Raw genomic sequence first — 57,050 nt, 5'->3', positions numbered from 1 at the left:
CGGCGTGCTGAGCGAGATAACTATCGAGGCGCTGCCCGGCGTCCTGCGCCGCGACCGTCAAACGGTAGCCGCCGGCACCCCACCGCTCGCCGGCTCGCGGCCCTACCGCCAGGTCTTCGCCTTCGTTCACCAGAGCTTGGATTTCACCTGCCAGATCGTGGAGCTTCGCTCACCAGATCTTGGATTTTACGTGTCCCTTGCTCTTGATCAGCACGTCCACCACGGCCCGATCGTAGATATTGAGCTTATGCAGCGGCTCGGCGACGCGCTTCTGGAACAGGTCGCGGCCCTCGGTTATCTCAGCCGCCATCACCTCGAAGAGCGTGTCATTCTCGATCCCCTCGACGATCTTCGCCTCGTGATAGAGGCTGAGATCCGAGGCAATCGCCCGCGCCAGTTGCCGCGCGCGCTCGGGCTTGTCGATTTGCTGTCGGACCGGCTTCGCCATGCAGTCACTCTCATGCGCAAAAGGGCTGAAATCAAGCTATCAGAGGGTCTCATCGCTGTCAAAAGACCGAGGCTGCCGTCGCTCCAGCCCGCGCGGCTCCCAAGCACGCCGGCCACCGGCCCGCGATCGGCGCCCGCGATGGGCGCCTTCACGCGCGCCCAAGGGGCGTGCTATGCAGCCACGGCGGGCGGCCGCGGCCAACGACTAGGTGTGGCGCCAATGAGTGCATCCGAGCCAAAGAGCGTATCCGACCGAGACGGCAACGGCGCCCCCATGTCGTCGGCGCCACCCACCGATCGGGCAGGCGGCAGCGCCGAGGGGGAGCGGGCAGGCGGCAGCGCTGAGGCGAGCGGTTTGACCGCGGGCGAGTGCGAGGACGATCCGTCGCAGGACTGCGACGGCCCCGGCGGGGACGCGACGACTGCCCAGGTCCCGGGGCTGGCGCGCCCACGCATCATCGCCATCGCCGGCGGCAAAGGCGGTGTCGGCTGCAGCGTGATCGCCTCCAGCATCGCGATCTACCTGGCACAGCTCAGCAAACGGGTCGTGCTAGTCGATGCCAACCTCGGCGCCCCGAACCTGCACACGCTCGTCGGAGTTCACGAGCCCCAGCGCTCGCTTCACCGCTTCCTGCGCCATGACGCCCGGCGACTGGAGGAGATGGTCTGCGACACTCCCTTCAAGGGCCTCGGGCTCGTTCCGGGCCAGGCCAATGCCCTCGATGCCGCAAACCCGCGTCCGGTGCAAAAGAAGCGTTTCCTCTCGCAGCTCCCAACCCTGACGGCGGATTACGTGGTGGTCGACGTGGGGCCCGGCACCGGCTTCAACACCATCGACACCTTGCTCGCTGCCGATCTCCACGTCCTGGTCACGCACCCGGAGCCAACCGCGACGGAGTGCCTGGCCCGCCTGATCAAGGCAACCTACCTGCGCCAGATCCGCGCCCTGCCGGGGGTCGATGTGCTGCTGCGCGCCGTCGAGGATGACGCGCACTGCGGGCTTCCCTCGCCCAACCAACTACGCGAGGCGGCCGCAGCTCGTGGCGACACGCTGGCCGACGCCCTGGCCACGGCGATGAGCGAGCTGCGCCCGCTGATCGTCGTCAACGATACGCGCACCCGCGACGATCTCGAGCTGGGACCCGCCCTGGCGACCGTCGCGCGGCGCCACCTCGGCCTGCCCGTCGAATACCTGGGCCACGTCGAGAGCGATGACCTCGTCTGGCTCTGTATTCGCAAGCGCCGCCCGCTGCTCGTCGAGAACCCCGAGGCCAAGGTCAGCCGCGACATCGAGCGCGTCGCGCGCCGATTGATCGCGCGCGAACCGCGCGAGCGTGGCGCCCTCAGCGATCCGCTGCCGGTCCCGCTGGACCGACAGAACCACTACGAGCTGCTCGGCGTCCACCCGGTGGCCAGCGAGGAGGAGCTGCGCCGCGCCCACCGCCAGGTCCGGCGCATCTACGAGCCGGCCTCCAGCGCCGTCTACGGGCTCGCCCCGCCCGAGGAGACGCGCCGCTTTCTGCAGCGCGCTGAGGAGGCCTACGCGACCCTGATCGATCCGGAGAAGCAGCAGCGCTACAATCAGCAGCTCTTTCCCGAGGGCGAGGCTCACGACTCGACGCTACCGCCCGCGCTCGATCGCGGCGAAGACGCCCGCTTCGACACCATGCCAGCCAATGAAACGCCGGGCCGAGCGCGCCCAGAAATGCCGCTGCTCGCCCGCGACACCGTGTTCACCGGCGAGCTGCTGCGCCAGGTGCGCGAGGCGCGCGGCGCGGACCTCCAGGATCTCGCCGACCGCACGAAGATCTCGCGCAGCTACCTGCAAGGCATCGAGGCGGAGCACTTCGCCGGCGGGCTTGCGCCAGTCTATGTGCGCGGCTTCGTCAAGGCCGTCGCGCGCCAACTCGGCCTCGACCCGGCGCTGGTCGCCGATAGCTACATGACGCATTACACCGCCGCGAGCGACACGGCCGCGAGCGACCGCAAGCGCTAGCAGCGGCCGCCCGCGCCTGCGCCGAGCACGAGCCTCGGCGAGGCTGGACGGGGCTACGCGCCGGCGCGGAAGCGCCGCCAGTCGACCCCGAACTTGCGCACGCGCAGACCCATCACCCGCTCAGTGATATCCAGCTCGCGAGCGGCCTGCGCCATGTTTCCGCGACAGCGCTTGAGCGCCTCGACCAACAGCTCGCGCTCCAGCGCCTCCAGCGCCTCCAGCAAGGTACCCTTGGGCGCCGTGTTGGTGGCGTCCTGGGTCTGCAGCGTCGGCGGCAGATGATGACCGTGGATCACGCTGTCATCGCTGAGCAGCACGGCGCGCTCAATGCAATTTTCCAGCTCGCGCACGTTCCCGGGCCAGTGGTAGCTGGTCAGCATGTCGATCGCCGGCGTCGAAATCCGGCGAATCGGCTTCTTCATCGACTTGCTGTAGCGCTCGACGAAGAAGTCGGCGAGCAGCGGGATGTCCGTCTTGCGCTCGCGCAGCGGCGGCACGTGGATCGGCACGACGTTGAGCCGATAGTAGAGATCCTCGCGAAACTTCCCCGCAGCGAGCAGCGCCTCGAGGTTGCGATTCGTCGCCGTGACGATGCGCACGTCGACGCGAATCGTGCTCGCGCCCCCGACCCGCTCGAACTCGCGCTCCTGCAGCACACGCAGCAGCAGCACCTGTGTCGTCGGCGGCAGGTCGCCGATCTCATCGAGGAAGATCGTGCCGCTATGCGCCAGCTCGAAGCGTCCGCGCCGCTGCCGCAGCGCGCCGGTGAACGCGCCCGCCTCGTGCCCGAAGAGCTCGCTCTCGAGCACCGACTCGGGCAGCGCGGCGCAGTTGACCTTGACCAGCGGGCGTGACGAGCGCTCACTGTTGTAGTGGATCGCGTTGGCGATCAGCTCCTTGCCAACGCCGCTCTCGCCGCGAATCATCACCGTCGTGTCGCTCGGCGAAACCCAGGCGATCATGTCGTACACCGGCTGCATCGCGCGCGCGTTGCCAATGATGTTGGCCGGACGAAAGCGCGTCTTCAGCTCCTCTTGGAGCCGGCGATTCTCCTCGAGCAGGCGTTGTCGCTCCTGCTGCGCTGCCTGCCGCACCCGCGCGGCTTGGGCGATCATCGCCGCGACCGTCGAGAGCAGGCGCTCGTTATGCTGGTCCAGCGCGCCCTCCGAGGCGGCACAGTCGGCGCTGAGCGCACCGATCACCTCTTTGCCGATCTTGATCGGGACACAGACGAAGGAGACATCCTCCTTGCGCAAGCGCCGACGCGCGCCAGTGCGATCGAGGAAGCCCGACGCCTCGGAGAGCGAGGGGACGACGACGGCGCGACCGGTCTGCACGACCTGGCCGGTGATACCCTCGCCGAGCTTGTAGCGCCCGCGCTCCCGCTGCCCCGCCGAGAGGCCGTAGGCGGCCTCGATGGCGATCTCTCCGGTGGCGGGGTCGATCAAGGTGATCGTGCCGCGCATCAGGCCGCGGTGCAGGGCCAGCGCCTCGAGCACCGGCTCGATCACATCGCGCAGGTCCGGGCTGCGGTCGAGGATTTCGCCGACCTCGAAGAGCAAGCGCAGCTCGCGCAGCTCGCGCGGCTCGCGATCGATCGGGCGCTCGCGCTCGCTCTCGGGCAAATCGTTCCGCGGGGTCATGGCCAAGTCCGAAACAAAACCTTGGCCGACATAGATGTAGGATTGGCGCATTTTGTCAAGCGCCTCCGTCCCAGTGCGCGGCGACCCACGCGACGCGCTGCCGCCGTGGGCCGCCTCCAGGCTGCGCAGTGCTCAACTCGACTTGACGATCACACCGAGCGTCGTCGTGAACTGCGTATCCTTGCCGGCGCTCGTCCCGCTGGCAAAGATGCCCTGGTCGGCCCAGTCCAGGCGGTTGTCGAGGCGCAAGACCAGGTAGGGCGAGGGCAGATAGTCGAGGGTCAGGGTGCCGGTGACGATGTTCTGGTCCGCCACGCCGAGGCGAATGCCGTCGGGGTCGCCAAAGTACTCGCCGCGCAAGGCGCCGGCCACGGTCGCCGTCGGGCGATACTGCACGCCGAGACTCGCCCCGTACCAGAGCGAGGTGTCGTCGCCGCCGCTGCTCGCGAAGGTCTCGGCGCCGAGATCGCCGTTGAGGAGGAAAGTGAGCTTTTCACTCGGTCGCGCCGTGACGATGGCATCGACAAAGTGCCGTAGGCGGCCGTTCGCCTCGCTGTCCTCGCGCACCGACACGGCGCCGGTCTCGGCGTCCGTTTCCCTGACGGCGTCGTCCTGCTCCGGGCCGACCATGTAGCCCAGCACCACGCTGACCGGCTGCGTCGTGTAGGCGAGCTGCAGGCCGAAGGTCTTCATCGTGTTGTTGTCGAGGGTGCGGTCCCAACCATTCACCGCGATCAGCGTGGCGGTCAGCTGCTCGCTCAGCGTCAGCGTCGCGCGCAGGCCGGTATGAAAGAAGGGCTGGCCGGCCCAGTTGAGCACCCCGCGGGTGTAGTTGAAGTTGTCCTGTGCCTCGGAGACCTCGGCTCCGAAGGGGGTGCCGAACTTGCCGAAGTCGAGCGTCAGGCGCGCCAGCGGCTTCCAGCTGACGAAGGCCTGCTTGAGGAACTCGAGCCCGAAGTCGAGGCCCGCATCTGCCAGCGCGAAGCGGTTTGCCGTCGGTCCGAAGCGCAGGCTGACCGTGCCGCCCACCGGCTCCGTCGGCGTGCTCAGATCGAGACCTGCCCAAGACAGCGCGAAGCCATTGTCTTGGTCGAAGGCGCGGACCATCCCCACCGAGTTGTCATCGGGCTTGGGGAAACGATAGTTCACTGAGTAGTAGGCATCGACGAAGGCGCGGTAGCTGATGCTGTCGTACCAGGACTTGGCCGCGGTCTCCTCGGCGCTGGCAGCGCGCGGCAGCAGCGCCACCGCACAGGCCGCAATCAGCAGCGGCGCCCTCGTGTGCCGCGCCACCGCTCGTCGCCAGCGCCCACTCGGCACTCGTTGCTTGCTCGTCGAAGACCGTACCGTAATCATGTTGCCTCCCCTCGGACCGGCCCGACTCATCGCCCGGTCCCGCTGCTGGTTGCGGCGGCGTTGCGCCGACAGAACGACGCGGCTGCGCGCTGAAGCGCGTCACTGTGGGCGCGCGACCTACGGCCCGCGACCGCTAGCATGTGGCGTGCCATCATGGCGACCGTCGCCAACGCTGCGCAACCCAAGGCCGGCACCGCCACGCGATGCGTGCGGGGCAGCGGAGCCGGGGGGCTGATCCGACATTGGCGTAGGGGCAACAGGGGGCAGCCGACGCCGAGGTAGCTCCCGCGGTCGGGGCAATGACGGTGCGGCGGCGCGAACTCGCCGACGGATCGGCAGGGGCATCGCGCCAGGCCACAGACCCGACGAGTGTTCCATCGCGACGCTTGCGACAGCCGTCGCGCGCCGCGTTTGACAGCGCGACGCGCGCGCGCCTACCATCGGCGACGATGCTCAACGATCAACAAACCGCGCAGCTGAAAGAAGTGCTCGTCACTGCTGAGCGCCGGGTGCTGCAGAGCGCGCAGAGCGCGCTCGAGTTGACGCGAGAGGGTCCGACCGACGGGGGCCGCGACTCGATTGACCAATCCAACACCGAGGAGTTGGTCTCGACCGCTTTGCGGCTGCGCGATCGGGAGCAGAAGCTGCTGAACAAAATACGCGAAGCGCTCGGCCGACTGGCCGAGGGCATCGTCGACGAGTGTGAGATGTGCGGTGGAGCGATCGCCTTCCGCCGCCTGCTCGTGCGCCCCGTCACCACGCTCTGCATCGACTGCAAGGAGCGCAGTGAGGAGGACGAGCGTCGGTCCGCCTCCACCGAGGACGCCTCGTCCGCCGCTGGTCCCGGCGGCGGCGGCGACGACTGGCCGGAGTCCTGAGCGCCCACCTGGCCCCCTCCAGCGTATCGCCCTGCCCTGCGGCCGGCGCGCTCGCCGTGTCGGCAAGCTGAGGACCGGCCGTGCCGCGCGGCACGTTCCTTGGTGCCCCGTCTGAAGTGGTCTATGATCAGGCCTTGCCCCCCTGGGGAGTCCTGCGACCGAACCAGCTGGGAGCCCTGTCTTGAGGCCGTGGCGAGCGATTCGGCGACGGTGCACCGTGAACTGCCGAGTGGCACCCGCGGGTTGGGGACGGAGCGTGGGCGCGGGAGCCTGAACGCGATGCAGCGGTCGGGCTGCACAGCGGGTTTCGCCACCACTTCTGAGCATGGCTGCCCTGGAACAGAAATACCGCATCATCGACAAGCTCGACAGCGGCGGCATGGCCGAGATCTATCGTGCCGAAGCCGAGCTGATTCAGGGCATGAAGAAGAAGGTTGCGATCAAGCGCATCCTTCCGCACCTCACCAAGAACGAGAAATTCGTCGCGATGTTCCTCGACGAGGCGCGGCTCAGCCTGCACCTCGATCACGCCAACATCGTCCACGTCTTCGACATCGGCCGCGCCGGCAGCACCTACTTCCTCGTGATGGAGTACGTCGAGGGCGTCAATCTGCGCGTCTTCGGGCGCACCCTGCGCGAGCGCAATCGCCCGATTCGCATGGCCGAGGCGATCTTCATCACGATGGAGATCTGCAAGGGCCTGGCCTATGCCCACGAGATGCTGAGCCCGGAGGACGGCCGTCCGCTGAACATCGTCCACCGCGACGTCAGCCCGCCCAACATCCTCCTCTCGCGTAACGGCGAGGTGAAGCTCGTCGACTTCGGCCTCGCCAAGGCGGCGAGCCAGGTCGAGCAAACGGACCCCGGCGTGGTAAAGGGCAAGTTCTCCTACCTCTCGCCGGAGGCGGCCAGCGGCATCGAGGTCGATCACCGCGCCGACATCTTCGCCGCGGGCATCATCCTCTTCGAGCTGCTGACGGGCCGCCGGTTGTTCTTCGGTGAGTCCGACTACCAGACGGTCGAGCTGGTCCGACGAGCCTATGTGCCGTCGCTGCTGCAGCTCGACCCGCGCATCCCCGAGGAGCTCGACGTCGTGGCCCAGCGCGCCCTCGCGCGCGACCGCGAGGCCCGCTACCAAAGCGCCAACGAGATGCATGATGCGCTGGCCCAGCTGCTCTTCCAGCACGGTCTGAAGGTCACCAGCCAGGACATCGCCAAGCTGGTGCGGCGCTGCCGCGGCGACCAGCCACGTCAGACGACGAGCCAGGACACGCGCACGCGCGGCGTGATCAACAATCTCATCCGCGACGAGATCGCGAAGTTCACGTCGCTGGAGAGCGTGGGCGCAGATGCGATGGGCGCGCGACCCCTGTCGCCCGACGATCTCGCCAACGAGAGCGCCGCGCTGATGCCCCGCGATTTCGTCGACCCGCGCGGTTGGACGAACGAGTTCGGCGCGCTCGGCAGCGTTCCCCCGAGCTCCACGCCGCTCGCCTCAGGCGACGACGCGCTGCCCGAGGTCTTCTCGCTCGAGCAGGCGCTCGAGGGGACAGCGGACGCCGCGTCGCAACCACCCCAGCCACTGCCCGGGCCCTGGCGCCGCGTCGCCGTCGCGGTGCTGGTTTTTGCCGCGCTCGGCGCCCTGACGACCTACCTGCTGCGCTGGCTCGGGGTCCTGGGGCACGGGGCCGGGTAGCTGCCTTGGTCAAAGGAGTCGCGAACGATGCCTGATACGCATTTTGGCTACGACATGGGCCCTCAGCCCAACGTGCTGGCGGTGGTGCTGGCCGGCGGCGAGGGCACGCGGCTACTGCCGCTGACCGCGCACCGCGCCAAGCCCGCGGTGCCCTTTGGCGGCAGCTTTCGCATCATCGACTTCGTCCTGAGCAACTTCGTCAACTCCGGCATCCACCGCATCAAGGTGCTGACGCAGTACAAGAGCGACTCGCTGCTGAGCCATATCTCTCGCGGCTGGCGGCTGTCGGCGATGGTCGATCACTACGTCGAGCCGGTGCCGGCGCAGCAGCGGTTGGGCAAGGATTGGTTCAAGGGCTCGGCCGACGCCCTCTACCAGAGCTTCAACGTCGTCGCCGAGGAGGCGCCAGATTTCGTCTGCGTCTTTGGCGGCGACCACATCTACCGCATGGACGTGCGCCAGATGCTCGGCTTTCACCTGGCCAAGCAGGCCGACCTGACCATCGCGGCGGTGCCGATGCGAGTCAGCGAGGCCCACGCCTTTGGCGTGATCGAGATCGACGAGGACTGGCGAATGTGTGGCTTCGCCGAGAAGCCCGCCCATCCCAAGCCGATTCCCGGCCGTCCCGACTGGGCCCTCGTGTCGATGGGCAACTACATCTTCAGCCCGGGGGTGCTACGCACGGCGCTCGAGGAGGATGCGGCGCGCGAGGACTCGGCCCACGACTTCGGCCGCGATATCGTGCCGATGCTCTTTCCGCGCGCCCGCACCTACGTCTACAACTTCCTCGACAACGCGATCCCCGGCGTCGAGGAGGATGAGCGCGGCTACTGGAAGGACGTCGGCACGCTCGAGTCGTATTGCCAGGCCAACGCCGATCTGGTCGCCATCAAGCCCGTGCTCAACCTCTACAACCGGCGCTGGCCGATCCACTCGACCGCGCGCCCGGGACCGCCCGCCAAGTTCGTCTTCGCCGACGAGAGCAGCGAGCGCATGGGCATCGCCACGGATTCGCTGGTCTCGCCCGGCTGTATCATCAGCGGCGGTCGGATCGACCGAACGATTCTCTTTCCCGGCGTGCGTATCAACAGCTTCGCGCACGTTGAGCAGTCGGTGCTGATGGACGACGTCCATGTCGGTCGGCACTGCCGCGTGCGGCGCACGATCGTCGACAAGCACGTCGAGATCCCGGCACGCACGATGATCGGTTACGACCTCGAGAGCGACCGGCGCCGCGGACTCCACGTCAGCGACGAAGGGATCGTCGTCGTCCCCAAGGGCTTCCGCTTCAGCTGAGCAGGCGCGGCCGGCACTGCGCCGCGGCGGCCAGCGCGCGCGGCACCTCAGCGTTGCAGCTCGGCCAGCGCGCGCCGCACATCGTCGGCCAGCTCCTCCGGTGGCCCGAGCTCCAGGTATTGCCGGTACATGCGCAGGGCCTCCGCGCGGCGACCGAGGCCTTGGTAGAGCTTGCCCAGCGCGTAATACACCTGCGGCATTCGCGGGCTGAGCCGCACCGCCCGCACCAACGCCCCAACGGCCTCGCGCTGCCGGCGCAGCTCCTGCAGGGCGAGGCCGCGGCGAAAGGGCGGCTCGGGACAAAGAGGGCACGCGGTCTCGGCGCGACTGAGCGCCTCGAGCGCCTGCCGCGCGTCACCTGCATCCTGCAGCGCCACCGCGAGCAGCACCTCGCTGCCTGCCTCCTCGGCCGGGAATCGCACCTGATTCGCCGCCAGCGCGATGGCCTGTCGCAGCGCCTGCACCGCCGCGTGCGGGCGCGCTGCGCTCAGCTCGAGACGGCCCTGCGTCTCATAGGTGCGCCACGCGCGCGGAAAGCGTCGCAACATGCTTTGCCAGGCCTTGCGGGCGCGGTCGGGACGATCCACCGCGAGGTAGGCCTGCACGAGCAACGACCAGGCCGTGCTCTCGTGCGGCAAGACGCGCAGCGCCGCCAGCAGATGGGCCACCGCTCGGCGCCCGTCATCGGCCGCCAACGCCAAGCGCCCGACAGCCAGGTCCCGCTGCCCCGCTGCGCCACGGTCCACCTTGAGCAGCTGCTGCTCTGCCGCCTCGAACTCGTACCCGGCGACGCGCACGCGCACCAGCAGGAGCTGCGCCTCGTCGTCTTTCGGCACCCGCTGCAGCAGCGCCTCGGCGGCCTTTCGCGCTGGGAGCAGATCATTTCGCCCGAGATCCAGCTCTGCCAGCCGCTTGGTCGCGATCGTCGACCATGGGTAGGCGCGCACCAGGCGCACGAGCTCATCGCGCGCGGCGACGATCGCGTGCTCACCGAGCATCACCTCGACCAGGGCGAGGCGCGGCTCCAGCGCGTCGGCGTCGTGGCGCAGGGCCTGCTCGAGCGCGTGGCGCGCCTCAGCCAAACGCCCCTCCCCGAGCAGCAGCCGGCCGACCACGGTCAACGCCTGGACCTGGTTGGGACGGTCCGCGGCCAGCTCGCGCGCGACGGCCAGGGCATCCTCGACCTCGCCGCGCGCCGCGCCCACGCGCGCCGCCAGCAGCTGCCCCGCGGCCGAGCTAGCGACCACGGGTCGCGACTGCAGCTGGCGCGCCGCTTGTTCGACGCGGCCGAGGCCCAGCTCGATCTCTGCGTTCACCAGCGCTGCTTCGTCGAGCGCACTGGCGCGCTGGGCCTGTTCCCCTGCCTCGTGAAGGCGGCCCTCGCGCAGGAAGACCGTGGCGCTCAAGAGCGCGACGCTTGGCCGCCCCGGCATGAGCGTGGCGGCGGCGGCCGCGGCCGTCTCAGCCTCACCGACGCGATCGACGCCAAGCAGCGCCCACGCCAACGCCTCCAGGAACACCGGGTCGCTGGCCGGCGCCAGGGCGCGCGCCTGCTGGAGGTCGCGGCGCGCTTCGTCGGGGTCACGCGCCTTCCGGTGCAGGGTGCCCAGCAGCAAGTAGGCCCAAGCGTGCTGGCCGCGCGCGGCCGCGCGTCGCAGCTCACCGTGCAGCACGACGCGCAGCTGACGTGCGGCGTCTGCCAGGCGGTCGAGTTCGAGCAGACAACGCGCACGACCCAGGGCGCTGGCCACGTGCTCAGGATTGAGCTGAAGGGTCCTCTGGTAGTGCTGGAGCGCGAGGCTCGCCTCGCCGCGCTGACGAAGCGCGTCGCCCAGGGCAGCCGCGATCAGCAGGTCCCGCGGCGCGCGCTGTGCCGCCTGCTGCAGCCACTGCTGTGCACGATCCGGCTCGCCCCGCACAAGCGCAAGCCGCCCATGCAGGTAGAGCAGCAGGCTGCTCTCGGGAAATAACCGCAGCGCGCGGGCGACGAGTTGCTCTGCTTGGTCGAGCTGTCCGCGACCCAGCGTGCCATACACTGCCGCCGCCGCCTGCTCGTCGTCGACCCATGCGCCGCCGGCGCTCGGCGTCCGCGCCGACCCGAGCGGATCGCCGAACTCGACGGGGATGGCGGCGACGACACGCGCCTGCAGGTGCCGGGCGAGAGCAGTGCCTCCAGCGCCGGCCGCCCCCGCCCCCAACAGCTGCGCGGCCGCCGCGAAGTCACCCAGGTTGCCGCGCTCGAGGCGCAAGCGCGCGGCCTGCCAGCGCAAGGTGCTCAGCTGCCGCAGTCGGTAGCCGCGCACCAGAAAGCCGACGAGCAGGGCCACGGTGACCACGGCAATGCAGCCGATCAGCACGAGCGCCCAGCGCTGTGCTGATCGATCGCCGGCGATCAAGGTCCAGAGCGTTGGCAGCGATCGGCGCCCCATTGCCGCCGAGGGCGCCCGGAAGCGGCGCCCGGGCGCGCTGCGACCGAGCGACGATGCCCGAAGCGGTCCAGCGGAGGCCTCCTCGGAACGACTGCCCCACGAGCGCGCGCTGCCCTGCGAGCCCTCCGGCGAGCGAGGCCCTGCCGAGCGCGCGCCCACGCGCGCAGCGGCAGCCGCCGAGCCGGCATCCCGCCGCACCGGCTGGGACGCCGAGAGGTCATCCGAGTAGGGTACCAGCGCGCTCCGCGCGAGGGCCTCCGTCCGCTCAGGCGCCGCAGCGGCGAGTCCCTCGCCGGTCTGTGCCTCGGGCACTGCAGCTCGATCGGCGCCGCCTCGCAGTGAAGGGCTCGAGCGATGCTCCAGCGAGGGACGGTCAAACCCATCCGTCGCCACCACGTCCACCACCTGCGCTGGAAGCACCACGGAGATCTCGGCGTCGTGGAGCATGACGGGCACCCCGTCGGCGGCGTCGACCGCGGCCAACGGCGACGACCATTGCTCAGCAGACTCGACCGATGACCCCTCAGCGAGCTCGAGTTCGATCGCCGAATCCGTCAGATCGATCGGTCCCGCCTCCGCATGCCGCGCCGCGGCCGCAGCCGCGCGTGGCGACGCAGCGACCCGCTGCGGCTCAAGCAGGCGCGAGACGGTTTCGATTTCCTGCGCGCTCAGCTCCGCGGCCGTGCTGGCCACGGGCGCCAGCGCGCGCGGCGCCTCCGCGAGCACGCGTGGCGCACCAGCGCCCGCGGCGGGGGGCGGCTTCAGCGGGCCGCGCATCGTCTGCTGAAAGGCCAGGTCATGCGCTGCCGCGTGCCTCGCTGCATCCGGAACGACAGCGGTAGGCAGCACGGCGAGCGGGGCGCGCTGCCGTATCGTATCCCCGGCGTCGAACTGCGATGAGTCGGCGCCAGACGCCGCCGCCGCAGGCGACGATCCGGTGCAGCCATCTTCGGCAGCGGGGGCGGCCGGCCGGAGGCCGTGCAGGCCCGTCGGCTGCTCTACACTCGTGACCTCCTGGGTCTCGATCTCCCCAGTGGGCACTGGCTGCGGCGCCTCCCGCCAACCGTCAAGCGCGTCGAGGAGCGCATCGAGGTCCTCGAGCGGCAGCGCGACCAGGGCGCGCGCGCCGATTTCGGCGGTAGGCGCCCCGTCGGCCGAGGGCTTGGCCGGGGCGCCGGCGGGCCTCGGGGCCGCTCCCTCCGGCGGGCTACTGGTGCCCCCCGCGGGCCGCCGCTGCTCCCCGACCGGGCGTTCGCGCTGCGCCGCGAGCGCCTGCGAGAGTACCTCGACCGAGCGCTCGGGCGCACCGAGCGAGCGCGCGCGCAGCAGCGCCTGCTCAGCGCGGGCCAGCGACCCCAGGTGGAGCAGCGTTTCACCCCGCAACAACTCGCAGAGCGGGTGCTTGGCATCGAAGGCCGCCACCGCCTCGAGCTGGGCCAGCACCTCGTCGTATTGCGCGGCGGCGAAGAGCGCGCTCGCCAGCAGCAGGCGGCCTGAGACGCATTCGGGCGCGCCTAGCAGCCCCTGGCGACAACGGCCAATTGCCTGCGGCACGCGCCGCAGGGTGAGCAACCGTCCGGCCTCGACGACGAAGTCCGGCGCGGCCCGGGTCATGGAAGCGTCAGGACCGGCAACGGGACACCCCCGATCACGCGCTGCTCGGTGAGCTGCCATCCGCCGGCGCCGTCTGCCCAGCGCTGGGAGAGGAGCGTCACACCAAGCGAGCCACTGCGCAGTGGATACCACTCGAGCTGGACCACGGCGCGTGCCGCGCTTGAACCCAGCCAATCGACGCGCATCACGGTGGCCTCGACGACTCGCAGCTCCCGCCAGGCCGCCCCACGCGCGAGCAAGCGCTGACGCGCCTGCTGGCCGAGATACGAGGTCAGTCCGCCGACGTCGCCCCAGCGCAGCGCGTGCTGGTAGGCCTCGAGGGACTCCGCGAAGAGCGCGCGCCGATTTCCCCCGCAGGCCAGGATCACGGGGAGGGCGAGCGGCAGGAGCAGCGGCCAGCAGCGGCCCCAAAGCCCCCGCCAGCCCACGCCACCACGCTCTGGCGCCGCTTCCCGCGGGCTGCCGCGCTTCGTCGCCGCCCGGCCGCGAACCCGCGCGGCCGGCGCCTCAGCGTCCATCGTCATGCTCGGCGCTCCCTGCCGGCGCTGGCGCCGGCGCGTCGCCTCGGCGGCGCCGCAGCAGCGTCAGATCCTCCCGGCCTAGCTCTCCGACGACCACCAGCGCACCGACGTAAAGCAGCAGCGTCAGCGAGCACTCGGCTAGCGTGATCAAGCGCGACCGCTCGGGCAACCACGCACCGACCGACGCGGCCAGGCCCCAGGCCAGGCCTACGCGCACGAGCGTGCCCAGCGGCAGCGCGGCCCCGAGCGCGCGCTTGAGCAAGGCCGTGCTCATCGCGAGGCCGGCAACCATCGCCAGCGCCGTGGCCGCCGCCGCCACGCCAAGGGCGTGCTCGGGTGAGGCCGCTCGTGGCACAGCGACGACATTGGCGACGACGACGAGCAGCAAGGTGAGCGCCGTCGTGGCGATCACTGCGCGCGTGTGCCCCGCACCGTTGAGGATCGTGTTGCTGACCGTGATCAACGAGAAGCAGACCATGCCCCCGGCCAACCAACGCAGCGCCGGCCCGCCAACTCGGTAGATCGCCGGATAGGGCACGGTGATCACGGCCTCGGGGTTACCCATCAGGACAGCCGCCAATCCCGCGACGAAGATCAGCGACAAGCGCAGCGTGCGGTGGATATAGCCGCGCGTCGCCGCATGATCGGCGGCGAAGGTCGAGCGCGAGACCAAGGGAAAGACGACGAAGGTGACGGCGAGGATCAGCTGATAGGGAATGAACGCCAGCGACTGCGCGCTGCCGTAGTAGCCGGCAGCCGCCGAGGCCGCCGCCGTAGCCTCCGCGCTTCCGAGTGCTCGCGCCGCCAGGCCGGTCACCGAGCGCTTGAGCAGCAAGAGATCGGCTCGCATGATCAGATTCAGCGCCAAGGTCGAGAGGAAGAGCTCGATAATCAGGCGCCACAGCCGCGCGCTCGGGAAGACCTCCGGACCGCGCGAAGGCAAACCAAGGCGCCACAGCGCCGCGACAAGGATCAGCGCCGCCGCCGCCACGAAGCCGCCCACCGCCCCTGTCACGCCGAAGCCGGCGCCCGCCCCGATAAGGATCAGCGCAGCTCGCAAGGTGGCGAAGCTCGCGTCGAACGCCGCCTGCTCGCCGAAGCGACGGAGCCCGTTGAGCGAGCCGACGAAGACCGCGTAGAACGCGTAGCAAAGAATGATCCCGGCCGCGAGCGCGTACCAGCGCGCCAGCTGAGGATCCCGCTCCCAGGCCGCTATCCACGGTGACGCCGCGGCAAAGACCACCGCCGCCCCACCCCCGAGCACAACCTGCACCCGCAGGGCGGCGCGCTTCACCGCATCGGCCGCGACATCACCCTGCGCCGTGAACTTGCTCACGCCCTGGATCGTCGCGGTGACGATCACATTGTTGATCACCGAGACCAGCCCGATCACCAGAAGGTACTCGCCCCAGGCGACCGGCGATCCCAGCAGCCGCGGCAGCGCGAAGTAGATCGCGTAGCCAGCGATGATGAAGTAGATTTTGGCGAGGCCAATGTAGACCACACCGCGACCCGCACTGACGGTTGAAGCATCGCTCATCGCTGCATTCCTATGGGCGAGTGCATCTAAGCCGCCGAGGCCGGCCGCGTCAATCGTGCTGCGCGGGCGCCTGAAGGCACCCAGCCAGCCATGGGGCCCGTCCATGGACCTCCACATCGAGCACACCTTCGCGGCGAGCGCCGAACGCTTCTGGTCCATGGTTCTGCTGGATCCAGACTATCAGGACGCGCTCTACCGCGCGCTCCGCTTGAAGATCGAGCACTGCGCGATCGAGCGAGAGGACGGCGAGGGCGGGCTGCGGCTGCGCCGCGAGCTGCACCTGACGCCCGATCGCGAGCTGCCCAGCGCCCTGCGCAAGCTGGTGCGGGGCGCCGCGCTGGTCAAAGAGCGCGCGAGCTTCGACGCGCAGGCTGGCAGGATGACGATCGAGATCGAGCTGCCCGTGATCGGCGCCTGGGTCGACTTCCGCGGCACCTACACCTGGCGCATGGTCGGCCCGGCGCGGCTCCAGCGCGACTGGGACGCACGCTGTCGCGCCCGTCTCCCGCTGGTCGGCCGCCAAATCGAAACCTATCTACTGGGCGAGATGCGGACCAGCTTCGAGCAAGGCTACCGCTTCACCTGCGACTGGCTGGCGCGGCATTCCGAAGCCCCGACGGGGGAAGGCGCTTGAGGCTGCCAGCGGCCCTGCGGCCGATCTTCCCCCCCGCGGCCCTGGTGGCGATCTTCTTCGGGCTCTACTGGCTCACGCTCTGTCCGACCGTCTTTTGGTACGACAGCGCAGAGTACGCCGCCGCGGCGCGCGTGCTCGGCATTCCGCACCCACCGGGATACCCGCTCTACACGCTGATCGCCTGGCTCTTTACCCTGCTGCCGCTGACGCCGGCCCTCGCGGTCAACCTGATGAGCGCGGTCTTCGGCGCGTTGGCGGTAGGCATGGTCTATGCGGTGGTCCGCGCCCTCGGTGGCGGCCGGCTCGCCGCCGTCGTCGGTGGCGCGACGCTCGGCGCAGGCTCGCTCTTCTGGTTTCAGGCGGTGATCGCCGAGGTCTACACCCCGGCGATCACCGCGCTCTTGCTGGTGCTCTGGCTGCTGCTGCGGGGCCTCGAGCGCGACCGGAGCGGCTGGCTGGTCGCAGCGGCGCTGCTCGCCGGGCTAGCCCTGGGCCTCCACCTCTTTATCGCGACCTGCGGGCTCGGCTTCGCGCTGCTCGTCTGGGGCTGCGGCCTTCCGATCAACGGGCCGCGCGAGCTGCGGCTGCTCTGGCGCCGTCGGGGCAGCGGTCGTCGACTTGGCCGCGCGCTCGGCTGCCTGCTCGCCACCGGGATCGGCAGCACGATCTTCCTCTACCTGCGCTGGCGCGCCGCGATGCAGCCGCTGATCAACTTCGAGGATCCCTCGTCCTCGTGGGAGCGCTTCTGGTGGTTCGTCAGCGGCGGCAACTACAAGCACTGGTTTCTCCAGCACTACGCCTTCGGGCGCCGCGCGGGCCGCGTGCTGGTCGTATTCTACGACCAGCTCCTCGTCGTCGGCGCGCTCCTCGCGCTCGTCGGCGGGATCACGCTCTGGCGCGGGCGCGCGCTCGTCGGCCTGGCTCTGTCGCTGATGATCGCCGGCAACGTCTACTTCTTCTTCGACTACCGCGTGCACGACGTCGAGGTCTTCTTTCTCCCGACGCTCGCCGTGCTCTGCTGCCTCGTCGGCCTCGGGGTCGACGGCGCGCTCGCAGCGGTAGACCGCCTGACGTCCGCTTCGCCCCGGGCGCCACGGGTGCGTCTCGGCCTTGCGCTGGTGCTCGCGCTCTTTCCGGCGTCCTTGGCGGCGGCCAGTTACGGCAAGGTCGACCTGCATGGCTATCGCGCGGCCTACGACTATGGCGAGCGCATGTCGCGTGAGCTGCCGACCGGCACCGTGATCATCAACTTCACGACGCCCCCCGAGTGGAAGAACGACGCCGTCTTCGCGCTCTACTTCCAGCGCATCCTCGGCCGGCGCCCCGACGTCGCGGTGCGTACGCGCATGAATCGCGACGACGTGCTCGCGCTGCTGGCGCAAGGCACGCCCGTCTACCTCTACTACCCGGTGCCGCGTCTGGTTCGCGAGTTCGAGGTCGAGCGCGACGGCCCGGCCTTTCGTGTGCTACGGGCACGCGCCCGGCCCCTGATGCCACCACCGCGCTCGTCCCGGCGCCGCGATCGGCGCCCGAGCGAGGATTGACGGCGCTATTGCGCTCGAGCCTCGTCGACCACAGGGTCATCCAACACCGTCGCCGGCAGCGATCCGAGCAGCCCACGCAGCCGCTCGGCCGCCGTCGCGCCTTCACCTGAACTGAGCACCGTGCGCCAGCGACGGGCGCCGGGACGCCCTGCCACCAACCCGAGCAGGTGCCGCGTCACGCGCGTACCGGGCTGACCCGATGCCTCCAACGCGCTCACATAGGGGAGCAGCGCCTCGATGATCACGCGGCGCGTCGGCACGGGATCGCTTGCACCGAAGAAGAGCCGATCGGCCCGCGCCAGCAGGTAAGGGTCGTCGTAGGCCGCGCGGCCAATCATCGCGCCATCCACCTGCGCCAGCGCGGCCGCCACCTGGTCGAGCGTGCGCAGACCGCCGTTGAGGACGATGCAGAGCTGTGGGAAGTCTCGCTTGAGCGCGTGCACCACCTCGTGGCGCAGCGGCGGCACGCTGCGGTTGGCCTTCGGACTGAGCCCGCCGAGCAAGGCCAGCCGAGCGTGAACGATGAAGCGCGCGCAGCCAGCGTCGGCGACGGCGGCCACGAAGCGCGTCAGCTCGGCATAGGTCTCGTGGCCGCTGATCCCAATCCGGTGCTTGACGGTGATCGGCAAGCTCACCGCCGCCCCCAGCGCAGCGACGCAGTCGGCGACGAGGGCGGGCTCGGCCATCAGACAGGCCCCGAAGCGGCCAAGCTGCACCCGCTCGCTCGGGCAACCGATGTTGAGGTTGATCTCGTCGTAGCCCAGCGCTGCGCCCACGCGCGCCGCAGCGGCCAGCTCCTCCGGCCGGTCACCGGCGAGCTGCAGCGCCAGCGGTCGCTCGACCGCGCTGAAGCCGAGCAGGCGCTCGGCGTCGCCGTGCAGCACCGCGCGCGCCGTCACCATCTCGCTGTAGAGCAACGCGCGCCGCGTAATCTGCCGCAGGATGTAGCGGAAATGCCGGTCCGTGCGGTCCATCATCGGCGCCACGCTGAGCCGATACGGCTCCGACGCGGGCGCCGACGATGCCGCGTTCAACGCTGCGCCTCGAGCTCGAAGGGCTGCCGGCCGCCGAGCACGTGCGCGAGCGCGACGCGCGCCATGTCGCGCGCATAGCGGCTGCGGGTTAGCTCGATGCGCGCCTCGAGCCGGCGCTGGGTCGCGTCCAGCAGGTCGAGCTGCGTCGCCGTGCCGGCCTCGTAACGGGCTGTCATCTCCTCGACAATCACGGTCGCCAACGATGCGGCCTTGTCGGCACTGACCAGGCCCGCCTCGGCCGAAAGCAGGTCGGCGCGCAGCTGGACCACGGTCTCTGCAATGCCGCGCGTCAGCTCCGCGCGGGCCGCCCGTCCCTCGGCCATCCGCGCCTCCGCGGCGCGTTGATTCGCGTAACGCAGGCCGCCCTCGTAGAGCGGGAGCCCGAGCGTGGCGACGACGGCCAGCGAATCGCGGCGGTTGGCGAAACCACCGACGTTCTGCCAGCGGTAGAGCAGGTTCAGATCGAGCGTCGGGAGGAAGGACCAGCGCACCGCCTTGCTCGCCTGGTCAGCCGCGGCGATGTCCAAGCGCAGCGCCTCGACATCGGCGCGCCGGCGCACCGCCGAGCGCAGCATCGCCGCTTCGTCGACCGCCACCGGCGCCGGCTCGGCCGGCCGGCGCAGCGTGACCAACCCGTCGAGGCCGATCAAGATCGCCACGCGGCGTTGCGCGGCCGCGAGCGCATTGCGCTGCCGGCGGAGCGCCTGCTCGTCCTGGACCAGCACCAACTCGGCTCGCACGACGTCCGATCGCAAGACGCGGCCGACCTCGAGCCGGGCGCGCACCACCGCGAGGTTGCGCTGGTCGACCGCCACCTTCTCCTCGAGCGCCGTCGCGACCTCGTGCGTTCCGAGCCCAGCATAGTAGGCGTCGGCCACGCGCAGCAGGTAGTCCTGGCGCCGCCGCACGCCGCGCAGCTGCGCCGCCGCGACCCCCTTGCGCGCGACACCGAGCTGCTGGTAGGCGGGTCCGCGAAAAAGCGGCACGCCCGCCTGCAAGGCGAAGGCGAACTGGTGCCGGCGTTGGATCACGATCGGCTCGCTCGGCGGCGCCCCCGGCGGTGCGAACGCCGCGGCGTCGATCGACACCACCGGATCGTTCACCGTGTAGGTGCCGTTGAGGCTGGCGCTCGGCTTGAGCTGCGACCAGGCGCGGCCCACCTCAGCCGCGGCGCTGCGCACGCGTGCTGCCATGACCGCGAGCGTCGGATTGTCGCGCTGGGCGAGCCGGTAGGCTTCCTCGAGCGTGACCAGCCGCGGCGCGCCCGGCGCCTGCCGCGCACCCTCGACCTCCGCGCCTGCGCGCGCTGGCGTCAAAAACGCTAGACCGACCAGCACACAAAGACCCAGGACCAGGCGCAACGCACCGGCCGCTCTCAATTGGCTGCTCATCATCACCTCCGCGTTCGGCGTGCAAATAAGCACGGCAGCTGCCGCTGGACAAGCGCGTCGCTCGTGGTATTTACGCGCACCGGGTCGCCCTGCGGAGGTCACGATGCGCGGGTTGCAGCGCGGGAACCCGAGCGCCGAGCACCGCTCTTCCTTCTTCCTTTCTGTTTCGACGAGAGTGGACTCCATGCCGATGCGAAAGCGCAGTGTCGTCGCCCTCAGCGTCCTCGCCATCGTCGTCGTGGTGGGCGTGCTCGGCGGGATCAAGGCCCTGCAGATCCGCAAGATGATCGCGGGCGCCAGCCAGTTCATGCCGCCCCCTGAGCCTGTAACGACGGTGCGCCTGGAGCGCCAGTCCTGGGAGTCGCTGCTGACCACCGTCGGCTCGCTCGCCGCCGTACAGGGGGTCAACGTCTCGGCCGAGCTTTCGGGCAGAGTCACGCGCATCGCCTTCGAAGCTGGGACGAAGGTGCGCGCCGGGGCGCTCGTCCAACAGGACGTCGCCGCGGAGACGGCCCAGCTGCGCGCGATCGAGGCCCGGCTCGCGCTGGCAAACAGCACCCTCGACCGCGTGAGGCGTTTGCTCGCCAAGCACGCCGTCCCGGCCTCCGAGCATGACCTCGCCGCCGCGCAGGCCAGCGAGGCGGCCGCGGAAGCCGACGCGCTGCGCGCCACGATCACCAAGAAGACGATCCGCGCGCCATTTTCCGGCCGCCTCGGCCTGCGCCAGGTCAATCTCGGCCAGGTGCTCAACGCCGGGGAGCCGATCGTGCTGCTGCAGTCGATCGGCCCGGTCTACGTCAACTTCCTCCTGCCGCAGCAACACCTGCAACAGGTCGCCCTCGGCCTTCCCGTACGGATCACGACCAGCGCGCTCCCGGGCGCGCCGATCGTCGGCACGATCACCGCGGTCACCCCTCAGGTGGACCCCGACACCCGCAGCGTCGAGCTCCAAGCGACCGTGCCGAATTCCGACGAGCGACTCAGGCCCGGGATGTTCGTCAAGCTAGCCGTCGTGCTGCCACGCGCGCGCGAGGTGGTCGCGCTGCCGGCCACCGCCGTGCTCTACGCGCCCTACAGCGACTCGGTCTTCGTCCTCGAGGCGCAACCGCCCGCGGCGGCGGCAGGCCCAGCGACCGCGCAGGGCCCGGCAGCGACGGAGGAGGTCGCTCCTGGGGCCCAGACGGCTGGCGTCGGGGTGCGGCAGCAGTTTCTTCGGCAGCAGTTCGTGCGGCTGGGAGAGCGCCGCGGCGACTATGTCGCCGTCCTCGATGGCCTGAAGGCCGGCCAAGCGGTCGTCAGCACCGGCGTCTTCAAGCTGCGCAACGGACAAGCGGTGGTCGTCGACAACACGCTGAATCCAAGCTTCAAGCTAGCGCCCACGCCCAGCGACAGCTGATGGACGCGGTAGTGATGGACGCGGCAGCACTCGCCTCCCCCGTGCGCCTCCCGACACTCAGGCAGCCTCGATGAAATTCACCGACATCTTCATCCGTCGCCCGGTCCTCGCGCTCGTCGTTAACCTCGTGATCGTCATTGCCGGCGTGCAGGCGTTGCGTTCGCTCAATGTGCGCCAATACCCCCGCAGCGAGAACTCGGTCGTCACCGTCACCACCGTCTACGTCGGCGCCAGCGCCGAGCTGGTGCGGGGCTTCATCACCACCCAGCTCGAGCGCGCGATCGCGGCAGCGGACGGCATCGACTATCTCGAGTCACAGAGCGCGCAAGGGTTGTCGACGATCAATGCGCGCCTCAAGCTGAACTACGATCCGATCAAGGCGCTGGCGGAGATCGGCTCCAAGGTCGATCAGGTGCGCGGCAACCTGCCTCCCGAGGCCGAGGTGCCGACGATAAATATCCAGTCCGCTGACAGCCAGTTCGCCTCCGCCTACCTCAGCTTCAGCTCGACGATCCTCAAACAGAATCAGATCACCGATTACCTCGTCCGCATCGTGCAACCGCGCCTCTCCGCGATCGAGGGCGTTCAGCGGGCCGAGATCCTCGGCGCGCGCACCTTCGCGATGCGCATCTGGCTCAAGCCCGACCGGATGGCCGCGCTCAACGTCAGTCCGGCGCAGGTGCGCCAGGCCCTCGCCGCCAACAACTTTCTGGCGCCGATCGGCCGCACCAAGGGCGCCTTGGTTCAGGTCAATCTGACGGCCAACACCGATCTGCGCTCGGTCGAGGAGTTCAAGAACCTCGTGCTGCGCGAGCAGGGGGGCGCGGTCGTCCGCCTGCAGGACGTGGCCGAGGTCGCGCTCGGCGCCGAGGACTACGACGCTGAGGTGCGTTTCTCGGGGGAGACGGCGGTGTTCATGGGGATCTACGCGCTCCCCAACGCGAACGCGCTCGACGTCGTGCGCCGCGTTCGGGCTGAGATCGCGACGATTCAGCGCGACCTGCCGAGCGGACTGCGGGCCCGCGTAGCGTACGACGCGACGGCCTACATCAACGACGCGCTGCATGAGGTCACCCGCACGCTGATCGACACGCTGTTGATCGTGGCGGTGATCATCTTCCTCTTCCTCGGCTCCCTGCGCTCGGTGCTCGTGCCGATCGTCGCGATCCCGCTGTCGTTGATCGGCGGGGTTTTCCTGATGCAGGCCTTCGGCTTCACGGTCAACCTGCTCACCCTCCTGGCGATCGTGCTCTCGGTCGGCCTCGTCGTCGACGACGCGATCGTCGTCGTCGAGAACGTCGAGCGCCACCTGCGCGAGGGAAAGACGCCGCAGGAGGCAGCGCTGCTCGGCGCGCGCGAGCTGATCGGTCCGATCATCGCGATGACGATCACCCTCGCCGCCGTCTACGCGCCAATCGGACTACAGGGCGGTCTCACGGGTTCCCTCTTCCGCGAGTTCGCCTTCACGCTCGCGGGCGCGGTGACGATCTCGGGCGTCGTCGCGCTCACCTTGTCTCCGGTGATGTCGGCGCGGCTGCTCAAGCCCGGGCTCGGCGAACGCGGCCTCGCCGGCAAGATCGCGCGCGACTTCGTCCGCCTCCGCGCCCTCTACGGCCGCCTGCTCGACGCCACGCTCAACCACCGGTGGGCGGTCTACGTGCTCTGGGCTGGAATCAGCCTGCTGACGATCCCGATGTTCAAGATGTCGGCTGCCGAGCTGGCCCCAACCGAGGACCAGGGGGTGGTCTTCGGCCTGCTCGAGGCCTCGGCCAACGCGACGCTCGACCAGACCAGCCGCTTCGCCGCAGCGGCCAATCGCGCCTTCCTCAGCACGCCCGAGAGCAAGTTCACCTTCCAGGTGACCTTCCCGACCTCGGGCTTCAGCGGGATGGCGCTCAAGCCCTGGGGTGAACGCCAGCGCAGCGTGCCGCAGATTCTTCCCGAAGTGCAGCGTAAGCTGCAGGCGATTCCCGGTATTCGGATCTTTCCCGTCGCGCCGCCGGCGCTGCCCGGCGGAGGGCAGTTCCCGGTCGAGGTGGTGATCGCCTCGACCGCCGAGCCGGAGGAGATCCTGCGACTCGTCGAGCAGCTGCAGGCCAAGGCCGTCGCCAGCCGCATGTTCGCCTTCCCGCCGATCATCGATGTGAAGGTCGACCAACCGCAGTCTGAGCTGGTGATCGACCGGGACAAGGTTGCCGACCTCGGCCTCAGCCTGCAGCAGGTCGGCAGCGATGTCGCCGCGATGCTCGGCGGCAACTTCGTCAACCGCTTCAACATCGCCGGTCGCAGCTACAAGGTGATCCCGCAGATCGCGCGCGTCGAGCGCCTCAACCCCGAGCAGCTGGCGGCGATCCGCGTCACGGGTCCCAATGGGCAGCTCGTCCCCTTGAGCGCGGTCGCGACGCTACGCGATACGACGGTCGCACGGTCCCTCAATCGCTTTCAGCAGCTCAACGCGGTCAAGCTCAGCGGCGTGGCGATGCGCCCGCTCGACGAGGCTCTGCGCTTCCTCGAGGACGAGGCGGGAAAGATCCTGCCCCAGGGCTACGTCATCGACTACACCGGCGAGTCGCGCCAGCTCCGCAGCGAGAGCAACAAGTTCCTGCCGGCGTTCGCCCTGGCGCTGGTGCTGATCTTCCTCGTCCTCGCCGCCCAGTTCAACAGCTTCCGCGACCCCTTCGTGATCCTCGCCGGGTCGGTTCCGCTGGCGATCTTCGGCGCGCTGATCTTCACCTTCCTCAAGATGCCGAATCCCAACGTTCCGTTCTTCACCGGCGGCTGGACCACCACGCTCAATATCTACTCGCAGGTAGGGCTCGTCACCTTGGTCGGGCTCGTGGCCAAGAACGGTATCCTCATCGTCGAGTTCGCCAACAAGCTCCAGGACCAGGGGCGCTCGAAGCGCGAGGCCGTGCACGAGGCCGCACTCACGCGCTTGCGCCCGATCCTGATGACAGCGGGCGCGACGATCGCCGGGCATTTTCCTTTGACGCTCGTCACCGGCGCCGGCGCCGCCGCGCGCAACTCGATCGGGCTCGTGCTCGTCGGCGGAATGGCCGTCGGCACGGCCTTCACACTCTTCGCCATTCCCGCGATCTACCTGCTCGTCGGGCGTAGCCGTCCACCGGCCGAGTCTCCACCCGCAGAGGGCGCCTCGGGGATCTCGGAGCATTGGGATCCTGAGGCACTTTAGGGACAGGGATCGAGCGAGACCACGCGCACCCTACCGTCGTAGCCCGACGCCGCGACGCCGCAGGGCATCGCGGCCAGCTCGTAGATCGCTGCCCCCGTCGCCAGCTCATCCAGCAGCCGCGGCGCCGCGGGTTGGCTGAGATCGTAGACCTGAATGCTGCCGGCAAACCCGGTGCCGGTGCCGACGTAGAGCCGCGCGCCCAAGCCGTCCAGACCACGGTAGTCGAGCTGGCCCGGCGGACCCGTCCAGACCACGACCGGCGCCCGAGGGTTGCGGACGTCGACGACCAACAGGCGCCGCCCGGACTTGGAGACGAGGTAGGCGTAGCTGCCTTCGCTCCAAACCTCGTAAATCGTCCCAGTGCTGTCGTAGGCGGTCATGTCCAGCTCGGCGAGCAGCGTCGGCGCCGCGGCGGCGGCGAGATCCAATACCTGGAAGTGCGTTCGGGCTGCCGTGTAGAGCGTCGTCCCGACGATGTGCACGTCCTGCATCACCCCGCGCAGCGCAAGCTGGTAGAGCAGCGAGGGACTGGCGGGATTGCTGACGTCCACGACCGCGAGGCCCAGCGCATGGTTGGCGACGTAGGCCTGACCTCCTGCCACCTGCACGGCCCAGGCCTCGCCGCCCAGGTCCAGCTGACCGAGGTAGTCCGGCACGCCGCTGGATAGGTCGACGACCACCAACCCGCCAGCGTAGGTCGCCAAATAGGCGCGATCGCCGGCCACCTGCAGACCGAGCACGTCGTTATCCGTCGCAGCGATCCGGGCTGGGGGGAGATCCGTGCGCAGGGTCCCGAGCGACCGTGGCGCCAGAGGCTGCATGAGGTCGAAGAGCTCGAGGCCATCCCTCGCCCTCGGAGATCCCCAGGCCCAGCACGCTGCCGTTGCGCGCCAGCGCCTGGCCGATTCCGGCAAGTTGCGAGGCAGGACTGGCCACGAGCGTCAAGGCGCCTCGCGCGTCAGCAGCGTCGACGCCTCGATCGACCGTACTCGCGTCTGCGGCGGCGCTCCGGTCGGCCCGGATCCCCACATCGCGCCGAGGGCCCTCGGCCGCCGCGTCCGCGGGCAGCGAGCCCCCGCCATCGCAGTGGCTCCGCGTCGCGTCGCAAGGCGTGGAGGTCCCAGCCGGCGCAAAGCCCGCCCGCACGCAGCCCGCAAGCAGTAGCGGGGCCAACGCCCCCGCGCGCTGCAACCACGCTCGGCGGCCTACCGGAGCCATCATGGGTTCCACGGTACCACGGCGGCGCGGCGGCGCTCTGCTGACGCCTGCTGGGCCGCGGGCCCCCGCTCTCGGTCGGCCTCCCTGCCCGCTGGGCGTTCCAGCTTGGTCTTCGAGTGGGGGGGTCTTCCGGCTGGCTGCGCCAGTGGGCTGTGCCTCTTGGCTGTGCTTGCCCGCGCCGGCGGGTGCCGCTATCGTCCGAGCCGATGAGCGAACGACCAGCGCCCACCTGTGCCGACTGCGTGGCCTTTGCGGCCGAAACGCGTGACGCAGAGGGGCGACGACGCGGGCGATGTCGCTTTCGACCCGAGCTGGGTTCGATCCCTGAAACCCTTCCCTACTGCCACACCTTCCAGGTGCGGGCCGACCGCGTCGACGCGGTAGCCTTGCCACCTCGAGCGGTGTCGCGCGGTCGCGCGGCCGCGGCTGCGGCGCGCGGAGGCAGCAGCGGGGGCGACGCAGCACGGCGCCCCGCCCGCGCAACGCTGCGCCAGCCGACCCGCGGTGACACCACAGGAGAGATCACGATGGACCGCGATGGTCTCAAGCAGGTGCTGCGTGAGCTGCTGACCGAGGAGACGCTCTTTGGCTATCCCGAGCTGGCGCGCCGCTGGGAGGGCGGGACGCTCGTGCTGCAACCGGCCGACACGACGCTGCAGAGCAAGGAAGTGCCCCTCGAACAGCTCTTCCACAAGATCGTGATGATTCGCGATCGACTGCGCGTCCTCGAGGCGAAGCTCAACGGCCACGAGAAGCTCACCGAGACTGATAAGGTCGAGCTCCAGGGCTACCTCTCGCGCTGCTACGGCACGCTGACGACCTTCAACGTGCTCTTCGCCGACAAGGACGACCACTTCAGCTCCAAATGAGCAGCCATGGCGTCGGTCCGACCTAGCTCCGCGAAGAGAGCCCTCCGGCGGGCCGCGAGCGCCCTGCCAGTGCTGGGCCTGCTGGCGATCACCGGCCTGCTCTACGCCCCCGTGGCCCGCTACCCCTTCCTCCACTGGGACGACGGCATCTACGTCAGCGAGCGAGCAGCACTGCAGCGCATCGCGGCCGGCAACCGAGGGGCCTGGAGAGCGCTGCTCTCGCCGCGGGAGGCCCTCGCCGGCCGAAGCTGGGAGTACCTCCCGCTGCGCGATCTCAGCTACGGCCTCGACGCCTGGCGCGCGGGACTCGAGCCGCACGCCTTCCACCTCACCAACCTCGGCCTCCACCTGAGCGCGGTGCTCTTGCTCTTCGGTCTCGCGCGCGCGCTCGGAACCGGCGCTGGTCCCGCGTTGGCTGCGGCGGCGCTCTTCGCCTTGCACCCCCTGGCGGTCGAGCCGACGGCCTGGATCAGCGCGCGCAAGGACCTGCTCTACGGCAGCTGCACGCTGCTCGCGCTGCTCGCGCTGCTCCACCTGCGCAAGCGCGAGGGCTTGGCGGCCGCCGGCGCGCGCGCCACGTTTCTGCTGGCCACCCTCGCCGCGCTGGGGAGCAAGGCCCCGGCGATCGTCGTGCCCTTGCTCGCCGCGGTATTGGTCTGGCGTTGCTTCCCGGCGCCCCAACAGCGGCGGGAGCGCTGGCCGCTGCTGGGCCTCGGCGCCCTCGCCGCAGGATGGGCGCTGCTGAGCCTGGAGATCGGCCGGCGCAGCGGGATCATCAGCAGCGGCGGCGCAGCGGGCCTCGGCGAGCGGATCGGCAGCGTCTTGGCGGCACCGGCAGAGGCGCTGGCGCGCCTCGCCGCCCCGGTGGCGCTGTCGCCGAGCTACCGCGACGCGCCCGGGACAGTCTGGGCCCAGCCGGCAACCTGGATCGGCCTCACGCTGACGACAGCGCTGATCGCGCGCATCGCCCTGACGCTCCGGCGCCGCACGCTCGCTGCGCCCGTGGCCGCCTTTCCGCTGAGCCTCTGCGCCTGGCTCGCCCTGCTCCCGACCGCCGGCATCGTCAGGGTGGCGCAGCCGCGCGCCGACCGGTTTCTCTACCTGCCGCTGGCCTTGGCCGCGCTGACGCTCGGCGCGCTGATGCACGCCGCCGCGCCACGGGTGCGCCGTGCCCTGCTCGTCGCGGCGGCGTTGGCTGCGGCGCTCTGCGCCGCGCAGACGCAGCGCTACCTCGAGGTCTGGCGGAACGACCTCACGCTCTGGCGGCACGTGGTCGAGGCCGACCCCGATCATCCGCTTGCCAATGGTCAGCTCGCCGCGCTGGCAATCGAACAGGGCCAGCTCCAGCTGGCCAAGCGACTGCTCGATCGCGCGCTCACCCACGGCCCGCGCCTGGCGCCAAGCTGGTCAAATCTCGGCCGGTGGTGGCAGATTCAGGCGGGCGCCTCCACGCCGCGCTCGGGCGAGGCCGCTCGTCAGTATCAACTCGCGCAGGCCGAGCGGGCGTTTGCCCGCGCGATTGCCCTCGACCCGCGCTACGCACCGCCCTACCTCGAGTTGGCGAACCTCGCCGAGCAACGCGGCGATCGGCGCCTTGCTGAAGGATGGCTGCGTCGCGCGCTGACCCTACCGCGCTGCCCCGCGCTGGCGCGTCAACGGCTCGATCGGCTCGAGGCCCTGCGCGCCGCGGCGCCCCCGCTCAGCCGGCAGCCAGGGCGCTGAAGGCCGCACGCAACATCGCCGGCTTGGTGACCACCCCGATCAGGCGGTCGTCCGCAACTACGGGGAGGATACTGATGTGACGCTCGACCATCAGCGTCGCCACCTGGTCGAGCGGCGTGTCCTTGGCGACGGCGACGGGATCTGCCGTCATGATATCCGCGACCTCCGCACCGCTGATCTTGTCGAGCTCACGCTCGGCGCGCCACGGAGCGTCGAGCGGCAGCACGCCGTCGAGCAGCATGAAGAAGGTCGGCAGGTGCAGCTGCTTCTCCTGGAAGATCAGATCCATCGACGTAACCACCCCGACCAGCGCGCCGTCCTCCGCGACGACGCAAACGCCGTCCAACTGCTCCTCCAGCAGCAGTCGGGCGAGGTCCTGCACCGAGAGCGTTGGACTGACGCTGCGCGCCTCCTGCATCACCTCGCCGGCCGTTTGCATGCTCCGCCCTCCCTCTGGACCCGAGCATACGCTGGGGGCTCACGGCAACCAAGCTCGCCCTCGGCAAAGGCAAGGCGCGACCGACCGCGCCTCGCCCCGCGACGCCCGCGGCCGTCGCGGCAGGAAGTGGGCATAGCGTGAACCTTTGCGCTAGGCTGCGAGCATGACGGATCAATGGCGGAGCATCGACGACGGCTGGGACGACGGTGATGGACCGCGAGAGGCGCCCGCGCTGAGAGCGGAGCCGACGCCACCGCCCGACGAGGCCCCCGCGCAGACAGCGCCGGTGGGCGGCGTGGCGGCCGAGCCGGAGCCCTCAGCGGCGGTGCCGGCGCAGGACTTGGCGCCTCGGGGGCGACGACGGACGCGCGCCCGCGGCAAGAGCCGTCGCGCTGCGACCGGCAACACGCCAAGCACCGTGAACCCCGCGACCGCTGGCGCAGGACGCTCGCGGCGCCCGCGACCAACGGCCGCCAGCGCATCGACGGGCAGCTCAGGCAAGCGCAAGGGCGCGACAACGAATCGCCCCTGGCTCTGGCCGCTGGTCGGCTTCGTCCTGGCGTTGGCGGTGGTGGCGTTGGCCTTGGTCGCGTCGGCCCATTAGGCCCTTAGGCGATTAGGCCACTAGGCCACTAGGCCACTAGGCCAGCGCCCTGAGCGCGCCAGGAGCGCAGAGCGGCGCGACGCCGCTCACTCGATCCCGAGCAGCCGCAGCACACCACCTAGATCCCCGTGCACCTCGGCATCGGCGATCGCGCTGACCGACGGATGCTTGGGCTCAAAGGCGATGGCCAGGCCCGCCGCACGCATCACCTCGAGGTCATTGAGGTGGTCGCCGACGAAGACCGTCCGTTCGAGCGGCACCGCCATCTGCCGCGCGATTTGACGCAAGGCCTGCGCCTTGCCCGCGTTGTCGAAGTGCGTCGCACGCCAGTCATCGACACGCCCCGCCGCGTCAAAGTAGAGCTGGTTCGTGTACACGACCTCAAAGGGATGACCCGGAAAGAGCAGCTCCAGCGTAAGGTCGAGCGTGCCGCTGATCACCGCCAACCGAAGGCCATGCGCGCGCAAGCGGCGCACGGTCTCCGCCGCACCGGGGGTCAGCACCAGGCGCTCGAGGATCAGCCGCTCCATCTGCGCTCGCGTCGCGCCGGCGAGCATCCAGTCGCTGACGTCGAGGCCGACCCATTCGGCGTAGGTAATGTGCCTCTCCTCGAAGGCTAGCCCGCGCATCGCGTTGCTCGCGCGATCGCCGCAGAAGTGCTCGTTGAAGATCTCCCAGACGACCTGGCCCTTTCCGCTCGCCACGAGCGTCCCATCGACATCGAAGGCGACCAGTTGATAGCGTTTCCCTTGCACCATGCTCGCCACCCATTGTGAGCTGCTCGTCGGCGCCCCTCGACACATCCGCGACGAAATGCTAACCATCTGCCGCAATGCTCTACCTTGAGAGCTTCGTCCACCGGGTCCAACTAGCCGAGGTCGTCTCGCGCTGGATGGTCAACAAGCCACGTCCGGAGGATGCTCACAAGCTCAAAGAGATCGTCAACTTCAACAGCTACGTCACGCGCCTGTGGGCGGACCAGCTGACGACGAGCTTGCTGCAGCAGCTCTACGGCAGCGTGCCGCAGAGCCTGGTATGTAAGAACAAGGGCCAGCTCAAGGACTTCATCGTCCGCACCCCGCGCTACTCCAACCCGCGGATCGAAGAGCTCTTCCGGGCCTATCGCGAGTTCCCCGAGGACTACTACCGTGAGAGCCCCTTCGACGGGCGGGCCTATTACGTTCCCCGGCCCGACGGCACGCCGCTCTATGCGGGCTCGACGCGGATCAAGCGCTTCCGGCGCATTGCGGAGAAGGGCAGCCGGCAGATCGTCGACTACATGCTGGAGCGTATCCGCGCCAGCGCCGACGCGCTCGCCGAGGAACGGGCCCGCAAGCTGGGCATTCCCAAGCACCAGCTGATTACGCCCCAGGAAGAGCAGGTCGCCGAGTTCCTCCGGGCCGAGCGCCGGCTGCTCAACATGATCCGCCAAGGGACCATCCAGGAGGAGTTCCCGATCCTCTCGATCCCTGACGTCGTCGGCATCAAGCTGGTGACCGAGGGAGACCAACAGGATCGCCTGATTCGCATCCTCAACAGCAGCGACCAATGTCGACTGCTCGAGGTCGAGCGCCACAGCGGACGCTATAACGCCACCAACCTGCGCGTCGCCTACACGATACCGCGCACGCTGCTCCAGCAGCGTGCCCCCGCGGGCCCCGCGCTCGAGGTGCTTCGCACCCGAGGCTTCGACCCCGCGCAGGTGCCGGGGGCCTATGCACGCTTCCTCGACACCGCAGAGGATCACGTGCTGCTGGAGATCATCGTCTCGAGCTACCAGGAGTTCCTCGAGTCCGAGATCTGCATCAGCATGCACGAGGAGCGTATTTTCAAGCAGCGCGCCGTCCGCGACTACCATTCGCATTTGGCGACCAACGTGCTCTACCTGATGGACCTGATCCTCGCGCTCTGCATCTCTCCCTCGGATGGCGAGATCACTGACGTACCGATCAAGCTCTGGGTCAAATACCTTCCGGACACGCTCGACCGGCTGCTGCGCGGCATGTTCCGCATGCCGATGGACGCCTCCTTCGACGACGATCTCGCGCTCTTCGAGAACGGCTGGCAGCCGGCGCTGGCGCGCAGCGAGACGCCCTGAAGGCCGCGTCGGCCCCACCCGCGCGTGGGGCTCCTGCAGGCCCTCCGATCGCAGGGCCCAGCCCCCCCACGCCCCCTCGGGTCAACCACCCGCGCGCTGAAGACCCTTTCACAAGCCGCCGCGATCGTGCTGCTATTGGCATGAGGCGGCGTCGCGTTGCCCTTCCCGTCGGACGGGAGCCATCGAGCGGCAGGCCGCTGCCCTGACGCACGACGAAGGCTGGGGGCTCGAGGCGCGAGTGGGGCATTCGTTTCGGCGCTGAGCGACGGCGCAGGGTCGCCCGCGCGCACCGGGAGGCGAAGATGATCCAGGCGCAGACCCGCGTTCCTCCGCCCAGCAACGAGGCGGTCCAGACCCATGCACCGGGCAGCGCCGAGCGACGCGCACTGCGCAGCGAGCTAGCAACACAGCGGTCGACCGTCGTCGAGATCCCGCTCGTCATCGGCGGCCGCGCGATCGCTGGGGCACGCCGGCGCCCGCTCGTCTGCCCGCATCAGCATGCGCATGTCCTGGCCCAGGTCCATACCGCCGAGCCCGACCATGTGGCGCAGGCGATCGCCGCGGCAGCGACCGCCTGGCCCGCCTGGTCCCGCACGCCCTGGGCCGAGCGCGCGGCGATCTTCCTCCGGGCGGCCGAGCTGCTGGCCACGCACTGGCGCGCTAAGGTCAACGCGGCGACGATGCTGGCGCAGAGCAAGACCCCCCACCAGGCCGAGATCGACGCCGCGTGCGAGCTGATCGACTTCTGGCGCTTCAATCCCCACTTCGCCGAAGAGCTCTTTCAGCAGCAGCCGCATTCGCCTCCCGGTTGCTGGAACTACGCTGACTGGCGCCCGCTCGAGGGCTTCGTGCTGGCGATCACGCCCTTCAACTTCACCTCGATCACGGGCAACCTGGCGACAGCACCCGCGCTGCTGGGCAATGTGGTGCTGTGGAAACCGGCCCACGAGGCCACGCTCGCCGCGCATTACCTGCTCGAGTTGCTGACCGCTGCGGGCCTACCGCCTGGGGTGATCAATCTGCTCCCGGGCGAGGGTCGGACCATTGGGCCTGCGGCGCTCGCCGACGTCAACCTCGCCGGCGTGCACTTCACGGGCAGCACACCGAGCTTCAACGCGATCTGGCGCGAGGTCGGCGCGCAGATCGCGCGTTATCGCAACTATCCTCGTCTCGTCGGCGAAACCGGTGGCAAGGACTTCATCGTCGCTCATCCGTCCGCCGACGAGGACGCGTTGATAACTGCGCTGATCCGGGGCGCCTTCGAGTATCAGGGGCAGAAGTGCTCGGCCGTCTCACGCGCCTATCTCCCGCGCTCGCTCTGGACGCGCCTCGAGGCTCGGCTCGGCGAGGCGATTACGGCCCTTCCCGTGGGCGACCCCTGCGACTTCAAGAGCTTCGTCGGCGCCGTGATCAACCGGCACGCCTGGGCCAACATCCATGACTACCTCGCGTTGGCCCGCGTCACGCCCGGCTGCAGGATCGTCGCCGGCGGCACGCTCTCCGACGCCGAGGGCTTCTTCGTCCAACCGACCCTGATCGAGAGCACGAACCCGGGCTCGCGGCTGATGACAGAGGAGATCTTCGGCCCAGTCTTGACCTGCCACGTCTACGAGGACGGCGCCTACGAGGACACCTTGTCGCTCTGCGACCAGACCTCACCTTTCGGGCTGACGGGTGCGATCTTCGCACGCGACCAGGCGGCCATCGGCCTCGCGCTGGCGCGCCTGCGCCACGCCGCGGGGAACTTCTACATCAACGACAAGCCCACCGGCGCGGTCGTCGGCCAGCAGCCCTTCGGTGGCGCGCGGGCCTCGGGAACCAACGACAAAGCGGGCAGCCCAACCAACCTGCTGCGCTGGCTGACGCCGCGCGTCATCAAAGAGAACCTCGCGCCGCCGCGCGACTATCGCTACCCCTACATGGAGCCCGAGACCGCTAGCGAGTAGCAGCGGCTCGGCGAGAGCCTGCCTGGCCGGCGCCTGGCCGGCGCGCGGGGCGCGTGCACAGAGCGTGGCGTGCCTCGGCCCTTGCCAAGCTTGACGAGCAGGCTAAAGTGCCTCCGCCCGGGGCGCGGTCGGCTGACGCTGGCCGATCCCGCGCGTGGCAAGCGGCGCGCATGCCGCGCGCGATCCACGCCGGGCGGGGAGCTCGGTTGCATGGAAATGGCGGTCGCGCAGCGCGAACCCGGCGATCGGTCGTTGCGCTGGCTGCTGGCAACAATCGGCCTGCTGTCGATCCTGCTCGGTGGCTTCAGCTACTGGCGCTATCGCCAGGCAGAGGTGGAGCTGCGCGCTGCGCTGGTCACCCTCGGCCAACGCGGAACGCAAGTGAGTGCCGAGGGCTGCATCGATGCGGCGCTGCAGTGGACGCAGCACTGCTCGGCCCTGCTCGATCTCTGCGATGCCAGCGTTTCGCGGGTCGTCAACGCCTGCCTGCGTGCGACCGACCGGAGCGCTGACTGCCGCGCACTGGGGCAAACGATCGAGGACCCACGCGTCGTGTTTCGGCGTTGCGCCAAACACGGAGCCCATGGCCGGCGCGGCAACAAGAACTGCGTCGAGGCCTATCGCATGCTCGCAGCGAGCTGTCGCTCAGGAGCTGGCACGCCATGAGGCCACATAGCCTCCCCCCTACCCCGCCCACCAATCGGCCGGCCTTCTTCTGGGGGTTGTTCACCACCGCAGCGACCTTCCTGCTCTTGGTCGTCGGCGGCACTGTCAATCCCAGCGGATCTTCGCTCGCCTGCCCCGACTGGCCCCTCTGCCACGGCCTGGTCTTCCCAGCGATGGAGGGCGGCGTGCTCTTCGAGCACTCGCATCGGCTGCTGGCCACCGCGGTCGGGATCTTCACCTGCGTCCTCGCGCTCCTCCTCTGGCGGCGCCGCCAGGACGACCGCGGTGGTAGCTGGCTCGGGCTGGTCGCCGTGGCCGCGGTGATCGGCCAGGGCGTGCTTGGTGGCCTGACCGTCGTGCTGCGGCTACCCCCTGTCGTCTCGGTCGCGCACCTCGCGCTCTCGATGGTCTTCTTTTCGCTGCTGATCTATTTGTCGTTTCGCGCCTACTGCGGGGGCACGCTCTGCCGCGCGCTGCGCGCCAGCGCTGCGGAGGCGCCGAACGGCGGCCCGACGCTCGGTCCCTCGGTGGCGGTGGCAGCGCTCTGGGTCGCGATCTACGGCCAGCTCTTGCTCGGTGCGCTCGTCCGCCACCTCCACGCCGGCCGCCTCTGCGGCACCGACCCGCTGCTTTGCGACGGCTTCACCCTTTGGCCCGAGGCGTCACTCCAGCAGCTGCACATGTTGCACCGCATCTTCGCCGTGCTGCTCGCCTTCGCGACGGTCGCCGTGGCCGTGATCGCCCAGCGCCACGCCGCGCTGCTGCGGCGCCGCCTGGCCCGGATCACCGCCCTGGCGATTCCCTGGCTGGCCTTGACTCAGGTCCTGCTCGGAGCCGCAACGGTGATGACCGGCATCGGCGTCCTCCCCGCTGCCCTGCACCTCGCGGGTGGTGCGCTGCTGCTCGGAGCCACGACCGTCGTGCACCTCGACCTGATCCGCCCGGCCTGGCCGCCTCGCAGCAGCGGCGCGAGCCAAAACACGGTGACCGGGTGCTGAGCGCGCGCGCAAACCAGGGGCTCGGCGGGCTGGCGAGCGCCGAGGAGGTGCTTCCGCGAGGCCGCGCCGCGCCGGGTCTGCTGCTGCGCACGACCCACGATCTGATCGCGCTGACCAAGCCCGGTATCGTCGCCTTCTGCGCGGGCGAAACAGCCTCCGGACTCTGGCTGGCGGGCGGCGCGACTCGCTGGGGCGAATGCGGCGCGGTGGTCGTCGGCACCGGCCTGGCCGTCGCGGCAGCCAACACGCTGAACATGGTCGTCGAGCGCGACACCGATCGCCTGATGCAACGCACCCGGCACCGCCCGCTGCCCGCGGGTCGCCTGCGCGTGCGCTCCGCGCTGCTCTTGGCGCTCGTTTGCCTGACGGTCGGCCTGTCCCTCCTCGCGCTCGTCGTGAACCCACTGACAGCGCTGCTGGCCGCCCTGGCCCTCGCGATCTACGTCCTGGCCTACACCCCGCTCAAGCGGATCAGCCACCACGCGCTGCTCGTCGGCGCCGTGGCTGGCGCCATGCCCGCACTGATCGGCTGGACCGCGAGCAAGGGCAGCCTCGGTGCGGCGGGCTTCGCGCTCTTTGCGCTGATGGCCTGCTGGCAGCTCCCGCACTTCGCCTCGATTGCGCTCTACCGCAGCGCCGAGTACGCGCGCGCCGGCATCCGGGCCCTGCCGCTGGTGATCGGCGCCGACGGCGCGCGCCGCTATGCCCTGCTGACCACTGCGCTCTTGCTCCCGCTCGCCCTCGCCGTGGGTGACTTCGGTGGCCTGCGCCTGCCAAGCCGTGCACTGCTCCTCGCCGGAGGCGCCCTCTTGCTCTGGCGGGGCTTGGCCTGTCTTGGCCCGCGCAGCGGCCCGCGCGGGGCTCGCTCCTTTTTCGCGGCCACTTTGCTTTACCTGCCCGTGCTCTGGGCGGGCCTTGCACTCCAGGTGATACTGCCATGATCGCTTCCCCGCTCGAGAGCCCGAGCGCCGCGGCGCCCGTGGCCGAAGCGCTGCTCGAACTGCATGCGCTGTCGCACCACTTCGGGACGCGGCAGGTGCTCGATCGCCTGTCGCTACGTGTCGCGCCCGGCGAGTGCTTCGGGCTCCTTGGCCCGAACGGGAGCGGCAAGTCGACGGCGCTGGCGTTGATCGCCGGGCTGCTGCGGCCGACGGAGGGCACAATTAGCTTCGCTGGAGAGCGGCTTCCCGGCGCTCGGCGCTTGCTCCGCCGCAGCAGCGGCGTCGTCTTCCAGCGACCAGCGCTCGATCTCAAGCTCAGCGTGGCGCAGAACCTTGAGCTGGCGGCGCGACTGCAGGGACTCCGTGGGGCCCCTGCGCGCCAGGCTGTCAGCGAGGCCCTGGCGCTCGCGGGGCTGAGTGAGCGCGCCGAAGACCTGGCGGGAGTCCTGTCGGGGGGACTCAAGCGCCGGCTCGACATCGCACGAGCGCTGCTGCACGGGCCCCGTCTGCTGCTGCTCGATGAACCAACCGCCGGCCTCGATGAGGTCTCGTTCCGCCAGACCTGGCGCCAGCTCGAGCTGCTGCGCGAGCAACGGGGTCTGACGATCCTGCTCGCGACGCACCGACCCGAGGAGGCCGAGCGCTGTGACCGGCTGGCGATCATGGCCAACGGTCGCGTGGCGCTGGTCGACAACCCGGAGGCGCTCAAGCGCCGGACCCAGCGCGACGCCGTGGTCATCGCGCCGACCGACCTCGCGGCGCTTCCCGCGCTCTGCGAGGACGCCGCCGCGCGCTTCGGCTTGAGCTGTTGGATCGAAGGCGAGCAGCTCGTGATCGAGCACGCTCGCGGTCATGAGCTGATTCCGCGGCTGGTGGAGGCCTATCCTGAGGGCCACCTGGCGACTGTGAGCCTTCGCCACCCGACGCTCGCCGATGTCTTCTTCCGGGTCACCGGCACTACCCTGCTGCCGCTGGATGAGCCCGCGCCTGCGCGCCTGCGCCAGGAACAGCCATGACCGACGATTCCCGCGCGGATCCGCCGCGACCGACCGCCACCGCAGGCGCCGACCACCAGCCGCCACCTGCAGCGCCCGCGCCGAACTGCTGCTGTGCCGAGCCGCGACCGCTGCCGGCCCACGACGCGCCCGGCGTCGACCGGTTCAGCGCGGAGGCCTGGACCACGCAGATCCTCGGTCGGGCGCGCGAGTTCGCCGAGCGCGTCGTCCTGCCGACCGTGCTCAACGAGGCCAAGCGGCCGCGGCATCCGCTCGATATCGCCACCCGCCTGGCGGGCCTGCCCTTTGAGCTCGCGCACCAGCTGCGCGCAGCGCGTCAAGGCCATGCGCGACGGCGCCAGGCCAGCGAGCGACAGCCCCAGGCGGCCGGTGGCGGATTCGTCTTCGCGTTGCACGACACCGACCTCGCGGAGGGCGAGCGGCGCGTGCTCCAGCTCGCCGGCCAGACCGTAGCCATCTTCCGCGTCGCCGATCGCTTTTATGCGACGAGCAACGCCTGTCCGCACGCGGCCGGTCCCGTCGCCGAAGGCGACCTCTCCGGTACGGAGCTCACCTGCCCCTGGCATGGTTGGCGCTTCGACCTGGCCACCGGCGAATGCCTGACCGTGGCCGGCGAGCGCCTCAAGACCTTCGCCGTCAAGACGGTCGCCGATCAGGTGCTCGTGCGGCTGGTCTAAGATCGCCGCAGGCGAGCGCTCACCACGCCGTTTGCCGGCGCGACGCTCACCAGGGCAGGCGCTCCCCCTCCGCGTGCCAGAACCCGCCCGAGCTCTCGAGCGTCAGCTCGTCGCAGCGACGGAGCAGTCCCTCCGCGGCCGCAGGCGCATCGACCCAGCCCTTGCCGCCCGTCATCGCCGTGCGCACATAGCCCGGATGCAGGATGGCCACCGCGATCCCCCGCGGGCGCAGATCATGCGCGAGCGAGACGCCGGCCATGTTCAGCGCCGCCTTCGACATCCGGTAGCCGTAGGATCCCCCCGAGGCGTTGTCGCCAATCGACCCCATGCGGCTGCTGATCAGCGCGATCTTGGCGCCAGGACCCAGCCGGTCGAGCAACGCTGAGGTCACGCGCAGCGCCCCGAGCGCGTTGACCTCGAGCTGCCGACGCACGCTCCGCAGATCGAGCACCTCGATCGTCTCGTGCTCGAGCACGCCGGCATTGCTGATCAGAAGGTCCAGCGACAGGTCACCAAGCCGCCCCGCGAGCGCCGCGACCGAGGCGTCGTCGGCGACGTCCACGCCTTCCTCGACCCTCACGCCGAGCGCCGAGAGCGCCGCGGTGGTCTTGCGGCAGGCCGCGACGACGCGATCCCCTCGCGCTGCGAGCTGGCGGCAGAGCTCGAGGCCGATGCCGCGATTCGCCCCCGTCACGAGCACAGTTCCCAAGGCGACTCCTCCTCCCTGCCCCCAGCCGGGGCGAATCCTCACCGTCATGACTCTCGATGACGCTCGTCAGCCCGGAACCGCCGAGGCATCCATCGCTGCCAACATCGCCTCGACGTCGACCAGCTTGTCGCGGGGCGCCCCCCGCAGCTGGCCACGCTCGCGCTCGAGGCGGTCGAGGCGCCGCCAGTCGGCGAAGGAGACCGGGCGGACGCCACGATCCCTGAGCAGGCCGAGCACCGGATCCGAAGCGCCTGCCACCTCGCGCGGCGCGAGCGCCCCGCGAACGGCGTCCGCCGCAATGCGTGCGGCGAGGTACTCCGCCGCGCGCTTCTGGTCACCGATCAGGCCGCGAGGACCGTCAGCCGCCCAGCCCGCCACGTAGCAGCCGGGCCACGGCGCCCCGCCCGCTGATGCCAGGACCTGGCCGCGCTCGTGGGCCACGGTACCGCGCTGCGCGTCGCTCGGCAGGCCGGGCACAGGCCGCAGCGTGAAACCTGCGGCCGTGACCACCAGCCCGGCCTCCAGCGCCTCGTGCTCCTCCGTCGGCCGAGCCCGCAGCGTTCCGTCGGGGCCAGCCTCCAGGCGATTGCGGACCAGCCGAAGCGCCGCCACTCGACCATCGTCCCCCGCCACCAGCGCCCGCGGGGAGCGGAGAAAGCAGAGGCGCAGCCGGCGCGGGGCCCCACGCGTGGGGCGACCGGCGATCTCGCGCAAGAGCGCCACGTTATGCGCAGCGCTGGCCGTCGGCGCCGCCGCCAGGTGCGTCGCGCTATCCGCATCGAGCACCAACTCAGCAGCGTCGACCAGCAGGTCCACACCTTCGAGCTCGGTGAGCTCGCGCAGGGCGGCGGGCGAAAAGGCCGCCTGGGCCGGTCCGCGACGCCCGACGACCACCACCTCGTCGATGGTGCTCTGCCGCAGCAGCTCGAGCGCGCCCGCGGCGAGATCCGTGGCTGTGAGCTGCGCGGCGGGTCGCGCGAGCACGCGCGCGACATCGAGCGCCACGTTGCCCTGGCCAACGACCACCGCACGTCGGATGCGTAGGTTCGGGCGGAGCGCCGCGTGGTCGGGATGCCCGTTGTACCAGCCGACAAAGGCGCCGGCCGCGTGGCAGCCGGGCAGCGCCTCGCCCTCGATCCCCAGTGGCCTCGGCCCGTCCGCCCCGTGGGCAAAGACCACGGCGTCGTAGCCGCGTCGCAGCTCCTCTACGAGGAGGTCGCGGCCGACCTCGACGTGACCCAAGAAGCGAAAGCGAGGCAGCGCCGCCGTGCGCTCGAAGACCCGCGCCACCGCCTTGATGCTCGGATGGTCGGGCGCCACACCTCCCCGAACGAGCCCGAAGGGCGTCGGTAGGCGCTCGACCAGGTCCACCTGAAAGAGGGGGGCAGGCGCGCGCAGGAGCGCTCCCGCCGCGAAGAAGCCCGCCGGGCCCGCGCCGACGACGGCAGCCCGCAGGACACGATCGACGGCCACGACGACTCAACCCTCCGCGCCGCTCGAGCTACCCAGCGAGCAGCACGCCGGCCGCCCGTTGGGCCATCGCCCACAGCGGCGCGGGGTAGATGCCAGTGCCGAGCACGATGGCCAACGCAATGTAACCGGCCACCCGCTCCGTGCCGCTCAGGGCCAGAGGGCCGCGCCCGCCGGCAGGCGCGAGGTAGGCCGCCTTGACGACGCGAAGGTAGTAGTAGAGCGCCAGCGTCGTGTTACCGGCGGCAAGCAGCACGAGCTCGAATTGACCGCGCTCGAGGGCCGCCGCAAAGAGGAACCATTTTCCGACAAACCCGCCCGCCGGCGGAATACCGGCCAGGCCAAACATCGCCGCCAGCAGCATCAGCGCCAAGACCGGCGAGCGCTGATGCAGTCCCGCCAGCGCATCGAGGTCTGGGTTGCTGCCCTCCCGTCCGAGCGCACAGACGACGACGAAGCCCAGTATGGCGGTGGCCAGATAGACCACCCCATAGAAGAGCGCGGCCGCGATCCCGAGCTCGGAGAAGGCGCCGTAGCCGAGCAGCAGATACCCACCGTGCGCGATCGCCGAGTAGGCCAGGAGCCGCTTGAGATCGCTCTGGGCCAGCGCGGCTAGGTTGCCGAGGGTCATCGAAACGACCGCCAGCACGAGCAGGACCTCGACCATTCCGGAGGGTGCGGCCGCGAGGACGGCGCAAATACGCGCCAGCACACCGACGGCCCCGAGCTTCGACGCGGTGGCCACGAAGGCCACGACCTGGTGTGGCGCGCCCTGATAGACGTCGGGGGCCCAGAAGTGAAAGGGGAAGACGGCCAACTTGAAGAAGAGGGCCGCCAGCAAGAGCACCAGCCCGACCACCAGCACCAAGGGACGGCCGGCCACCAACGCCGCCGTCACATCGGCCAGGTAGGTGCTGCCTACGGCGCCGAAGATCAGGCTCAGGCCATAGAGGGTAACGGCCGAGGCGGCGGCGCCGATCAGCACATAACGCACGCCGGCCTCATCGCCAGGGGGATGCTCGCGGTGCAGGGCAACGGCGGCGTAGAGCGAGTAGGCCGAGAGCTCCAGGGCGACGAAGAGCGTCAACAGCTCCGTCGCGCTGACCAGGAGCATCATCCCGACGGTGGCCAGCAGCAGGAAGAAGGGCAGGTCCACCCGAGCGCCTGCACGCACGGTTTTGAGCTCGCCGGCGAGCAGCAGCGTGAGCAACAGGCCGAGCGCGAGCCCGGCCTTCAGCAGTTGCGAAAAGGTGTCGACGCGGAGGATTCCCGCAGCGAAGGGCTCACCTGCCGGCCCGTAGTAGAGGCTGAAGAGCGCGGCACCGAGCGCCACGAGCGCGGCAGCCAGCCCCGCCAGGCGCGTGGCCCGCGGGCCGCAGGCGCCGACCGAGAGCACAAAGACCAGGAGCGCCCCGAGCAGGACAACTGACTCCGGCAGAAAAAGCAGCAGCTCGTTTCCCATCGCCTATCGGCCCCCCGCCAGCGCGGCCGTCGAGCTCGCGATCAAATCGAGCGCGATGCCGGGGAAGAAGCCGAAGAACACCAGCACCCCCACCAGGAGCGCGCGCGGCGTCGCCAGCCATGGCGTGATCTCGCGCAGCTGCGCCCAGCGTGGATTGGCCGGCCCAAAGAACGCCTCGCGAAAAACCCGCAGCATGAAGAGCGCCGAGACGATCAGCGCGACGATCGCTAGTACGCCGAGGGCCGGGAAGCGCTGCAGGGCGCCGATGAACACCAGCAGCTCGGCCCAGAAGCTGGCGAAGCCCGGCACGCCCATGCCGCAGAGGCCGGCGATGATGAAGAAGCTCGACGCCACCGGAACCTGCCGTGCGAGCCCGCCAAAGGCGTCGATCGCTCGACAATGCGCCTGGTCGTAGATGAAGCCCACGGCGCTGAAAAAGAGCGCCGTCATCACTCCATGCGCGAACATCTGAAGCACCGCGCCATTGAGGCCATCGCGCGTCAGCAGATTGAGCCCGAGCAGGACGATGCCCATATGCGAGACGCTGGAGAAGCCAATCACGAACTTGAAGTCGCGCTGCTGCAGCGCCACCAGCGCGCCGTAGACGATGTTGACGGTGGCCAGCGCGGCGAAGGGCCCCGCCCAATAGCGCGCGCCGAGTGGCAGCAGCTCGATGCCGACCCGCAGAATGCCGAAGGCGCCCAGCTTCATCAGCACGCCGGCGTGCAGCATCGAAACCGCCGTGGGCGCGGCGACGTGGCCCGTGGGCGACCAGCCATGCAAGGGAAACATGCCGGCGAGCACGCCGAAGCCGAGATAGACGAAGGGATAGAGGGCGATCTGGTAACGCTCGGGGAAGGCGAAGGCCGCCAGCTCGGGCAGGCTCCACGTTGTGCCCCCGGCGGTCCAGTAGATCGAGAGCAGCGCGGGAAAGAGAAGCGCCGACCCCGCCAGCAGGAAGAGCGTCAGCTTCATCGCCGCGTACTCTTTGCGCGTGCTGCCCCAGATCGCGATCAGCGGATACATCGGCAGCAGGGCCACCTCGTAGAAGAAGAAGAAGAAGAAGAGATCCAGCGATGCGAAGACGCCAAAGACCCCGATGACGAGCATCAGCATGAAGGCGAAGTACTCCTTCACCCGCTCCTGCAGCGTCGACATCGAGAGACAACCGGTGAAGAAGACGATCGCGTTGAGCAGCGTCATCAGCACGCCGATGCCGTCGACCCCGAGGTGATAGCTGACGCCGAAACTCGGAATCCACGGCACGCGCTCGACGAGCTGGAAGCGCGGCCCGGCCGCGTCAAAGCGCGCCCAGATGGTCAAGGCCAAGCCGACGGTGACCAAGCCCGAGAGGCTGGACACGACCTTGATCGCACGCGCACAGCGCGCGGGCAGCACCAAAACCACCAGCAACGCCACGAGTGGGCTGAGCACGATCGCGCTGAGCAAGGGAACTCGATCCATCACCATCGCCTCTTAGAGCGCACCGATGAGATAGCAGGCGACGGCCAGCAAGAGCGCCGAGGCGCCGATATAGACCTGCAGGCGGCCGCCCTGTATCGCACTGGCACCGCGACCGCCGGCGACGGTTCCGCGCGCCATACCGTCGACCGCGCCGTCCAGCCCGCGCGACTCGACCAGCGCGCAAAGCCGAGAAATACCGCTCAGGAGCCGCGCCACCAGCGCAGCGTAGAGCGCGTCGAGGTACCAGCGGTGCGAGAAGAGCGCGTGTAGCGCCGGCACCCGCGCGACAAAGCCCCGCTGCGCCGCACCCCGCCGGCCAAACTCGATCCAGGCCAGGCCGATTCCTGCCAGCGCCAGCGCGATCGCGAGCAGCATTTCGAGGGCGTGCGGACGCTCCGGCGCCACACCCGCCAGGCGCCCGATATAGGCCCCGCCCCATCCCGCGCCAGCCGCCAACACCGTCAAGACGACGATTGGAACGCGCATCACGGCCCCGGCCCAGCCGGGGCTCGCGTGCTCGTCATGCGCAACGTGCGCGGCGCCCGGCGCTCCGGCGTGGCGCTCGTCGGGCGCCGTCGCCGCGGCGCTCGCGTCCTGCGGACGCAGCACGAGGAAGACCATGCGGAAGCTGTAGTAGGCGGTGAGGAAGCTAGCCAGATAGGCCAGCGCGACGATCGCCGGCGGCTGGTGCAGGGCCAGGGCCCCGAGCACGGCCTCCTTGCTGAAGAAGCCGGCGAGCGGCGGCACGCCCGCCAGCGCGCCGGCACCGATGACGAGCCCCAGCGTCGTCCAGCGCTGCTTCCGCCCGCCGGCACGGCCAATCGCCACCAGGTCGTTGGAGCCGCAGTGGTGGATATAGGATCCCGCACAGAGAAAGAGCAGGGCCTTGAAGAAGGCGTGGGTCACCAGGTGAAAGAGGCCGGCGTGCAGGCTGCCAACCGCCAGCCCCATCAGCATGAAGCCGAGCTGCGAGATCGACGAGAAGGCCAGGACGCGCTTGATGTCGCGCTCGACCAAGGCCATCGTCGCGGCGAGCAACGCCGTGCCCAGCGCCACGCCGAGCACGATCCGAGCGACGTAGTCGACGGCCATGAAGAGCGGATGGAAGCGCGCAAAGAGGTAGACACCGGCGGCGACCATCGTCGCCGAGTGCAGCAGCGCGCTGACCGGGGTCGGACCCTCCATCGCGTCGGGCAGCCAGGTGTGCAGCGGAAACTGCGCGCTCTTGCCGACGACGCCGGCGAAGAAGAGCAGCGCGATCAGCGCCAGGCGCGACTGCGGAAGCTGCCCGAGCAGCTGCGGGTCGCTGAGCTCGCGGACGTCGAGCGTCCCGGTGGCGTTGAAGAGCATGATCATGCCGATCATCAGGCCCACGTCGCCGATCCGGGTCATGATGAAGGCCTTGCGCGCCGCCGCCGCGGCCGCCGGCTTCTCGTACCAGAACCCGATCAGGAGGAACGAGGCCAGGCCGACCAGCTCCCAGAAGATAAACATCTGGAGCAAATTGGCCGAGAAGACGAACGAGAGCATCGACCAGCTGAAGAGCCCCAGCAGCGCGAAGTAGCGGCTCCAACCCCGATCACCAGCCATGTAACCAAGCGAGTAGACGCTGACCGCCAAGGCGACCAGGGCCACCACCGCGCCGAAGAGCAGGTTGGGCCCGTCGAGCAGCAGCCCGAAGGCGATCGGCCCGCGCTCGGCGTCGAACCAGCGCAGCAGCTGCGGCGCAGCCGCGGGGCCGTCCCTGAGCAACCATAGCGCGCCGCCGCATGAGATCGCGCCAGCCCCCACCACCGTCGCGGCCGCCAGCCGTCGCTGGCGCGGCAGCACGACGAGCGCCAGCACGAAGGCAGCCAGCGGCGCCGTGGTCACCAACAGGGCAATCGCCGTCGGGCTCATGCTCAACCCCTCAGCCCGTTCAGCCGCTCGATATCCACCGAACGGCGCCGACGATAGAGCGCGACAATGATCGAGAGCGCAAGCGCCACCTCGGCCGCCGCCAGGCCAATGATGAAGAGCACGATCACCTGTCCTGTCACAGCGTCGCCGACGCCCGCCCGCGCGAAGGCCAGCAGGTTGAGGCTCGCGGCGTTGAGCATCAGTTCCAGCCCGACGAGCACGCCGATCAGGTGACGGCGCGCGAGCACGCCATAGAGCCCGATGCAGAACAGGGCCAGCGCCAGCAGCAACAGCGTCTGCAAGGTCATTGCCGCGGCTCCTTGCGGGCGATGATGATCGCGCCAACGATCGCGAGCAGCAGCACCAAGGAGAGCGCCTCGAAGACGACGTTGTAGTGCTGGAGCAGCGCGCGTCCCAGCGCCGCGACGGACCAGTCGTCCCCGCCCAAACGCCGGACCCAGCGCGCGCGCACCAGGGTCGGGGCCAGCGCCACGAACACACCCAGCGCCGCCGCCCCCGCGAGGCCCCGTCGCCGCCATGCGGCGGCTCGCGGCTGCTCCCGCAGCGCGAAGGCGAACATGACCGCGAAGACCATCGCAACGCTGATGCCGCCCACGTAGATCAGGACCTGCATCGCCGCCACGAAGGGGCTGCCAAGGCTGAGGAAGAGCAGCGCGACGCCGATCAGGCTCAGCGCCAGGCTGAAGATCGCGTGGAGAATATTGGGCAACGAGACCGCCAGCGCGGCCCCGACCAGCGCCAGCGCCGCGAAGATCCAGGCGGTCGGGCCGACCAAAGCCACTGTCTCACTCATCGCGCCGCCTCATCGCCCATCTTGGGTTCCGCGCTGGCCCCTGCCGGGGCAGCGCCAGAGCTCGCCGCGGCGCGCGCCTGCTCCAGCCAGCTGGCCTCGCCCGCGCGAAAGGGCACGAGCAGGTCGTAGACGAACTGGTCGCGCCGGTAGCCGACATCGTCGTAGCCCCGCGAGTAGGTCAGCGTGTCGGTCGGACAGACGTCGATGCAGAGGCCGCAGAGGCTGCAGAGCGCATAGTCGACCTTGAAGACGGTGGCTCGCTTGCGCTTCAGACCCTCGGGCTTGTCGCCCTCCACCTTCATGCAGGCCGAGGGGCAGATATTGACGCACTGCATGCACGCCACGCAGTCGTGGGAGTCCGCCTCGGGAAAGCGCACGAGCGCGATGGCGCCGCGGAAGGCGGCGGTCATCTCCGGCCTTCGATGCGGATAGGTCTCGGTCACGGGCCGCCGGAAGAGGTTGCGCAGGGTCACGCCCAACCCGAGCACGAGCGACCAGGCGCCGCGTAGCAACCGCCAAAGCAGGCTCATCGCCACACCTTGATCACCACCGCGGTGGCCAGCAGGTTGACGATCGCCAGCGGGATCAGCACGCCCCAGGCGAAGCTCATCAGCTGGTCGAAGCGCAGGCGCGGAAAGGTCCAGCGCAGCCACATCATCACCAGCAGCAGCAGGTAGACCTTGGCGAAGAACCAGACCCAGCCGGGCAAGGGCAGCCAGGCCGGGCCGACATAGCCGCCGAGGAAGAGGGTCGCGGCGATCATGCAGACGATCGTCATGTTGGTGTATTCGGCGAGAAAGAAGAGCGCGAATCGCATCCCTGAGTATTCGGTATGGAACCCGGCGACCAGCTCGCTCTCCGCCTCCGGGATGTCGAAGGGCGCGCGATTGGTCTCGGCCACGGCAGCGATGAAGTAGATCGCGAAGCCGACCGGCTGCAGCAGGACGAACCATAGCTGGTGCTGGGCCTCGACGATCTGCCGCAGGCTGATGCTTCGCGCCAGCAACACGACGGGCAGCGTCGAGAGGATCAACGGGATCTCGTAGGCGATATTCTGGGCCACCGCGCGCATCGCTCCGAGCAGAGCGTACTTATTGTTGGAGCCCCAGCCCGCCATGAAGATCCCGAGGAAGCCGAGGCCCGCCAGCGCGAAGAGCAGCACCAAGCCGATGTTGAAGTCATGGAGCTGCAGCCGCTGGTCGAAGGGAAAGAGCGAGATTCCGGCCAACACCGGCACGAAGACCACCACGGGCGCGAGATGATAGAGCGGAGCATCGACGTGCCGCGGCGTGATCAGCTGCTTGGCCAAGAGCTTGACGACGTCGGCGACCGACTGCAGCAACCCGGCCCAGCCGACCTCGGTCGGACCGAGCCGGCGCTGGAAGCGCGCCGAGACCTTCCGCTCGAGCCAAACGAGGAGCATGCCGTTGAAGGCGACATAGGCCATCAGCGCGGCGCCCGTCAGCACGGTGATCAGCGCCCGATGTGGCCACGGCCCGTCGAGACTCATCGGTCGACCTCGGGGAGCACGACGTCGACGCTGCCGAGGATGGCCACCGTATCGGCGATCATCGTGCCTTTGAGCACAGCCGGAAGGGCCGAGAGGTTAGAGAACGAGGGCGTGCGCAGCTTGAGACGCAGGGGCTGCTCGCTCCCGTCGCTGACAATATAGATGCCGAAGTGGCCGCGCGCCGACTCGACGGCGAAGTACGACTCGCCGGCGTCGGGCTTGAAGCGCTTCTTCGGCTTCTCCGGCATCACGGGGCCGGTGGGCAGCACGGCGATCGCCTGCTCGATGATGCGACAGGACTGTTCCATCTCGGCCAAGCGCACCTGGTAGCGCGCGAAGATATCACCGGCGCTCTGCGTCGGGATCTCGAAGCTGAAGCGCGAATAAATGCCGTAGGGCTCCGCGCGCCGCAGATCGTAGGGGACCCCGCAGGCGCGCAAACAGGGGCCGGTTACGCCGTAGCGCAAGGCCGTCTGCTGATCGATCAACCCGACGCCCTCGCAGCGGTGACGGAAGATCACGTTGTCGCTGACGAGATCATGGTATTCGGGCATCCGCCCGCGTAGGCGCGCGAGGAAGGCCAGGGTCTGCTCGACGAAGCGTGGGTCGATGTCCTGGGTCACGCCACCAAAACGACCATAGCTATAGGTCAAGCGCGATCCCGTCACGCGCTCGAGGATCGCCAGGATCTCCTCGCGGTCGTCGAAGGCGTAGAGGAAGGGGGTCACGCCGCCGAGGTCGAGGAGAAAGGTTCCGAACCACAGCAGGTGGCTGCTGATGCGGTTGAGCTCGCTGGCGATCACGCGAATGTGCTCGGCGCGCTCCGGCACCTCGATGCCCAGCAGGCGCTCCATCGCCTGGCAATAGGCCAGGTTGTAGATCATGCCGCTCAGGTAGTCGACGCGCGAGCTGTTGGGCAAGAACATCAAGTAATTGCGATTCTCAGCCATCTTCTCGTGCGCGCGATGCGCGTAGCCGATCACCGGTTCGGCGTCGAGGAGCTCCTCGCCCCGCATATGCAGGAGCAGTCGCAGCACGCCGTGCATGCTCGGATGCTGCGGACCCATGTTGAGGTAGTAGCTATCGCCGTCGTCGCCAGCCTCGAGCCGTGGCGTGGACGCCTGCCAGAGCTCATCCATCGGCGCCTCCGGCGCGGGCGGCCTCGCCCGCCGGCACAGCGTCGATGCGACCGAAGTCCTTCAGCAGCGGGTGGAAGTCGGCGTCCTCGGGCAGCAGCAGGCGCTTGAGCTGCGGGTGACCAGCGAAGCGCAGGCCGAACATGTCGAAGACCTCGCGCTCGAGCCAATTCGCCGCCGGATACGTTGCAGACAAGCTCGGCGCCTCGATCGGCAGGGGCCCCGCCTCCCTTTCACTCGCGCCGCCACCGCTCTCGACCGGCGCCGCTGCCCCCTTTTTCGCCCGCGGCGCCTTGGCGGCGGGCCCGCTCCAGGGCCGCGTGGCCGCCAGCTCAGCGTGCAGCCGCCAGCGGTCGGTCGCGGCGAAGCAATTGAAGGTGTAGACCAGGCGCATGCGGCCTTCGTGCTGCCGTAGATCGAGGCAGGTCAGCATTTCCAAGAAATAGCCCGCCCGCGCGAAGACCTCGGCGATGCGGGGCAGCGCCTCGACGCTGACGGCATAGCAGTGTGCAAAGCCGGAGGTTGCCCCCTCCAGGGCGGCAAGGCGCGCACCGAGCCCGCCCCCGGCCTCCAACGCCGCCAACAGCCGCGCTCCAGCGCCTTCAGCCACGGAACTTGCTCCCAGCCTTGATCTTCTCTTGCAGCTTCAGAATGCCCGCGATCAACGCCTCGGGCCGCGGCGGACAGCCCGGGATGTAGACGTCGACCGGCACCAGCGCGTCGGCCCCCTCGTGAATCGCATACTGATTGGGGTACTTGAAGGGGCCGCCGTCGATCGTGCAGCCACCCATCGCGATCGCCCATTTGGGTGCCGGCATCTGATCCCAGAGCGCCTTGATCACCGGGCCCATCTTGCGCGAGATGGTCCCGGCGAAGATCATCACGTCGGCCTGGCGCGCGCTCGGCCGAAAGACGCCCGCCCCGAAGCGGTCGAGATCGTACTTCGAGGCGCCGGCGGCCATCATCTCGATCGCACAGCACGCCAAACCGAAGGTCAGCGGCCAGAGCGAGTTGGCGCGGGCCGCGTTGAGGAGCTCATCGAGCCGCTGGAAGCGCACGTAGGGCGCCGCCTCACGCATCAACCGCGCCTCGTCCTCCGCGCCGCGGATCAGCGGCACCCCGCCCGCCACCGCTGGCGTTTTCCCCTGCGGCTGCTCCGTCGGCTTCAACGCCACTCAAACACTCCTTTGCGCCAGGCGAAGACGATCGCCAGCGAGAGGATGCCGAGGAATAACGCGATCTCGATCAGGTCCCGCCAGCCGAATCCGGGCTCGCCGAAGACCAGCGCGACCGGGAAGAGATAGAGGATATCCACCTCAAAGGCGACGAAGATCAGCGCGAAGAGATAGAACGCGATGCTGAAGCGGGTCCAGGCCGTCCCGATCGTGTCGACGCCGCATTCGTAGGTCTCGAGGGTCTTCAGCCCGCCGTAGCGCGGCGTGATCAACTTGGGCAGCACCAGCGGCACGACGGCCATCGCGATGGCGAAGAGCAGCAGCCCGCCGAGCAAGGCGTACTCACGAGCTTCTTGCATCGCGGCCCTCCACGAACGACCAACAACCCTGACGCGCTCCCCTGCCCCGCACGACGGCGGACAGACGGCCGACGGCACCGTCGGGGCAGGGGAGCCACCGCGGTGCCGGCACCCGCACAAGCCACCCGCACAAGCCAGGGTTGGCGCACTTTGCTTCAGGCGCCGGTCCTCGTCAACGGTCCAAACGGGGCTACCGATCGATCACGCTGGGGTCGTCGGACCCCTGGCCCGGATCCCCGAGGCCGCGCCAACGAGACACGCTCCAGTCCCAATTCCGTGGCTTTGGCGCCCTGGGGGGGCGCAAGCGCGCTTGGCACCTGCCTTGCTATTCACCCATCCATTGAACCACCTATTGAACCACCTATCCCACCTATCGAACCACCTATCGAACCACCTATCGAACCACCTATCGACCGATTTATTGACCGAGCTATTGAGGAACTAGACCCACCATGCGGGGCATTGCTCAAATCGTGCGATGCTCGAGTGAGGCAGTCATGCGCGAGCGCAACAACCCGCTCGGGCGCTACGAAGGCCCGGCGCAGGGTCCGGGTCGCGAACCGGCGAAGCGTGAGCACCCCATGTCGACGAGCCACCACCCGCTGCGCCTGCGCTCCGACCGGCCAGCTGGGCGCGCTTCGACCGCGAGCGCCCTCCGGCGCTGCGCCCGCCTCGTCGCACTGCTCCCTGCCCTGCTCACCGGCGCCTGCGGCCCCGCCGCTGGCGACCCCGCCAACGAGCTTCCCTTGCCCGCCAGCAGCGATCGGGTCGAGGGCGTCGCCTCCCGCGCGCAGGCGATCGTCGGCGGTGACGTTACGGACGCCTACCCCGCCGTCGGCAAGCTCAAGGCCACGGGCGTCACCGCCCTCTGCACGGCCACCCTCGTCGGCCGCCAGACGATCCTGACGGCGGCCCACTGCGTCTTCGACTATCAACACCAGACGCTAGCGACGGCCGTCACCTTCACCCTCGAGGGAAGGGCGGGCGCGCCTGGAGCCACCTTCCGCGGCCTCGGCGTCAAGGTCCACCCGCTCTACGTCGCCAACGACCGCCTCACAATCCACGATGTCGCCGTCGTCAAGCTCGACGGTCCGCCCGCGGTCGCGCCGATCACCGTCTCCGTCACGGTGCCCCCGGCCCTGGAAACGATCGAGGTCGTGGGGTACGGGGTCACGGCGCCGGAGACGACCCCGGACGGCCAGCTGCGGGTGACGCGCGGGGCCGTCGGGCCGTTGATGCCGACCTATTTCGACCTCTCCGCCACCGGCGAAGGCAGCTTCTGCCACGGCGACTCGGGCGGACCTGCCTTCGCCGACGGCGCACACCTGCTGCAGATCGGCATTCACTCGCACCTCACCGGGGGCACCGGCGTCAAGTGCAGCGGCCGCGGGCGTGACATGCGCGTCGATGCCTATGCGCAGTGGATTCAGCAGGCCGCCGACGGTGACGTAGCGCTGGCAGATGTGACCTCCAAAGAGCTGATCCCTTCGCCCGCCGGCACGGTCCCCGAGGAGTATCCCTTGAGCTGCGACGTCAAGGGAGACCGCGCGCCACCCCCGACGCTCTACCTCGCGCTGGGCGTCGCGCTGCTGCTGCGGCTGAGACGTCGCCGCGGGGCCTGATCGATCTCAGCCCGCGCGCTGCGCCAGCGGGGCGTCGCGCTACCACCTCGCTGCACACCTCGATACACACCCCGCACTGCCGCCCGCTGCCGCTCTGCCACCCCGCGTCGCCGTGACACACCCCTCGCTGTTGCGGTACGCTGGCGCGCATACGGAGTTCTTCGCCATGAACCTGGAATGCCGCGTCGTCCATGACGTCTTGGTCGTCACCTTGCTCGACGGGCGCATCGACTCAGGAAACCTCACCGGCTTCCGCGACGCGCTCGATCCCTTTCTGGCGGGAGGGATCACCAAGGTCGCCATCGAACTGAGTCAGGTCGAGTTCATCGACAGCAGCGGGCTCGGCGCGCTGATCGCCCTCTTCAAGAGGCTGCCCGAGCAGGGCACGCTGGCGATCTGCAACGCGCAGGATCGTGTCCTCAAGCTGCTCAAGCTGACCCGCCTGAACAAGGTGTTCACGCTCTGTGACACCCTCGAGCACTGCCTCGCCGAGCTTGGCCCCGTCTCGGGTGCGACCGGCGGCGCGGCGACGGGCCGGCCATGAGCACGAGGCCGCCCGCCGCTCCAGCCGCGGAGACGCCGAGCGTCGGCGACCTGGAGAGCGCGGTCCGCCGCCACCTACGCTACTCGCTCGGCCAGGACAGCCGCGTGCCCCGGCCCGAGCACCTCTACCGCGCACTGGCCCTGACCGTGCGGGAGCTGGCGATCGAACGCTTGCTGCAGACCGAGCAGCGGCTCGCCGCCGCGGGCGCGAAGCAGGTCTACTACCTCTCGCTCGAGTTCCTAATCGGTCGCTCGCTCGCCAACAACCTGATCAACCTCGGGCTCTACGAAGAAGTGCGCAGCATCGTCGCCGGCTGCGGGCTGCAGCTCGACGACGTGCTCGAGACCGAGCCCGACGCCGCCCTGGGCAACGGCGGCCTCGGGCGGCTGGCCGCCTGCTTCCTCGATTCGCTCGCAACGCTCGGGCTGCCCGGCTTTGGCTACGGGATCAACTACGACTACGGCCTCTTCAAGCAGGAGCTGGACAACGGTTACCAGCGCGAGCGACCCGACCACTGGCTGCGGCAATGGAGCCCTTGGCAGATCGAACGCAGCGAGGAGCTCTGCCTGGTCCCGGTCTACGGGCGGATCGACCACGGCCGCGATCGCGACGGCCGCTACAACCCGATGTGGCTCGACTGGCAGGTGCTCGTCGGCCTGCCCTTCGATATGCCGGTGATCGGCTTCGGCGGGCGAACGGTGAACTACCTGCGACTCTACTCCGCACGCGCCTCGGACGAGTTCGACATGCAGATCTTCAGCCAGGGCGACTATCTGCGCGCCGTGGAGGAGAAGATCCGCTCCGAGACGATCAGCAAGGTCTTGTACCCACCCGACACGGTCCAGGCCGGCAAGGAGCTGCGACTCCTCCAGGAGTACTTCTTCGTCTTTTGCGCGCTGCACGACATCGTCCGCCGCTTCCAGCGGCGCCACACCAGCTTCGAGCGCTTTCCCGATCAGGTGGCGATCCAACTCAACGACACCCATCCCGCGCTGGCGATCACGGAGCTGATGCGCCTGCTGATCGATGAGCACGATCTCGAGTGGGACGCCGCCTGGAAGATCACGCAGCGCACCTTCGGCTACACGAACCATACGCTGCTGCCCGAGGCGCTCGAGCTCTGGCCGGTCACCTTGCTCGAGCGGCTGGTGCCGCGTCATTTGCAGATCGCCTACGAGATCAACCGTCGGTTTCTTGGCCGCGTGGCCGAGCTCTGGCCGCAGGACGCGGGCCTGCTGCGTCGGGTGTCGCTGGTCGAGGAGGGCGAGGAAAAGCAGCTTCGCATGGCCCATCTGGCGCTCGTCGGCAGCCACTCGGTCAACGGCGTGGCCCAGCTCCACAGCAAGCTGCTGCGCGAAACCGTGCTCTCCGACTTCCACCGCATCTGGCCCGAGCGCTTCAACAACAAGACCAACGGTGTCACGCCCCGTCGTTGGCTGCTGCTGGCCAATCCACAGCTCGCCGCGCTGATCACCGAGGCCATCGGTGAGCGGTGGATCACCGACCTCGACGAGCTCCGCCAGCTCGAACCCATGGCGGCGCAGAGCGGCTTCCGCGAGGCCTTTCTGGCGGTCAAGCACGGCAATAAGGTCCGCCTCGCCGCGACGATCGCCGAGACCGCCTGGGTCAAGGTCGATCCGCACTCGCTCTTCGACATCCAGGCCAAACGGATCCACGAGTACAAGCGTCAGTTACTCAACCTGCTGCACGTGGTCTACCGCTACCTGCGGCTGGTCGACGATGGCGACACGCCGGCCGTGCCACGCACGCACATCTTCGCCGGTAAGGCTGCCCCGGGCTATTGGGTCGCCAAGCAGGTGATCAAGTGCATCAACAACGTGGCGCGCCAGGTCAACAAGGACCGGCGTACGCGCGACCTGTTGCGCCTCGTCTTCGTGCCCGACTACCGCGTCTCGCTGGCCGAGCGCATCATTCCCGGCGCCGACCTGAGCGAGCAGATCTCGACGGCCGGGACGGAGGCGTCAGGCACCGGCAACATGAAGTTCGGCATCAACGGCGCGCTGACCATCGGCACGCTCGACGGCGCGAACATCGAGATGTTGGAAGAGGTCGGTCGCGACAACATCTTCATCTTTGGGCAGACGACCGCGGAGCTGGCGACCATGCGCCGCGACCGCAGCTACCGTCCGCGCGACTACTACGAGCGGGACGATCGGATCCGGCGCGTGCTCGACGCGCTGGCCAATGACCGCTTCTCCGCGGACGAGCCGGGCCTGCTGCGTTGGGTCCGCGACGCCCTGCTGGACGGCGGCGACCCCTACTTCCTGCTGGCGGATTTCTCCGCCTACCTCGACGCCCAGGAGCAAGCAGAGCGCCAGTTCGCCGCGCCAGAGCGCTGGGCCGAGGCCGCGATCCTCAACGTTGCGCGGCTGGGGAAGTTCTCCAGCGACCGCACCGTGCTCGAGTACGCTCGCGATATCTGGGGTATCGAGGCCGTCTAGGGCATGGGCGCGATCAGCGATGCCGACGCCGCGCGGCTCGAGCTCAGCCCGGCCGCGCGCGCGATCCACGAGGCAAGCATCGTCGTCGACCTGCACGTCGATTGCCTGATCCAGCACGCGCTCTTCGGCTACGACCTCGCCGCGGAGCACGATCCGGATCGCGCCGCCGGACCGCATCGCTGGCGCTTCGCGCTCCCCCGCGCGCTCGCGCGCCTGACCAGCGCCGGCCACCGCCCGCTCTATCACCACGCCGACCTGCCGCGCCTCCGCCGTGGCGGCTACAACTGCGCCGCGCTGACGCTGCACTATTGGCCTTGGGCCAGCGAGGGCGCGTGGCGCAGCATCAATCGCCAACTCGACTATGTCGAAGCGCTGCTGGCCCGTGATCCGCTGCTCACGCTCGTCCGGTCGCCGGCCGACCTGCACCGCGCGGCCGCCCGCGGCGAGCTCGGGATCTTCCTCGGGGTCGAGGGCTTGCACTGCCTCGGGCGCGGCGGTCGGCGCTCGACGCAGCGGCGCCTCGAGCGCCTGGCGCAGCTACGCGCCCGCGGCGTGGCCTATGTCACGCTGGCCCACCTGCGCGGCAATGACGCCGCGCGCAATGGCTTTGGCCTAGGGGGCGATCCGCAAGCGGGGCTGAGCGACTTCGGCCGTGAGGTCGTGCGCGCGATGAACGCGCTCGGTCTGGTGATCGACGTCGCGCACGTCAGCCGACAGGGTGTGCTCGAGGTTTGCGCGCTCAGCCGGCGACCGGTGATCGCTAGCCATACGGCGCTGCTCGGCGCGGCACCGGGGCGCAAGGACGCGCTGCGCGCCCGCCTGCTCGACGACGACGGCCTGCAAGCCGTGGCCGACACCGACGGCGCGATTGGGCTGATGCTCTGTCCCCGCTTCCTCAGCGGCGAGGACGCGGGTGGACTCGATCAGGTTGTGCGACAGCTCGAGTATGGCAGCGCGCGGCTGGCGCACAGAGGGGGTGACGCGCTGCGCTTTTTTGCGCTCGGCTCGGATTTCGACGGCTGGATCCCGGGGATCCCGCGTGAGCTGAGGGACGCGGCCGACCTGCCGCTACTCAGCGCTGCGCTGCAGGCGAGCGGCCTTTCCTCGGCGCAATGCGCTCAGTTTTGGGGCGAGAGCTTCCTGCGCGTTTGGGCTGCGGTGCTGGCGTGCTGAGCGCCGCCCAGGCACAGATCGGGCAGCCCTCGCCGTCGTGCCCCCGAGCGGGGCAGCGCTCACGCCCGAAATAGATCAGCTGGAGGTGCCGACGCCGCCAGGTCTCGCGCGGAAAGAGGCCTTTGAGATCGAGCTCCGTCTGCTTGACGCTCTTGCCGCTAGAGAGGCCCCAGCGCGCCGCCAGCCGGTGAATATGAGTATCCACCGGGAAGGCCGGCACACCGAAGGCCTGGCTGACGACCGCCGAGGCTGTCTTGTGACCGACGCCCGGCAGCGCCTCGAGCGCCTCGAGCTCGCGCGGGATTGCGCTGCCATGGCGCTCGACGAGCAGGCGACCAAGCGCCTGCAGGTGCCGAGCCTTGGTCGGCGCCAGCCCGACCGTGCGAATCAGAGCGTGGATTTCCTCTACCGTGAGCGCGGCCAAGGCCGCCGGCGTAGCGGCGCGGGCGAAGAGCGCCGGCGTCACCTCGTTGACCTTCTTGTCGGTCGTCTGCGCGCTGAGCAGGACAGCGACGAGGAGCGTGAAGGGATCGCGATGGTCGAGCGGAATCGGCGGATTCGGGTAGAGTTCGTCGAGCAGACGACCGATGCGCACGGCCTTGGCGGCAAGCGAATCCATGGCTGACTGCTCTCCTCGACCGCAGCGCGGGGGCGCTGGGCCTCAAGCGCTCAGAGCGCGTCCGCCCGCTCGGGCGCGTCCGCCGACTGCGACGGGTCGAAGAAGCAACTGCGACGGTATGCGACGAGCGCACGCTTGACGACCACCGCCGTCACCGCCGCCACCGGAACGGCGACCAGCACGCCAAAGAAGCCGAAGAGTCGCCCGCCGACCAGCAAGGCAAACAGGACGCCGACTGGTCCCAGTCCGACACGCTTGCCGACGATTCGCGGCGTGAGCCAGAGCCCGTCGAGGAGCTGAGCACAGCCGAAGACCACGAGCACGCCGACGACCTGGCCCAGTCCCTGCGACTCCAGCACCGCGACCATCAGGGCCAGCGCGAGTCCCACCCCGAAGCCGACGTAGGGGATGAAGGCGAAGAGCCCCGCCACCGCTCCGATCGCCAAGGGCGCGGTAATGCCGACGAGCGCCAAGCCGCTGACGTAAACCACCGTCGCCTGAGCATCACGCCGACCTGGCCGCGCACCCACGCAGCCAACACGCGATCGATCTCCGTCGTCAACTCGTCCGCGACGGTCCGGTGACGAGGCGGAATCAGCGCGCGCAACTCCGCACCCAGCGCCGGGAAGCTCGGCAGCAGGTAGAAGGTGAAGACCGGCACGAGGAGCAGCGAGAGCGCCGCGGCGACGGCAGCCGCAGTGCCGGCGAGCGCGGAGGTCAGCCAGCCGCCCGCGGCGCCAGCCACGCGCGCGCCGAGCGCATCGAGGTCGCCGCCAGCGCGCGCAACCAGCGCCCCGAGCGTGTCGGGCAAGGCGACATGGAACGTCCGC

Annotated in this window: 49 protein-coding genes (1 of these 49 running past the window's edge); 22 read left to right on the top strand and 27 right to left on the bottom strand. The window is 69.6% G+C overall.

The genetic code is table 11. The features are described 5' to 3' along the window. A protein-coding gene (locus IPL40_16325) for an RluA family pseudouridine synthase (protein ID MBK8482705.1) crosses the window boundary here: on the bottom strand, nt 1-61 show its 5' portion. The gene continues 878 nt to the left of window position 1, outside the view; 61 of the gene's 939 nt are visible here — the first part of the coding sequence; it begins with the start codon at nt 59-61; its stop codon lies beyond the left edge, outside the window. A 108-nt stretch (nt 62-169) separates the two neighbouring features. Further along, a complete protein-coding gene (locus IPL40_16320; GenBank protein MBK8482704.1) occupies nt 170-448 on the bottom strand; it encodes a hypothetical protein in 279 nt (92 codons plus the stop codon). A 273-nt stretch (nt 449-721) separates the two neighbouring features. On the opposite strand from IPL40_16320, the gene IPL40_16315 reads away from it, so the two are divergent. After that, on the top strand, nt 722-2,443 hold the full coding sequence (locus tag IPL40_16315) for a helix-turn-helix domain-containing protein (GenBank protein ID MBK8482703.1): 1,722 nt from the start codon (nt 722-724) through the stop codon (nt 2,441-2,443). 53 nt (nt 2,444-2,496) lie between these two features. Here IPL40_16315 and IPL40_16310 read toward each other — a convergent pair whose 3' ends face one another. Further along, a complete protein-coding gene (locus IPL40_16310) occupies nt 2,497-4,086 on the bottom strand; it encodes a sigma 54-interacting transcriptional regulator (GenBank protein ID MBK8482702.1) in 1,590 nt (529 codons plus the stop codon). Nucleotides 4,087-4,218: 132 nt separating this feature from the next. Then, nucleotides 4,219-5,442, bottom strand: coding sequence for a porin (locus IPL40_16305; protein MBK8482701.1), 1,224 nt, complete (start codon nt 5,440-5,442; stop codon nt 4,219-4,221). A 449-nt stretch (nt 5,443-5,891) separates the two neighbouring features. On the opposite strand from IPL40_16305, the gene IPL40_16300 reads away from it, so the two are divergent. From IPL40_16300 to glgC, 3 genes are all read left to right on the top strand, one after another. Beyond that, nucleotides 5,892-6,320: a TraR/DksA C4-type zinc finger protein gene (locus IPL40_16300; GenBank protein ID MBK8482700.1), complete on the top strand. Its 429-nt coding sequence runs from the start codon at nt 5,892-5,894 to the stop codon at nt 6,318-6,320. 325 nt (nt 6,321-6,645) lie between these two features. Beyond that, nucleotides 6,646-8,016 (top strand): serine/threonine protein kinase, encoded by a 1,371-nt coding sequence (locus tag IPL40_16295; protein MBK8482699.1) that lies wholly within the window; start codon nt 6,646-6,648, stop codon nt 8,014-8,016. A 54-nt stretch (nt 8,017-8,070) separates the two neighbouring features. After that, nucleotides 8,071-9,312 carry a glucose-1-phosphate adenylyltransferase gene (gene glgC / locus IPL40_16290; protein MBK8482698.1) on the top strand — a complete coding sequence of 414 codons (1,242 nt, stop codon included), beginning with the start codon at nt 8,071-8,073 and terminating at the stop codon, nt 9,310-9,312. 47 nt (nt 9,313-9,359) lie between these two features. Here the strand turns inward: glgC and IPL40_16285 are convergent, their stop codons facing one another. The 3 genes from IPL40_16285 to IPL40_16275 are packed head-to-tail and all read right to left on the bottom strand — an operon-like array spanning nt 9,360 to nt 15,416. Beyond that, nucleotides 9,360-13,355 carry a tetratricopeptide repeat protein gene (locus IPL40_16285; GenBank protein MBK8482697.1) on the bottom strand — a complete coding sequence of 1,332 codons (3,996 nt, stop codon included), beginning with the start codon at nt 13,353-13,355 and terminating at the stop codon, nt 9,360-9,362. Further along, the gene (locus tag IPL40_16280) at nt 13,352-13,879 is read right to left on the bottom strand and encodes a hypothetical protein (protein ID MBK8482696.1); all 528 of its coding nucleotides are present in this window, start codon (nt 13,877-13,879) and stop codon (nt 13,352-13,354) included. The genes IPL40_16285 and IPL40_16280 overlap by 4 nt, the downstream gene beginning before the upstream one ends. Next, entirely contained in the window at nt 13,863-15,416 is a 1,554-nt protein-coding gene (locus IPL40_16275) for a polysaccharide biosynthesis C-terminal domain-containing protein (GenBank protein MBK8482695.1), read from the bottom strand. The genes IPL40_16280 and IPL40_16275 overlap by 17 nt, the downstream gene beginning before the upstream one ends. A gap of 103 nt (nt 15,417-15,519) precedes the next feature. Between IPL40_16275 and IPL40_16270 the strand changes: the two genes are divergently transcribed. Continuing rightward, nucleotides 15,520-16,050: a DUF2505 domain-containing protein gene (locus IPL40_16270; protein MBK8482694.1), complete on the top strand. Its 531-nt coding sequence runs from the start codon at nt 15,520-15,522 to the stop codon at nt 16,048-16,050. Next, nucleotides 16,047-17,594 (top strand): DUF2723 domain-containing protein, encoded by a 1,548-nt coding sequence (locus IPL40_16265; GenBank protein ID MBK8482693.1) that lies wholly within the window; start codon nt 16,047-16,049, stop codon nt 17,592-17,594. The genes IPL40_16270 and IPL40_16265 overlap by 4 nt, the downstream gene beginning before the upstream one ends. A 5-nt stretch (nt 17,595-17,599) precedes the next feature. Here the strand turns inward: IPL40_16265 and dusA are convergent, their stop codons facing one another. Then, nucleotides 17,600-18,571, bottom strand: a complete 972-nt coding sequence (dusA, locus tag IPL40_16260; protein ID MBK8482692.1) for a tRNA dihydrouridine(20/20a) synthase DusA — start codon at nt 18,569-18,571, stop codon at nt 17,600-17,602. A gap of 53 nt (nt 18,572-18,624) precedes the next feature. Continuing rightward, complete coding sequence (locus tag IPL40_16255) at nt 18,625-20,019, bottom strand: TolC family protein (protein MBK8482691.1); 1,395 nt, start codon at nt 20,017-20,019, stop codon at nt 18,625-18,627. A 190-nt stretch (nt 20,020-20,209) separates the two neighbouring features. On the opposite strand from IPL40_16255, the gene IPL40_16250 reads away from it, so the two are divergent. Further along, a complete protein-coding gene (locus IPL40_16250) occupies nt 20,210-21,415 on the top strand; it encodes an efflux RND transporter periplasmic adaptor subunit (protein MBK8482690.1) in 1,206 nt (401 codons plus the stop codon). 70 nt (nt 21,416-21,485) lie between these two features. Continuing rightward, entirely contained in the window at nt 21,486-24,608 is a 3,123-nt protein-coding gene (locus IPL40_16245) for an efflux RND transporter permease subunit (protein ID MBK8482689.1), read from the top strand. On the opposite strand, the gene IPL40_16240 is transcribed toward IPL40_16245, so the two are convergent. Beyond that, nucleotides 24,605-25,429, bottom strand: a complete 825-nt coding sequence (locus tag IPL40_16240) for a hypothetical protein (GenBank protein MBK8482688.1) — start codon at nt 25,427-25,429, stop codon at nt 24,605-24,607. The two genes, IPL40_16245 and IPL40_16240, sit on opposite strands and share 4 nt — an antisense overlap. A 603-nt stretch (nt 25,430-26,032) precedes the next feature. Here IPL40_16240 and IPL40_16235 point away from each other — a divergent pair. Then, entirely contained in the window at nt 26,033-26,695 is a 663-nt protein-coding gene (locus tag IPL40_16235; protein ID MBK8482687.1) for a hypothetical protein, read from the top strand. A gap of 69 nt (nt 26,696-26,764) precedes the next feature. Next, the gene (locus tag IPL40_16230; GenBank protein MBK8482686.1) at nt 26,765-28,417 is read left to right on the top strand and encodes a hypothetical protein; all 1,653 of its coding nucleotides are present in this window, start codon (nt 26,765-26,767) and stop codon (nt 28,415-28,417) included. Here IPL40_16230 and IPL40_16225 read toward each other — a convergent pair. Continuing rightward, a complete protein-coding gene (locus IPL40_16225; GenBank protein ID MBK8482685.1) occupies nt 28,395-28,856 on the bottom strand; it encodes a CBS domain-containing protein in 462 nt (153 codons plus the stop codon). The two genes, IPL40_16230 and IPL40_16225, sit on opposite strands and share 23 nt — an antisense overlap. A gap of 163 nt (nt 28,857-29,019) precedes the next feature. Between IPL40_16225 and IPL40_16220 the strand changes: the two genes are divergently transcribed. After that, nucleotides 29,020-29,460, top strand: coding sequence for a hypothetical protein (locus tag IPL40_16220; GenBank protein MBK8482684.1), 441 nt, complete (start codon nt 29,020-29,022; stop codon nt 29,458-29,460). A gap of 86 nt (nt 29,461-29,546) precedes the next feature. Here the strand turns inward: IPL40_16220 and IPL40_16215 are convergent, their stop codons facing one another. Beyond that, nucleotides 29,547-30,218, bottom strand: a complete 672-nt coding sequence (locus IPL40_16215) for an HAD family phosphatase (protein ID MBK8482683.1) — start codon at nt 30,216-30,218, stop codon at nt 29,547-29,549. Nucleotides 30,219-30,292: 74 nt separating this feature from the next. Between IPL40_16215 and IPL40_16210 the strand changes: the two genes are divergently transcribed. From IPL40_16210 to IPL40_16180, 7 genes are all read left to right on the top strand, one after another. Next, nucleotides 30,293-31,558, top strand: a complete 1,266-nt coding sequence (locus tag IPL40_16210) for a hypothetical protein (GenBank protein MBK8482682.1) — start codon at nt 30,293-30,295, stop codon at nt 31,556-31,558. 302 nt (nt 31,559-31,860) lie between these two features. Continuing rightward, the gene (gene pruA / locus IPL40_16205) at nt 31,861-33,504 is read left to right on the top strand and encodes an L-glutamate gamma-semialdehyde dehydrogenase (GenBank protein ID MBK8482681.1); all 1,644 of its coding nucleotides are present in this window, start codon (nt 31,861-31,863) and stop codon (nt 33,502-33,504) included. A gap of 210 nt (nt 33,505-33,714) precedes the next feature. Then, entirely contained in the window at nt 33,715-34,170 is a 456-nt protein-coding gene (locus IPL40_16200; GenBank protein ID MBK8482680.1) for a hypothetical protein, read from the top strand. Continuing rightward, nucleotides 34,167-35,168 (top strand): heme A synthase, encoded by a 1,002-nt coding sequence (locus tag IPL40_16195; protein MBK8482679.1) that lies wholly within the window; start codon nt 34,167-34,169, stop codon nt 35,166-35,168. Before IPL40_16200 ends, IPL40_16195 begins: the two co-directional genes overlap by 4 nt. After that, entirely contained in the window at nt 35,162-36,109 is a 948-nt protein-coding gene (gene cyoE, locus IPL40_16190) for a protoheme IX farnesyltransferase (protein ID MBK8482678.1), read from the top strand. The genes IPL40_16195 and cyoE overlap by 7 nt, the downstream gene beginning before the upstream one ends. Then, entirely contained in the window at nt 36,106-37,125 is a 1,020-nt protein-coding gene (locus IPL40_16185; protein MBK8482677.1) for an ABC transporter ATP-binding protein, read from the top strand. Before cyoE ends, IPL40_16185 begins: the two co-directional genes overlap by 4 nt. After that, on the top strand, nt 37,122-37,802 hold the full coding sequence (locus tag IPL40_16180) for a Rieske 2Fe-2S domain-containing protein (protein MBK8482676.1): 681 nt from the start codon (nt 37,122-37,124) through the stop codon (nt 37,800-37,802). Before IPL40_16185 ends, IPL40_16180 begins: the two co-directional genes overlap by 4 nt. Nucleotides 37,803-37,848: 46 nt before the next feature. On the opposite strand, the gene IPL40_16175 is transcribed toward IPL40_16180, so the two are convergent. The 13 genes from IPL40_16175 to IPL40_16115 form a co-directional block, all read right to left on the bottom strand. Then, nucleotides 37,849-38,511, bottom strand: a complete 663-nt coding sequence (locus IPL40_16175; GenBank protein ID MBK8482675.1) for an SDR family oxidoreductase — start codon at nt 38,509-38,511, stop codon at nt 37,849-37,851. A gap of 66 nt (nt 38,512-38,577) precedes the next feature. Next, entirely contained in the window at nt 38,578-39,966 is a 1,389-nt protein-coding gene (locus IPL40_16170; protein ID MBK8482674.1) for an FAD-dependent oxidoreductase, read from the bottom strand. A gap of 46 nt (nt 39,967-40,012) precedes the next feature. Next, the gene (locus IPL40_16165) at nt 40,013-41,443 is read right to left on the bottom strand and encodes an NADH-quinone oxidoreductase subunit N (GenBank protein ID MBK8482673.1); all 1,431 of its coding nucleotides are present in this window, start codon (nt 41,441-41,443) and stop codon (nt 40,013-40,015) included. 3 nt (nt 41,444-41,446) lie between these two features. Continuing rightward, nucleotides 41,447-42,913 carry an NADH-quinone oxidoreductase subunit M gene (locus IPL40_16160; GenBank protein MBK8482672.1) on the bottom strand — a complete coding sequence of 489 codons (1,467 nt, stop codon included), beginning with the start codon at nt 42,911-42,913 and terminating at the stop codon, nt 41,447-41,449. 6 nt (nt 42,914-42,919) lie between these two features. Then, entirely contained in the window at nt 42,920-44,806 is a 1,887-nt protein-coding gene (locus IPL40_16155) for an NADH-quinone oxidoreductase subunit L (GenBank protein MBK8482671.1), read from the bottom strand. A gap of 2 nt (nt 44,807-44,808) precedes the next feature. After that, the gene (gene nuoK / locus IPL40_16150) at nt 44,809-45,114 is read right to left on the bottom strand and encodes an NADH-quinone oxidoreductase subunit NuoK (GenBank protein MBK8482670.1); all 306 of its coding nucleotides are present in this window, start codon (nt 45,112-45,114) and stop codon (nt 44,809-44,811) included. Beyond that, entirely contained in the window at nt 45,111-45,620 is a 510-nt protein-coding gene (locus IPL40_16145) for an NADH-quinone oxidoreductase subunit J (protein ID MBK8482669.1), read from the bottom strand. Before IPL40_16145 ends, nuoK begins: the two co-directional genes overlap by 4 nt. Then, nucleotides 45,617-46,150, bottom strand: a complete 534-nt coding sequence (locus IPL40_16140) for an NADH-quinone oxidoreductase subunit I (GenBank protein ID MBK8482668.1) — start codon at nt 46,148-46,150, stop codon at nt 45,617-45,619. Before IPL40_16140 ends, IPL40_16145 begins: the two co-directional genes overlap by 4 nt. Then, nucleotides 46,147-47,130, bottom strand: coding sequence for an NADH-quinone oxidoreductase subunit NuoH (nuoH, locus tag IPL40_16135; protein ID MBK8482667.1), 984 nt, complete (start codon nt 47,128-47,130; stop codon nt 46,147-46,149). The genes IPL40_16140 and nuoH overlap by 4 nt, the downstream gene beginning before the upstream one ends. Next, entirely contained in the window at nt 47,127-48,269 is a 1,143-nt protein-coding gene (locus IPL40_16130; GenBank protein MBK8482666.1) for an NADH-quinone oxidoreductase subunit D, read from the bottom strand. The genes nuoH and IPL40_16130 overlap by 4 nt, the downstream gene beginning before the upstream one ends. After that, nucleotides 48,262-48,699, bottom strand: a complete 438-nt coding sequence (locus tag IPL40_16125; GenBank protein ID MBK8482665.1) for an NADH-quinone oxidoreductase subunit C — start codon at nt 48,697-48,699, stop codon at nt 48,262-48,264. Before IPL40_16125 ends, IPL40_16130 begins: the two co-directional genes overlap by 8 nt. 169 nt (nt 48,700-48,868) lie before the next feature. Beyond that, nucleotides 48,869-49,345 carry an NADH-quinone oxidoreductase subunit NuoB gene (gene nuoB, locus IPL40_16120; GenBank protein ID MBK8482664.1) on the bottom strand — a complete coding sequence of 159 codons (477 nt, stop codon included), beginning with the start codon at nt 49,343-49,345 and terminating at the stop codon, nt 48,869-48,871. An 86-nt stretch (nt 49,346-49,431) separates the two neighbouring features. Then, on the bottom strand, nt 49,432-49,800 hold the full coding sequence (locus tag IPL40_16115; GenBank protein ID MBK8482663.1) for an NADH-quinone oxidoreductase subunit A: 369 nt from the start codon (nt 49,798-49,800) through the stop codon (nt 49,432-49,434). A 497-nt stretch (nt 49,801-50,297) separates the two neighbouring features. Here IPL40_16115 and IPL40_16110 point away from each other — a divergent pair, with 497 nt between their 5' ends. The 4 genes from IPL40_16110 (at nt 50,298) to IPL40_16095 (ending at nt 55,601) form a co-directional block, all read left to right on the top strand. Beyond that, entirely contained in the window at nt 50,298-51,422 is a 1,125-nt protein-coding gene (locus IPL40_16110; protein ID MBK8482662.1) for a S1 family peptidase, read from the top strand. A 166-nt stretch (nt 51,423-51,588) separates the two neighbouring features. Beyond that, nucleotides 51,589-51,966: an STAS domain-containing protein gene (locus IPL40_16105; GenBank protein ID MBK8482661.1), complete on the top strand. Its 378-nt coding sequence runs from the start codon at nt 51,589-51,591 to the stop codon at nt 51,964-51,966. Next, nucleotides 51,963-54,428, top strand: coding sequence for a glycogen/starch/alpha-glucan phosphorylase (locus tag IPL40_16100; protein ID MBK8482660.1), 2,466 nt, complete (start codon nt 51,963-51,965; stop codon nt 54,426-54,428). The genes IPL40_16105 and IPL40_16100 overlap by 4 nt, the downstream gene beginning before the upstream one ends. A gap of 3 nt (nt 54,429-54,431) precedes the next feature. Continuing rightward, nucleotides 54,432-55,601 carry a membrane dipeptidase gene (locus tag IPL40_16095; GenBank protein ID MBK8482659.1) on the top strand — a complete coding sequence of 390 codons (1,170 nt, stop codon included), beginning with the start codon at nt 54,432-54,434 and terminating at the stop codon, nt 55,599-55,601. On the opposite strand, the gene nth is transcribed toward IPL40_16095, so the two are convergent. Next, nucleotides 55,501-56,220: an endonuclease III gene (gene nth / locus IPL40_16090; protein ID MBK8482658.1), complete on the bottom strand. Its 720-nt coding sequence runs from the start codon at nt 56,218-56,220 to the stop codon at nt 55,501-55,503. The genes IPL40_16095 and nth overlap by 101 nt on opposite strands. 50 nt (nt 56,221-56,270) lie before the next feature. Further along, nucleotides 56,271-56,750: an AI-2E family transporter gene (locus IPL40_16085; GenBank protein MBK8482657.1), complete on the bottom strand. Its 480-nt coding sequence runs from the start codon at nt 56,748-56,750 to the stop codon at nt 56,271-56,273. Nucleotides 56,751-57,050 lie beyond the last annotated feature (300 nt).

Source organism: Pseudomonadota bacterium (assembly GCA_016711215.1).
GTDB lineage: Bacteria > Myxococcota_A > Polyangia.
The sequence above is the reverse complement of the archived record's forward strand: the minus strand, read 5'-3'. Positions and strand labels throughout refer to the sequence as shown.

Excerpts from the sequence above, each read along its gene's own strand:
- IPL40_16130 (MBK8482666.1), bottom strand. The coding sequence starts at position 48,269 with ATGGATGAGCTCTGGCAGGCGTCCACGCCACGGCTCGAGGCTGGCGAC.
- IPL40_16250 (MBK8482690.1), top strand. The coding sequence starts at position 20,210 with ATGCGAAAGCGCAGTGTCGTCGCCCTCAGCGTCCTCGCCATCGTCGTC.
- IPL40_16245 (MBK8482689.1), top strand. The coding sequence starts at position 21,486 with ATGAAATTCACCGACATCTTCATCCGTCGCCCGGTCCTCGCGCTCGTC.
- dusA (MBK8482692.1), bottom strand. The coding sequence starts at position 18,571 with ATGATGGACCGCACGGACCGGCATTTCCGCTACATCCTGCGGCAGATT.
- IPL40_16320 (MBK8482704.1), bottom strand. The coding sequence starts at position 448 with ATGGCGAAGCCGGTCCGACAGCAAATCGACAAGCCCGAGCGCGCGCGG.
- IPL40_16295 (MBK8482699.1), top strand. The coding sequence starts at position 6,646 with ATGGCTGCCCTGGAACAGAAATACCGCATCATCGACAAGCTCGACAGC.
- IPL40_16310 (MBK8482702.1), bottom strand. The coding sequence starts at position 4,086 with ATGACCCCGCGGAACGATTTGCCCGAGAGCGAGCGCGAGCGCCCGATC.
- IPL40_16305 (MBK8482701.1), bottom strand. The coding sequence starts at position 5,442 with ATGATTACGGTACGGTCTTCGACGAGCAAGCAACGAGTGCCGAGTGGG.
- nuoH (MBK8482667.1), bottom strand. The coding sequence starts at position 47,130 with ATGAGTCTCGACGGGCCGTGGCCACATCGGGCGCTGATCACCGTGCTG.
- IPL40_16275 (MBK8482695.1), bottom strand. The coding sequence starts at position 15,416 with ATGAGCGATGCTTCAACCGTCAGTGCGGGTCGCGGTGTGGTCTACATT.
- IPL40_16185 (MBK8482677.1), top strand. The coding sequence starts at position 36,106 with ATGATCGCTTCCCCGCTCGAGAGCCCGAGCGCCGCGGCGCCCGTGGCC.
- IPL40_16165 (MBK8482673.1), bottom strand. The coding sequence starts at position 41,443 with ATGGGAAACGAGCTGCTGCTTTTTCTGCCGGAGTCAGTTGTCCTGCTC.
- IPL40_16255 (MBK8482691.1), bottom strand. The coding sequence starts at position 20,019 with ATGAGCAGCCAATTGAGAGCGGCCGGTGCGTTGCGCCTGGTCCTGGGT.
- IPL40_16100 (MBK8482660.1), top strand. The coding sequence starts at position 51,963 with ATGAGCACGAGGCCGCCCGCCGCTCCAGCCGCGGAGACGCCGAGCGTC.
- nth (MBK8482658.1), bottom strand. The coding sequence starts at position 56,220 with ATGGATTCGCTTGCCGCCAAGGCCGTGCGCATCGGTCGTCTGCTCGAC.
- IPL40_16235 (MBK8482687.1), top strand. The coding sequence starts at position 26,033 with ATGAGCGAACGACCAGCGCCCACCTGTGCCGACTGCGTGGCCTTTGCG.
- IPL40_16200 (MBK8482680.1), top strand. The coding sequence starts at position 33,715 with ATGGAAATGGCGGTCGCGCAGCGCGAACCCGGCGATCGGTCGTTGCGC.
- IPL40_16270 (MBK8482694.1), top strand. The coding sequence starts at position 15,520 with ATGGACCTCCACATCGAGCACACCTTCGCGGCGAGCGCCGAACGCTTC.
- IPL40_16180 (MBK8482676.1), top strand. The coding sequence starts at position 37,122 with ATGACCGACGATTCCCGCGCGGATCCGCCGCGACCGACCGCCACCGCA.
- IPL40_16240 (MBK8482688.1), bottom strand. The coding sequence starts at position 25,429 with ATGCAGCCTCTGGCGCCACGGTCGCTCGGGACCCTGCGCACGGATCTC.
- IPL40_16160 (MBK8482672.1), bottom strand. The coding sequence starts at position 42,913 with ATGGTGATGGATCGAGTTCCCTTGCTCAGCGCGATCGTGCTCAGCCCA.
- IPL40_16105 (MBK8482661.1), top strand. The coding sequence starts at position 51,589 with ATGAACCTGGAATGCCGCGTCGTCCATGACGTCTTGGTCGTCACCTTG.
- IPL40_16285 (MBK8482697.1), bottom strand. The coding sequence starts at position 13,355 with ATGACCCGGGCCGCGCCGGACTTCGTCGTCGAGGCCGGACGGTTGCTC.
- IPL40_16195 (MBK8482679.1), top strand. The coding sequence starts at position 34,167 with ATGAGGCCACATAGCCTCCCCCCTACCCCGCCCACCAATCGGCCGGCC.
- IPL40_16095 (MBK8482659.1), top strand. The coding sequence starts at position 54,432 with ATGGGCGCGATCAGCGATGCCGACGCCGCGCGGCTCGAGCTCAGCCCG.
- IPL40_16225 (MBK8482685.1), bottom strand. The coding sequence starts at position 28,856 with ATGCAAACGGCCGGCGAGGTGATGCAGGAGGCGCGCAGCGTCAGTCCA.
- IPL40_16220 (MBK8482684.1), top strand. The coding sequence starts at position 29,020 with ATGACGGATCAATGGCGGAGCATCGACGACGGCTGGGACGACGGTGAT.
- IPL40_16210 (MBK8482682.1), top strand. The coding sequence starts at position 30,293 with ATGCTCTACCTTGAGAGCTTCGTCCACCGGGTCCAACTAGCCGAGGTC.
- IPL40_16125 (MBK8482665.1), bottom strand. The coding sequence starts at position 48,699 with ATGCTGACCTGCCTCGATCTACGGCAGCACGAAGGCCGCATGCGCCTG.
- IPL40_16215 (MBK8482683.1), bottom strand. The coding sequence starts at position 30,218 with ATGGTGCAAGGGAAACGCTATCAACTGGTCGCCTTCGATGTCGATGGG.
- IPL40_16145 (MBK8482669.1), bottom strand. The coding sequence starts at position 45,620 with ATGAGTGAGACAGTGGCTTTGGTCGGCCCGACCGCCTGGATCTTCGCG.
- nuoK (MBK8482670.1), bottom strand. The coding sequence starts at position 45,114 with ATGACCTTGCAGACGCTGTTGCTGCTGGCGCTGGCCCTGTTCTGCATC.
- IPL40_16155 (MBK8482671.1), bottom strand. The coding sequence starts at position 44,806 with ATGAGCCCGACGGCGATTGCCCTGTTGGTGACCACGGCGCCGCTGGCT.
- IPL40_16140 (MBK8482668.1), bottom strand. The coding sequence starts at position 46,150 with ATGAGCCTGCTTTGGCGGTTGCTACGCGGCGCCTGGTCGCTCGTGCTC.
- pruA (MBK8482681.1), top strand. The coding sequence starts at position 31,861 with ATGATCCAGGCGCAGACCCGCGTTCCTCCGCCCAGCAACGAGGCGGTC.
- nuoB (MBK8482664.1), bottom strand. The coding sequence starts at position 49,345 with ATGCGTGAGGCGGCGCCCTACGTGCGCTTCCAGCGGCTCGATGAGCTC.
- IPL40_16300 (MBK8482700.1), top strand. The coding sequence starts at position 5,892 with ATGCTCAACGATCAACAAACCGCGCAGCTGAAAGAAGTGCTCGTCACT.
- IPL40_16315 (MBK8482703.1), top strand. The coding sequence starts at position 722 with ATGTCGTCGGCGCCACCCACCGATCGGGCAGGCGGCAGCGCCGAGGGG.
- IPL40_16110 (MBK8482662.1), top strand. The coding sequence starts at position 50,298 with ATGCGCGAGCGCAACAACCCGCTCGGGCGCTACGAAGGCCCGGCGCAG.
- IPL40_16115 (MBK8482663.1), bottom strand. The coding sequence starts at position 49,800 with ATGCAAGAAGCTCGTGAGTACGCCTTGCTCGGCGGGCTGCTGCTCTTC.
- glgC (MBK8482698.1), top strand. The coding sequence starts at position 8,071 with ATGGGCCCTCAGCCCAACGTGCTGGCGGTGGTGCTGGCCGGCGGCGAG.
- IPL40_16280 (MBK8482696.1), bottom strand. The coding sequence starts at position 13,879 with ATGACGATGGACGCTGAGGCGCCGGCCGCGCGGGTTCGCGGCCGGGCG.